At 57.7% G+C, this 57,671-nt stretch carries 43 protein-coding genes (2 of these 43 only partly in view); 26 read left to right on the top strand and 17 right to left on the bottom strand.

Features of this window, described 5'->3' with window-relative positions:
• A protein-coding gene (locus BMZ67_RS06520; RefSeq protein ID WP_092021149.1) for a sensor domain-containing phosphodiesterase crosses the window boundary here: on the bottom strand, positions 1-504 show its beginning. The gene continues 1,365 nt to the left of window position 1, outside the view; 504 of the gene's 1,869 nt are visible here — the first part of the coding sequence; it begins with the start codon at positions 502-504; its stop codon lies off the left edge, out of view.
• 311 nt (positions 505-815) lie between these two features.
• Here BMZ67_RS06520 and BMZ67_RS06525 point away from each other — a divergent pair, with 311 nt between their 5' ends.
• Complete coding sequence (locus BMZ67_RS06525; RefSeq protein ID WP_245749898.1) at positions 816-2,696, top strand: sensor domain-containing diguanylate cyclase; 1,881 nt, start codon at positions 816-818, stop codon at positions 2,694-2,696.
• A 12-nt stretch (positions 2,697-2,708) separates the two neighbouring features.
• Here BMZ67_RS06525 and BMZ67_RS06530 read toward each other — a convergent pair whose 3' ends face one another.
• Genes BMZ67_RS06530 through BMZ67_RS06540 form a run of 3 tightly spaced genes read right to left on the bottom strand, consistent with a single transcriptional unit; the run spans position 2,709 to position 7,892 of the window.
• Positions 2,709-4,130, bottom strand: a complete 1,422-nt coding sequence (locus BMZ67_RS06530; RefSeq protein ID WP_092021150.1) for an amidase — start codon at positions 4,128-4,130, stop codon at positions 2,709-2,711.
• Positions 4,131-4,185: 55 nt separating this feature from the next.
• Positions 4,186-4,968 (bottom strand): co-chaperone DjlA, encoded by a 783-nt coding sequence (djlA, locus tag BMZ67_RS06535; RefSeq protein ID WP_092021151.1) that lies wholly within the window; start codon positions 4,966-4,968, stop codon positions 4,186-4,188.
• Positions 4,969-5,021: 53 nt separating this feature from the next.
• Positions 5,022-7,892 (bottom strand): HD domain-containing phosphohydrolase, encoded by a 2,871-nt coding sequence (locus BMZ67_RS06540; RefSeq protein WP_245749899.1) that lies wholly within the window; start codon positions 7,890-7,892, stop codon positions 5,022-5,024.
• Positions 7,893-8,046: 154 nt separating this feature from the next.
• On the opposite strand from BMZ67_RS06540, the gene alkB reads away from it, so the two are divergent.
• A complete protein-coding gene (gene alkB, locus BMZ67_RS06545; protein ID WP_092021152.1) occupies positions 8,047-8,691 on the top strand; it encodes a DNA oxidative demethylase AlkB in 645 nt (214 codons plus the stop codon).
• 11 nt (positions 8,692-8,702) lie between these two features.
• Here alkB and BMZ67_RS06550 read toward each other — a convergent pair whose 3' ends face one another.
• Complete coding sequence (locus BMZ67_RS06550; RefSeq protein WP_139214336.1) at positions 8,703-9,536, bottom strand: DUF6160 family protein; 834 nt, start codon at positions 9,534-9,536, stop codon at positions 8,703-8,705.
• Between the two features lie 278 nt (positions 9,537-9,814).
• On the opposite strand from BMZ67_RS06550, the gene BMZ67_RS06555 reads away from it, so the two are divergent.
• The 3 genes from BMZ67_RS06555 (at position 9,815) to BMZ67_RS06565 (ending at position 14,032) form a co-directional block, all read left to right on the top strand.
• Positions 9,815-10,846 carry a helix-turn-helix domain-containing protein gene (locus tag BMZ67_RS06555; protein ID WP_245749900.1) on the top strand — a complete coding sequence of 344 codons (1,032 nt, stop codon included), beginning with the start codon at positions 9,815-9,817 and terminating at the stop codon, positions 10,844-10,846.
• 228 nt (positions 10,847-11,074) lie between these two features.
• The gene (locus BMZ67_RS06560) at positions 11,075-12,652 is read left to right on the top strand and encodes a parallel beta-helix domain-containing protein (protein ID WP_092021155.1); all 1,578 of its coding nucleotides are present in this window, start codon (positions 11,075-11,077) and stop codon (positions 12,650-12,652) included.
• Between the two features lie 102 nt (positions 12,653-12,754).
• Complete coding sequence (locus BMZ67_RS06565; RefSeq protein WP_092021156.1) at positions 12,755-14,032, top strand: SO2930 family diheme c-type cytochrome; 1,278 nt, start codon at positions 12,755-12,757, stop codon at positions 14,030-14,032.
• A gap of 41 nt (positions 14,033-14,073) precedes the next feature.
• Here the strand turns inward: BMZ67_RS06565 and BMZ67_RS06570 are convergent, their stop codons facing one another.
• Positions 14,074-15,354, bottom strand: coding sequence for an MgtC/SapB family protein (locus BMZ67_RS06570; protein WP_092021157.1), 1,281 nt, complete (start codon positions 15,352-15,354; stop codon positions 14,074-14,076).
• Positions 15,355-15,557: 203 nt separating this feature from the next.
• Between BMZ67_RS06570 and BMZ67_RS06575 the strand changes: the two genes are divergently transcribed.
• Positions 15,558-15,875 (top strand): type II toxin-antitoxin system HigB family toxin, encoded by a 318-nt coding sequence (locus tag BMZ67_RS06575; protein ID WP_092021158.1) that lies wholly within the window; start codon positions 15,558-15,560, stop codon positions 15,873-15,875.
• A 4-nt stretch (positions 15,876-15,879) separates the two neighbouring features.
• On the top strand, positions 15,880-16,311 hold the full coding sequence (locus BMZ67_RS06580; RefSeq protein WP_092021159.1) for a helix-turn-helix domain-containing protein: 432 nt from the start codon (positions 15,880-15,882) through the stop codon (positions 16,309-16,311).
• Between the two features lie 7 nt (positions 16,312-16,318).
• On the opposite strand, the gene BMZ67_RS06585 is transcribed toward BMZ67_RS06580, so the two are convergent.
• The gene (locus BMZ67_RS06585) at positions 16,319-17,524 is read right to left on the bottom strand and encodes a BaiN/RdsA family NAD(P)/FAD-dependent oxidoreductase (RefSeq protein ID WP_092021160.1); all 1,206 of its coding nucleotides are present in this window, start codon (positions 17,522-17,524) and stop codon (positions 16,319-16,321) included.
• Positions 17,525-17,652: 128 nt separating this feature from the next.
• Here BMZ67_RS06585 and BMZ67_RS06590 point away from each other — a divergent pair, with 128 nt between their 5' ends.
• Positions 17,653-18,747 (top strand): ABC transporter substrate-binding protein, encoded by a 1,095-nt coding sequence (locus tag BMZ67_RS06590; protein ID WP_175481855.1) that lies wholly within the window; start codon positions 17,653-17,655, stop codon positions 18,745-18,747.
• 56 nt (positions 18,748-18,803) lie between these two features.
• Positions 18,804-20,090, top strand: a complete 1,287-nt coding sequence (locus BMZ67_RS06595; protein WP_175481856.1) for a GGDEF domain-containing protein — start codon at positions 18,804-18,806, stop codon at positions 20,088-20,090.
• Between the two features lie 3 nt (positions 20,091-20,093).
• Here BMZ67_RS06595 and BMZ67_RS06600 read toward each other — a convergent pair whose 3' ends face one another.
• Positions 20,094-20,906, bottom strand: coding sequence for a PhzF family phenazine biosynthesis protein (locus BMZ67_RS06600; RefSeq protein WP_092021163.1), 813 nt, complete (start codon positions 20,904-20,906; stop codon positions 20,094-20,096).
• A 26-nt stretch (positions 20,907-20,932) separates the two neighbouring features.
• Positions 20,933-21,241 (bottom strand): hypothetical protein, encoded by a 309-nt coding sequence (locus tag BMZ67_RS06605; protein WP_092021164.1) that lies wholly within the window; start codon positions 21,239-21,241, stop codon positions 20,933-20,935.
• Between the two features lie 180 nt (positions 21,242-21,421).
• Here BMZ67_RS06605 and BMZ67_RS06610 point away from each other — a divergent pair, with 180 nt between their 5' ends.
• Positions 21,422-22,840 (top strand): aminotransferase-like domain-containing protein, encoded by a 1,419-nt coding sequence (locus tag BMZ67_RS06610; protein ID WP_092021165.1) that lies wholly within the window; start codon positions 21,422-21,424, stop codon positions 22,838-22,840.
• A 24-nt stretch (positions 22,841-22,864) separates the two neighbouring features.
• Here the strand turns inward: BMZ67_RS06610 and BMZ67_RS06615 are convergent, their stop codons facing one another.
• Both BMZ67_RS06615 and BMZ67_RS06620 read right to left on the bottom strand, forming a co-directional pair.
• Positions 22,865-23,506, bottom strand: coding sequence for a response regulator transcription factor (locus BMZ67_RS06615; protein ID WP_092021166.1), 642 nt, complete (start codon positions 23,504-23,506; stop codon positions 22,865-22,867).
• Between the two features lie 50 nt (positions 23,507-23,556).
• Positions 23,557-25,386, bottom strand: coding sequence for a PAS domain-containing sensor histidine kinase (locus BMZ67_RS06620; protein ID WP_092021167.1), 1,830 nt, complete (start codon positions 25,384-25,386; stop codon positions 23,557-23,559).
• A gap of 155 nt (positions 25,387-25,541) precedes the next feature.
• On the opposite strand from BMZ67_RS06620, the gene BMZ67_RS06625 reads away from it, so the two are divergent.
• The 7 genes from BMZ67_RS06625 to BMZ67_RS06655 all read left to right on the top strand — a co-directional run bounded on the left by BMZ67_RS06625 (position 25,542) and on the right by BMZ67_RS06655 (position 35,381).
• Entirely contained in the window at positions 25,542-27,170 is a 1,629-nt protein-coding gene (locus tag BMZ67_RS06625; RefSeq protein ID WP_092021168.1) for an acyl-CoA synthetase, read from the top strand.
• 114 nt (positions 27,171-27,284) lie between these two features.
• Positions 27,285-28,661 carry a solute carrier family 23 protein gene (locus tag BMZ67_RS06630; RefSeq protein ID WP_092021169.1) on the top strand — a complete coding sequence of 459 codons (1,377 nt, stop codon included), beginning with the start codon at positions 27,285-27,287 and terminating at the stop codon, positions 28,659-28,661.
• A 184-nt stretch (positions 28,662-28,845) separates the two neighbouring features.
• A complete protein-coding gene (locus BMZ67_RS06635) occupies positions 28,846-29,682 on the top strand; it encodes a metal-dependent hydrolase (RefSeq protein WP_092021170.1) in 837 nt (278 codons plus the stop codon).
• A gap of 153 nt (positions 29,683-29,835) precedes the next feature.
• Positions 29,836-30,786 (top strand): DegV family protein, encoded by a 951-nt coding sequence (locus tag BMZ67_RS06640; RefSeq protein WP_092021171.1) that lies wholly within the window; start codon positions 29,836-29,838, stop codon positions 30,784-30,786.
• A 132-nt stretch (positions 30,787-30,918) separates the two neighbouring features.
• Complete coding sequence (locus tag BMZ67_RS06645) at positions 30,919-31,953, top strand: hypothetical protein (RefSeq protein ID WP_092021172.1); 1,035 nt, start codon at positions 30,919-30,921, stop codon at positions 31,951-31,953.
• Between the two features lie 44 nt (positions 31,954-31,997).
• Entirely contained in the window at positions 31,998-32,636 is a 639-nt protein-coding gene (locus BMZ67_RS06650; RefSeq protein ID WP_092021173.1) for a LysE family translocator, read from the top strand.
• 42 nt (positions 32,637-32,678) lie between these two features.
• The gene (locus BMZ67_RS06655; protein WP_092021174.1) at positions 32,679-35,381 is read left to right on the top strand and encodes a cation-transporting P-type ATPase; all 2,703 of its coding nucleotides are present in this window, start codon (positions 32,679-32,681) and stop codon (positions 35,379-35,381) included.
• A 63-nt stretch (positions 35,382-35,444) separates the two neighbouring features.
• Here the strand turns inward: BMZ67_RS06655 and fdxA are convergent, their stop codons facing one another.
• The 4 genes from fdxA to BMZ67_RS06675 all read right to left on the bottom strand — a co-directional run bounded on the left by fdxA (position 35,445) and on the right by BMZ67_RS06675 (position 41,184).
• The gene (fdxA, locus tag BMZ67_RS06660; RefSeq protein WP_092021175.1) at positions 35,445-35,768 is read right to left on the bottom strand and encodes a ferredoxin FdxA; all 324 of its coding nucleotides are present in this window, start codon (positions 35,766-35,768) and stop codon (positions 35,445-35,447) included.
• Between the two features lie 160 nt (positions 35,769-35,928).
• The gene (gene mutS / locus BMZ67_RS06665) at positions 35,929-38,556 is read right to left on the bottom strand and encodes a DNA mismatch repair protein MutS (RefSeq protein WP_092021176.1); all 2,628 of its coding nucleotides are present in this window, start codon (positions 38,554-38,556) and stop codon (positions 35,929-35,931) included.
• 169 nt (positions 38,557-38,725) lie between these two features.
• Entirely contained in the window at positions 38,726-40,489 is a 1,764-nt protein-coding gene (locus BMZ67_RS06670) for an ABC transporter substrate-binding protein (protein ID WP_092021177.1), read from the bottom strand.
• Positions 40,486-41,184: a response regulator transcription factor gene (locus BMZ67_RS06675; protein ID WP_175481857.1), complete on the bottom strand. Its 699-nt coding sequence runs from the start codon at positions 41,182-41,184 to the stop codon at positions 40,486-40,488. Before BMZ67_RS06675 ends, BMZ67_RS06670 begins: the two co-directional genes overlap by 4 nt.
• Positions 41,185-41,465: 281 nt before the next feature.
• Here BMZ67_RS06675 and BMZ67_RS18485 point away from each other — a divergent pair, with 281 nt between their 5' ends.
• From BMZ67_RS18485 to BMZ67_RS06700, 6 genes are all read left to right on the top strand, one after another.
• Positions 41,466-46,307 (top strand): Ig-like domain-containing protein, encoded by a 4,842-nt coding sequence (locus BMZ67_RS18485; RefSeq protein ID WP_139214338.1) that lies wholly within the window; start codon positions 41,466-41,468, stop codon positions 46,305-46,307.
• Positions 46,307-47,401, top strand: coding sequence for an OmpA family protein (locus BMZ67_RS06680; protein WP_175481858.1), 1,095 nt, complete (start codon positions 46,307-46,309; stop codon positions 47,399-47,401). Before BMZ67_RS18485 ends, BMZ67_RS06680 begins: the two co-directional genes overlap by 1 nt.
• Positions 47,402-47,521: 120 nt before the next feature.
• Positions 47,522-47,986 carry a JDVT-CTERM system glutamic-type intramembrane protease MrtJ gene (gene mrtJ, locus BMZ67_RS06685; protein ID WP_217642466.1) on the top strand — a complete coding sequence of 155 codons (465 nt, stop codon included), beginning with the start codon at positions 47,522-47,524 and terminating at the stop codon, positions 47,984-47,986.
• Positions 47,987-48,119: 133 nt separating this feature from the next.
• Positions 48,120-48,620: a nicotinamide-nucleotide amidase gene (gene pncC / locus BMZ67_RS06690; RefSeq protein WP_092021181.1), complete on the top strand. Its 501-nt coding sequence runs from the start codon at positions 48,120-48,122 to the stop codon at positions 48,618-48,620.
• 164 nt (positions 48,621-48,784) lie between these two features.
• Positions 48,785-49,831 (top strand): recombinase RecA, encoded by a 1,047-nt coding sequence (gene recA / locus BMZ67_RS06695; RefSeq protein WP_092021182.1) that lies wholly within the window; start codon positions 48,785-48,787, stop codon positions 49,829-49,831.
• Positions 49,832-49,925: 94 nt separating this feature from the next.
• Positions 49,926-50,396, top strand: coding sequence for a flavodoxin family protein (locus BMZ67_RS06700; protein WP_092021183.1), 471 nt, complete (start codon positions 49,926-49,928; stop codon positions 50,394-50,396).
• A gap of 20 nt (positions 50,397-50,416) precedes the next feature.
• On the opposite strand, the gene ftsH is transcribed toward BMZ67_RS06700, so the two are convergent.
• Together ftsH and BMZ67_RS06710 are read right to left on the bottom strand one after the other, a co-directional pair.
• Positions 50,417-52,309 (bottom strand): ATP-dependent zinc metalloprotease FtsH, encoded by a 1,893-nt coding sequence (gene ftsH / locus BMZ67_RS06705; protein WP_092021184.1) that lies wholly within the window; start codon positions 52,307-52,309, stop codon positions 50,417-50,419.
• 119 nt (positions 52,310-52,428) lie between these two features.
• Complete coding sequence (locus BMZ67_RS06710) at positions 52,429-52,806, bottom strand: PilZ domain-containing protein (RefSeq protein ID WP_092021185.1); 378 nt, start codon at positions 52,804-52,806, stop codon at positions 52,429-52,431.
• Between the two features lie 674 nt (positions 52,807-53,480).
• On the opposite strand from BMZ67_RS06710, the gene BMZ67_RS06720 reads away from it, so the two are divergent.
• The 3 genes in view from BMZ67_RS06720 to BMZ67_RS06730 are tightly spaced (at most 54 nt apart) and all read left to right on the top strand, a layout consistent with a single transcriptional unit that may run on beyond the window.
• Positions 53,481-55,883, top strand: coding sequence for a Lon protease family protein (locus BMZ67_RS06720; RefSeq protein WP_092021187.1), 2,403 nt, complete (start codon positions 53,481-53,483; stop codon positions 55,881-55,883).
• Between the two features lie 54 nt (positions 55,884-55,937).
• Complete coding sequence (gene fixJ, locus BMZ67_RS06725) at positions 55,938-56,564, top strand: response regulator FixJ (RefSeq protein ID WP_092021188.1); 627 nt, start codon at positions 55,938-55,940, stop codon at positions 56,562-56,564.
• Positions 56,565-56,609: 45 nt separating this feature from the next.
• Positions 56,610-57,671, top strand: the 5' portion of a protein-coding gene (locus BMZ67_RS06730) for an ATP-binding response regulator (RefSeq protein WP_092021189.1). It continues 534 nt past the right edge of the window; the window shows 1,062 of its 1,596 coding nt (coding positions 1-1,062); its start codon is at positions 56,610-56,612; the stop codon falls past the right edge of the window.

Genomic DNA, 57,671 nt, shown 5'->3' on the forward strand with positions numbered 1-57,671 from the left:
AGCCACCGCCACCACGAAGGATAGCTCCGGCAGTGTCCATTTGCGAGGGGTCGTGGACTCCAGGCATACCACGCCGCTTGGACGGGCGCCGTCAAAGACGGGTGCGTCGAGCAGGGAATAGATTCCCAGGGGGGTAAGGTAACCCTCGTTGAAAGAGCGGGTGCGGGGGTCGTTCCGAGCGTCTGGCACGTCGATGAGCCGGGCCAGGCCAAGGGCCTGGAAGTACGTCGGGTGGTCACGGCGATGCAGCGTCAGTGGTGGCGTATCACCGCCTGGATCTATAACCGTTTCGATCTGGGGACTGCTATGAAGGTATTCGCAGGTAATGCGGTCGGCGCCGTGGCTTTTTTTCCAGATGCTGACCCGTTCGGTGTCGAGTGCCTGGGCACACAGTTCGGTTAGGGCCGCCAGTTTTTGATCCCGTGGCTCGTTGATGAACTGCGGGTTATGACTGAGTTTCATCAGCTTTTCGTGAAAACTGGTAAACAGGTAGCTGTCAGTCATCTGATTAACGAAAGCTCCGTTTTCTGATTATCTGGCTCAATGCCGATCCAACAACCCCAGGCTGAACTTGCTAATGATGGCAATGTACTGCCCCACTGTCCAATTTCCCAGCCGGGGGGATGGTGTGCCAGTTTTACTGTGTAGAGTTTTGTATCGGTGATCAGATTTTTGTCTCTGGCTAAAGCGCGGCGCAGTAAGTTACTTCATACTCAGAAGTACCCAGGGAGTGTTGTGTGATACCCATGAATTGATAGACCGGTATTGCCCAACGGCTCCCGCCAATAAAAAAAGAAGCGCAGGTTGGATTAGGCGTGAGTGTTATTCAGAGAGTACTACTGGTACTGGTTGGGTTGCTGTGCTCAGTTGGTGTTCATTCGACCCCCCTGGTCTGGCAGGTTCATAGCCAGAGCGTGGAGGCGGCGCCATTTGTCGATTACCTACAGGAACCGGTTGAAGGGCTCGATTTTGAGCAGGTTCGGGACCTGGCAGAGTCGCGCTGGACGCGCAATGGGGCCGGCAACCTGAGTTTCGGCTATGGCGAAGAGGCCTACTGGTTCCGCCTGACCATCAAGCCCCAGGCCAGCCGCACCTCTTCGGTGCTGCTGGAGTTGGCATACCCGGTGCTGGATAAAGTGGATGTGTATGTGCAGGCTCATGGTGAGCTGGCGCAGACGCTGCGTCTGGGAGATAAGCTGCCGTTTTATGATCGCCCCATCGAGCACCGTAACTTTCTGGTGCCGTTGACGCTGGAGGCGGGCACCCCGGTGACCGTCTTCCTGAGGGTAGAGACCAGCAGTTCCATGCAGGTTCCGATCATGGTCTGGGACGAAGAGGCATTCTACGTTGCGGACCAGTCCGGCAGCATTTCCGAAGGCATCTACTTCGGCATCTTTCTGGCGATGATTCTGTATAACCTGTTTGTGTATCTGGCGACAGGGGAGCGGAGCTTCCTCTATTACGTCGCCTACATCACCTCCCTGCCGTTGTTCCTGGCGAGTCTTACCGGGCTGTCATTCCAGTACCTGTGGCCCGAGGCCACCTGGTGGAACGATCAGGCCATTGTGGTGTTCCTGAATCTGGTGGCCGCGTTCGGGGGGATTTTCAGTATGCGCTTTCTCAATGTATTGCCCACCAACCACCCCCGTCTCAGCCAGATGATGGTGCTCGGTGTGACGACCGCCTTCGTGCTGGCAGTGGCCGGCCTCATGGTGCCTTACCACCTGTTGATCATGCCCACGATCGTGGTGGCTGCAACGGGTTGTGTGGTCTTGCTTTCCCTCACCGTATATCGCTGGCTGCTCAATGAGCCGATGGCCCGCTATTACGCGGTGGCCTGGGCGCTGATGCTGTTTGGCGGCATTGTGTTGGCGCTGAGTAAGTTCACCATGTTGCCGCGAAACCTGGTGACTGAGTATGCCACCCAGTTGGGTTCTGCCCTAGGCGTTATCCTGTTGTCGATGGCACTGGCAAACCGTCTGAGCAAGGAGAAACAGTTGGCATTCCTGGCCCAGCAGCGATTGCTGCAGGAGGAACGCAAAGTTCGTCTGGCCCAGGAAAAGTCACTGGTTCTGCAGCAGGATGCCAATGCCAGACTCGAAGAGCGGGTTCAGGAACGGACCCGGGACTTGGAGAAGCTGAATGCCCAACTACTGGAGCTCAGCGCGACGGATGCACTGACAGGGCTGAAAAACCGGGCGCATTTTGATGACAGTTTCCAGACCGCCTGTGTCAGGGCTTACCGCTTCGAGCAGCCGCTGTCCCTGCTGCTGGTGGATGTGGATCACTTCAAGCAGTTTAATGACACCTATGGCCATACCGTGGGGGACGACTGCCTGCGGATGGTGGCTGACACCATCCGGCAGGTGGTGACCCGGCCTCAGGATTTGGCCGCCCGTTATGGTGGCGAGGAGTTTGTGGTGTTGCTTCCCGACACGCCGGAGGAAGGGGCCATTCGAGTGGCGGAGAAAATCCGCACGGCCGTTGAGCGGATGGAATTCCGGATATCCGAGCAGGTGATTGGGGTAACGGTGAGCGTTGGTGTGGCAGCCCGGGTTCCTGACCAGGCCGAGCAGACCAAAGAGCTGTTCGAGCTGGCGGATATTGCGCTGTACCAGGCAAAAGGGCAGGGGCGAAACCGGGTCATTGGCTATACCGAGCATGCCCAGAATGCCGCTACCGAACAGACGCCCTGAGGTTTGCTGACCTCAGATACCCGGGCTCAGCGTCGGGAACGGCGCCGCCTCTTCAAGGGCAAATGCAAGTTCCAACAGGGTGCGGTCATGACCAGGTGCTGCCATCAGCTGGACGGATACCGGCAGGTGCTCGCTGGTTAATCCCATGGGAAGTGCGATGGCGGGTGCCCCAGTCACGTTGGCCAATGGGGTAAAGCCGACGTAGCCTTGCAGCCGCTGGAACAGCGTGTCGAACGGTTGCTGGGGACTCAGGTAGCCCAGTTCCGGCGTGGTATGGCTCACCACGGGCATCAGTGCTGCATCGAAGGGGGCCATGGCGGCTTCAAACCGGTGGGTGCTTCTGCGCAACCGCAAGAGGGCGCCGGGCAGTCGTGATTTATTGGCCATGAACATTCGATGCAGCCCCAAGGTCAGGCCGTCCAGTTTCTGCGCATCAAAGCTGCGATCCACCACCCAGCGTCCCGCTCCCCGTACCAGGGAGGCCATAAACCCCCAGTACAGTGCAAAATCCTCGGGAAAACTGTCATCAACGGGTATGGGCATTGGCACTACTTCATGCCCCAGTTCGGCAAGCACCTTGGCGGTATGCTCCACTGTGTCCCGGGTTTCCGGGTCGGTTCGGTGCCCGTTGAGTGAGTCCAGCACCACCCCGATACGGAGCCGCTTTGAGCCGGGGCCGATCACTTGGCCGATGGCAGGCAGTTTGCGGTTACGGAAGTGATGCTCGGCTGCGGTATAGAAGTTGGCAGTATCCCGAACGCTGCGGGTCACCACGCCTTCACTGAGAATGTTGATCGGCAGGGATCTGGCTGCCGGGTTGTCCACCAGCCGCCCCCGGCTGGGCTTCAGGCCAACCAGCCCGCAGCAGGCCGCGGGTATACGTATAGAACCGCCGCCATCGTTGGCGTGGGCGATGGGGACGACGCCTGCGGCAACCAGTGCTGCCGAGCCTCCTGACGAAGCGCCGGATGAGTACGCGGTATTCCAGGGGTTGCGGGTAGGCGCGCCGTGAGCAGGCTCGGTGCTGGCGTTCAGGCCAAACTCTGGCAGGGCGCTTTTGCCCATGCAGACCATGCCCTGATCCAGATACTGGCGAGTGAACGGGCTGTGTTTGCGGCAGGGCGCTGGACGCAGCGCCGCGCTGCCGTGGTTGGTTGGAAAACCACCGACATCGGTGTTGTCCTTGATGTAGGTGGGCACCCCCGCGAAAGCGCCGGTGCTGGCAAGGCTGACCGGCTCCCGCTCACCGGTCATCGGGACTTCGGCATTGAGTTGTTTTGCCACCTGATCGGCCCGTTGCTGACAGGCCTTCAATACTTCCCGAGCGCTTAGCTTGCCGGATTTCAGGGCGTTGGCCAGGGCTGTGGCATCGTGATCGGCCAGGGCATCGTCAGTGAAGGCGTGGATGGCGTTCGGGTGCAGGTGTGCGGTCATTATTATGGTTTGCCTGTTGTTATTGTTTATCTGTGCCCACGGGTGCGCCGGTGGATCAGGACGCGGATTTTCGGGCTTCGGTGACGATGTCGTAGGCGTGGGTTATTTCCCGGGTTTTTTCTTCCGCCAGTTCGCGCATGCTCTCTGGCATGCCCCGGCCAGCCAGCTTATCCGGGTGATTTTCGCTCATCAGCTTGCGATAGGCTTTCTTCAGGTCTGCATCGTTGATCGCTGGATCAACCCCGAGCACTTTGTATGCATCGGCGAGCTGTTGGCTGGTCGACGCCCGGGTTGACCCTGCCTGTCCGCCGGAATGGGCCCCCCTCAACATGGCTTCAAGCTGTTCTACTTGCAGCTCAGACAACCCCAGCCCACGGGCAACACGAACCAGCATGGCGTGTTCCTGGGGGTGTACGGCACCGTCGGCTGAGACGGCGGAGACCTGTACCTGCAAAAACAGCTGCAGCAGGAGCGGCTGCCCGCCACTGATCCGGCGAAAGCGAGCAACTTCCTGATCCAGGTCGAAGTCGGCGGATTTACCCCGGTTGAAAGCCGCTTTGGCCATCGCCCGTTGTTGTTCCGATAGACGGAACCGGGTGAAGAAGGATTCGGCCACCTGGATTTCATCCCGGGTCACCACGCCATCGGCTTTGCAGAGCGAGCCCATCACCGAAAACATGGGTTCGATGAACGTTGACTGGAGGTCGGTCAACTTGGCCCGGAGGCGGTTGCGCAGGTATTGGGCGAGCACTACGCCCGCGACGGCGCCAATCAGCAGTCCGGGAAAGCGTCCCAGCTGGTAGCCAATCAAGCCTCCGATGAACATCGGAAAAAACATGGTTCGGTCCTTAGTTTTCAGTTACCTGTCTGCCAGAGTATACGGGGTCGAGACTACCTCGACATCTGGTAAAGGGGCTCAAGCAGCGCTTCCTCGTCGACTTTGTCGATTTGGGCGGGGGAAAGGTACGCTTCTGCGTACTGGCGATAGACACCAGACAACACGAACAGCCGGAAAACGTCACCGTCGATATGCCGTTCCGCGACCATGCGAACCATGATGCCAAGAGCCTCAGTCAGGGTCTTGCCATCCTTATAGGGGCGGTCCGTGGCCGTTAGCGCTTCGAAAATATCCGCCACGGCCATCACCTTCTCCGGAACCCCCATGTCCTTTGACCTCAACCCACAGGGGTAACCTTTCCCATCCATCCGTTCATGATGGGTGCCCGCGAGCCGTGGCACATTGGCCAGCCGGTCGGGAAGGGGCAGCGCGTCGAGCATGCAAATGGTCTGCACAATGTGCTCGTTGATCTTGAATCGCTCCTCGGGCGTGAGCGTGCCACGCTGGATCGTCAGGTTGTAGACCTCTCCGCGGTTCTGGGCATGGGAGGGCAGCTCCATGTCGAAGCCCCACTTGTTACGTGGATCGCCACGGGTCACGGGCGGAATTCGATCGCCCCAGTGACTCAGGTGCTGGGGTTTATCATCCAGCAGCTTCTCGGTGGCTGGAAGTGACGGTTCAGCGGTACTACCAAGGTGGTGCAGTTCGTCCCGTGACAGCCCAAGGCGGTCGCTGAAATGACGTTGCCAGGTCTGTTCGGCAATAAGGCGAACCTGAGCAATGTCATTCTCCGACATGAACTCACCGCCGATGTTGGCGTCGGCGAGCATCGCGAACTGCTGCTGCAATTCCTGTTGGCGCAGGTCGCGATTATTGCGGGCCTGCTCCGGGTTCAGGCCGTTGAGGCGATCCTTGAGGTAGCGGATCTCAGCATCGCGGTGGAGGACTTCAAAGCGGGTGCGGATCTCGTGAATCCGGTTGTAGAGGGTCTCGAGCTTGGTGGATTTATCCACCACGTATTCGGGGCTGGTGATTTTTCCGCAATCGTGAAGCCAGCTGGCCAGATGAAACTCATAGGCTTCATCCTCAGTCATGTAGAAATCCTGGAATGCCGGCTCATTGCTGGCTTGTGCAGCATCCACCAGCATCCTGGCCAGTTGTGGTACCCGTTCGCAGTGACCACTGGTGTAGGGCGACTTGGTATCAATGGCATTGGCCACTAGCCGAATAATGCCGTCCAGCAACGCTTGCTGGTTCTCGATCAGCTCCCGGGTTTCAATGGCCACAGCAGCAGACCCGGCGATCTCATCCACGAAGACGATGAGGTCATTGCTGAGGCGGGTCTGATCACCAGACTCCATTTCGATGACCAGTACGCCCACCAGGTTCTTCTGGCGGTTTCTCAGGATTGCGAAGATGGGGTGCCCGGAGATCTCCGTGCGCAACTGATGAATGATGTCATTGTCATCAGCATCGCGACTGACTTTGTCTATCTGCTTGGTCAGGCTGAGCCCTTCATTAACTGCCAGGTTGAGGTGTTCGGCATTGCGGGCGTATAGGTAGATGGCGCCGCGCTTCTCTCCAACAATGTGGATGATGTGTTCCAGCACTTCTTTCAGCAGTTCATCCAGGTTCTTGCTTCGGTTCAGGGTGAGGGCGATGTTCTGGAAGCTGCGGATGGTTTTGGCCATATCGTCCAGCGCGGTGCCAAGTTTGGATGCTTCGCGGATTCGTGAGTCAACTTTGACGGAGGTATCAAAGCGGAACCGGGAAAGCGCACCAACACGGTCAGTCAGGTGTTCCAGCGGCTTGCCGACCTGATTGCCGAGGAACCAGCCGAGGATGAGGAGCAACACCGCGATGGCAGCGGCGATACGGGTCTGCAGGGCGAGGGAGGCCCAGGCGTCGGCCAGTAGCTCGTCGGCAGGGATGGCAATTACGATGCGGAGGTTATCGCTACTGAGTGCGTCCAGTTCGACGGAGAAGCCGTAAAACGTTCGTCCCAGGCTGTCGAACGACATCACCTCTGCCTGGTCAGACAGATGGGCGATCAGCGACAGGGTTGGGTCCGGCAGCAGCGCCAGGTCGGTGAGTGCGTGCGGATCCGTGGCGTTGCTGCCAAGGCTGTTGGGACTGCTGTAGGCGATCACACCGTTGTTTTCATTAACGACGGCCAGCTGCGTACCGGGGGTCAGGCGAAGGTCAGCGAGCTTGTCACTGAGTTCAGTCACCGTGACGTCGATGCCGTTGACGAGGGTGCCGTTCATGGAACGCCGTGCCAGGGTCAGTCCGATTTCACGCGTGGAAAAGAAGACATAGGGCGAGGTCAGGATAGTACGCTCGGACTCCATAGCGAGGCGGTACCACTGACGGCTGCGTGGGTCGAAGTCATAGTCCCGTAACGCCTGGCGTTGCAGCGGGCGCAACTGTTCATCGTAGAAGTGGATTTCCACCGACATGATTCCGGGAGGAAGCCAGGTGATGGTTCTCAGCATGAACGCCGAATTTGCGGGGGCGTCGGGGAAGAAGGTGCTGTCAGACTCCCTCAGCCTGCGCAGCAGGAAGAACTCGCCATCGGCAAAACCTGAGTAGATCGACGTAACCAGGTCGTTCTCCTGCAGGATGCTGGCAAAGACCGGCAGCCGCTCCAGTCGTTCGTCCAGTGTGGTTGAGAACTGCATGGGGTCATCCGCCAGGATACGCAGCGCGATGGCCTGAGGCTTGGTGATGGCGTCGAGGCGGTCATTGATGGCTGACGCCAGTTGCTCTGTGGTGTCTCGGGCGGCTGTGAGCTTGGCGGCTTCCAGCCCCCGGAAACTCTGAATGATGAGCACCAGGGCCAACACCAACATACCAAGGGTTATGGAGGTGGCGATGAGCAGAGCCAGTGAAATCTGAGCACGTTGCCGACGTTGCGGGTTCAAGTCATCTTCCTTGCCGGGTTGATTCATCGGTGGCGACTTTGCAGCGGCCGCTGGCGACGGTCTCTGGCTGGTGCAGCGCCACTCATTTTAAAATAGCCGGTATTGGCTGATTTGTTGGAGCAATGATGCGATTTTTCTTTACCCGGAGCTATCAATGACCGTCGATCTGTTTGGGGGTTACGATGGTCAGCCACTGACCCTGCAAAGTGGGGCGTTGGTTTTGCCTCGTTTTGCGGAGTCCCGGTCTGCTGCCTTGGTGCAGGCGATTGCCGCAGTTGCGGCGGTGGCGCCATTCCGTCGTATGGAAACGCCGGGTGGGTTTACCATGTCAGCGGCCATGACCAACTGCGGCCCGCTGGGTTGGGTCAGTGACCGGACGGGCTATCGTTACCAGACTGACGACCCCACAACCGGCAAGCCCTGGCCAGCCATGCTGTCCATCATGCGCAACCTGGCGATGGAGGCGGCGGTGGAAGCGGGCTTCCCTGGCTTTGAGCCAGATGCCTGCCTGGTAAACCGGTATCAGCCGGGGGCTCGCATGTCGCTGCATCAGGATCGCAACGAACAGGACTTTAGCCAGCCGATTGTGTCGGTGTCCCTGGGGCTTTCCATGGTGTTCCTGTTTGGCGGGTTACGCCGACAGGACAAGACACAAAAGATCACGTTGTCCCATGGTGATGTCGTGGTTTGGGGTGGGCCGTCCCGGTTGCGTTACCATGGCGTTCTTGCGCTCAAGCCTGGCAGTCACCCCCAGACGGGAGCGTGCCGGTACAACCTGACCTTCAGACGGGCAGGTTGACCGGCCCGGTATCAGTGCCCGTAAACCACCAGCGACGTGTTGTTGAGTTGCAGGTTGTTCAGGGTCACCCGGCCGATGGACGGGCCATCACCGAGGGTGATGATCGGCATGTCGATATCGGTCTCGAATCGCACAATATCAATACCGAGTACATTGCTGTACGCAGCGATATCGACGGTGTGAATATCAAGTGCCAATTTGGCCCCGATGTCGTTGATGCCGACGTACCCCCAGTCGCCCAAGGACTCGAAGTAGCTCATGCCGGCGACCTTCATGTCCTGGATGCCGATGCCAACGAAGTCGAAGTCGGCGTCAAGATCGTCGATACCGAAGGTACTTTCGATCAGCAGGTGCCCGGTGTCGTTGTCGACCTTCATACGCAGGTCCAGCGCCAGGCCGGTCATGTCGAGGGAGTTCAGCAGCCGGGTGCCGTCACCGCCGGTGGATTTCTGCAGTACCCACTCGTCGGTGCTGAGGGCAAAGTCCACAGCATTACCAAGGGTTGGCTGGGCAAACACCACCAGATCACCATCGGCCATGACATCAATGTTCAGCTTCAGGTTGTCGAGTTGCGTGCCGGACTGGGTGCCGGGGCCCCAACTGGTGGATCCGAAGTAGCTGCTCTTGTTCGCACCACCCAGGCGGATGTTGCGGATCGCAAGACTGCCTTCATCCTGGTAGCGCAGCTCGCCGATGGAGAGGTCTGCGCTCAGTTCGATGGTAATACCGCTCTGGCCCGTCACGCTTCCCAACGACTCGTCGGACAGTGACTGGAACTGCGCATGGGCCGCTAACGGTAAACACAACGCTGACGTTGCCATCAGCGGGTAGATCCTTGTTTTCATCAGGCCTGTCATTACTTGTCCCTTTTGTTTTATCCGTTATTGAATGGAGCTTTGGCTCTTCTTGTTTTGGTTTTCTCGCTTTTCAGGTAGAAAAGAGATCTCGGGAGCCGGGGTTAATCAGAGACTTCCCAATTTCACACTTTTGATCGTATTAACTTTCTGTAAACCAGAGGATGAACGGCTTCACGTTTCTTATGGCGATTTAAGTGGTATGTCGTCTATTCGTGAACTGATCGTTATTTTGTTTTTAAAAGCAATAATAAGAAAAGGTAATTAATGTGTTGTTGGTAGGATTTGGACTTGGCGTGCTTGCGCTAATGTTTGTTACCGCCCTGAGGGATTTTCGGCACCTGCTGGTGGGAAAGGTGTATCTCCTGATCATTGTTTCCGCGACCGCCTTCCTGATTGATCCACTGATGCCGCCTGGCTGGCGCTGGCTGTCTTCCGACTTGCAAACAGCCTTGCCGGGCCTGTTCTGGTTGCTCTGCCAGCTGATCTTTGCGCGAAGGCCACAGTGGAAAACCGTTTGGGGGGCCATGGCGTTGTACAGCTTCCTGGTGCCCGCACTGGCCCGGCCCTTTGTTATTAAAGGGGTTTCGCCGGATATTCAGGTGTTTTTCGGCTGGACCCTGGGGCAGTGGTTTGAGTACGCGGTGGTGCTGCACGGCCTCAGCCTTGTGGTCCGGCATTGGCGGGACGACCTGGTGGAAATGCGGCGCCGCGCCCGCCTTGGGTTCCTTCTGGTGATTGGAGGGTCGACGGCGGTGGCGACGGTCTGCCTTAATTTTGGATGGTATACCGAGCACACCCGGGGGGTGATAACCAGCGTTGCGGGGTTTGTTGCATTGGTTTTCCTGACCCGTTCCTGGGACGGCATCCTTGAGCTGGCTGCGGCGCCTCGTGCACCGCAAAAAGAGGACTTGGTTGATGAGTCTGAATACGATGCAGGGGCGGACCCACTGCTTCAGAAGGATGAGCTGCAGCTGGCGGAACTGATGGCGGCCGGCTTTTATCGCACTGAGAAACTGACGCTCAGGAAACTATCGGACAAAATTGAGATCCCCGAGTATCGGTTGCGCAAAGTGATCAACCAGACCCTGGGCTATCGCAACTTCAACGATTACATCAACCAGTTGCGGGTGGCCGAAGCGGCAGAGCGATTGCTGGATGATGCCCAGGTCCCGGTGCTCAATGTGTCCCTGGACGTGGGCTACCGTACCCTCAGTTCCTTCAATCGGGCGTTCCGCGAAATCAAAAATACCACCCCAACCGAGTACCGTCAGCAACACCTCGAAGGCTCAGACGAATGAGCAAATAGTGCAAATCGTGCTATTTCATGATTTGCACAGGGCCCTGTTTATCTCCCTGTGAACCCTTGCCACACAAGCCTTTGCGGGATTTGCACAGGCCTTGTGGCTTTCTGCACACTGGTTGTTCTCGCTTCCTCTTCGCATCCTGCCTAGTGTCGTTCGTGACACTGCGTCCTGTTTAGGGGCGCGTGCATCTATAACAACAAGCAAAAGCAAGCAGAGGATACGATGCGCCAGACAAAAACATTCAAGAAATTACTCCTGGTGACCGCGATTTCGAGTGGGCTGCTACTCACTGGCTGTGGGGGGGATGATGGTAAAGATGGCAAGGACGGAACGGACGGGCAGTCCGGGGATGTGAGCACACAGCTGGGCGTTACCACATCCGGTTTCCCTATTCCTGAAGACGCCATCTTGGTGGCACCGGACGCGGAAGATGGTGACGATATTACCGAAGCGTTGTCCGTGGCATTGTTTGACGTTCCTGAAGACGCCATCGTGGTGTTGCCGAAGGGGCGCTTTGTGGTGACTGAAAGCATCGTTGTCAACAGCGCCAGCGGGCTCACCCTGACCGGTTACGGCATCAATGAAACCATCCTCGATTTCGCCAGTTCCTATGGTGATGATGCCTTCCGTTTCCAGGGTGGTAATGGCATTACCGTTCGGGACCTTGGTGTGTATGAGGCACCCAAAAACGGCATCAAGGCGACCAACGTCAACGGCATCCACATGACCTACACCGCAACGGTTTGGGAGGGTGAGCTGGAAGCAAATAATGGCGCCTACGGCCTGTATCCGTTGAAGAGCCAGAACGTACTGCTGGAGAACAACTACGCCTTCGGTTCTGCTGACGCTGGTATCTACGTTGGCCAGTCAGAGAACATTGTGGTTCGCAACAACACCGCCAAGCAGAACGTGGCGGGCATCGAGATTGAAAACTCCACCATGGCTGATGTTTACAACAACATCGCGGTTGGAAACTCCGGTGGCATCCTGGTGTTCGACCTGCCGGGGCTGGATAAGGCCTATGGCGGAAATGTCCGGATCTTCAATAACAACGCCTATAGCAATAATGCCGACAACGTGGGTGCGGGAGTCGTCGGTATGGTACCGCCGGGAACCGGTATTCTGAACCTGGCCACCAGTGGGGTGGAGATATACAACAATCAGATCACCGATAACGACACCACTGCGGTCGCCATCACCAGTTACTTGCTGGTGGACGATGACTTGGCGAGCTATCCCGCCAATTACGGTACCACTATGGGCAACGGCTGGAGCCCGACGCTCAAGAACGTCTATATGCACAACAATACCATTGCCCGTAACGGTGGTAATCCGCAGGGCACCTTGCTGCAACCAATTATTGACGGTTACACAATCGGCATGGGGGTGACCTTCCCGGCCATTCTGTACGATGGCATTGGGCAGTTTTTGTCGAACACAGGGGATCTGAGTGCATTCAACGGGCTTGTTGGCGCTGAGGCCGCAGCTGACGGTGTGAACTATAACCCCTATGCAGCTGGCGACAGGATCTGCCTGAACAGCAACATCAATGGCAACCCCGCCCCAGATTATGCCGAGGTGAACACCGGGCTGGTTTACCCGGCGGAATTGGCCGACTTCGATCCGGCGTTGGTTGACGGTAACGGGAACCCGCTCCCGCACCTGCTGATCGATCAGATGATCAACAACACCTACCTCAACTGCACCCAGCCGCGCCTTGCGCCGGCGGTGGTGAATTTCCGCAACAACATCTACGGCTGTACTGGCGATGATCTGGCAGAAGCGGCCTGCGCGTTGTAAGCCGGCCTTCCAGAGTGATTCGCGACTGAAATAATGACGACAGGAGTGAACGCCGGGGCTGTCAGGCTCGGGTGTTCACTCCGCTGCAGAGAGTACTTCCCCATGAAAACCAACAATAAAATGATCGCCGCGACCCTGGCGACCTCTTTTCTTCTGACCGCCTGTGGCGGTGGTGGAGATTCGTCCGACAGTGGAGGTTCTGTCACGCCTGGCAGCGCCCTGAATGCCGGCGCCGGCGCACCGACGGGTGCCCAGGGTAGCTGTGATGCAGCAACCTCCGGGGTTAATTGGGATGCCCTGATGACCGAGACCTGTCCAAACCTTTCCGATTACAACCTGTTTGTCGATGCGAGTGACCCCACATCCGGCCCGACCCAGGGTGGGGTGCCGTATGACTTGTCCACCGCTTTGTTTACTGATTACACCAGCAAGTACCGCTTCGTGTTTGTGCCTGAAGGGGAAACCGTTGGCTACAACCCTTCGGAGGCCCTGGACTTCCCGGTAGGTACAGTGATCACCAAGACCTTTGCGTTGCCGGAAAATACCGCCATGCGTGACGGAGCAGAGCTGGTCATCGAAACCCGGCTGCTGATCCACCGCACCGACGGCTGGACCGCACTGCCTTACTACTGGTCTTCGGAGTCTGATGCCACGCTGGCAATTGCAGGACAACGTCTGACTGGCCTGACAACCATCAACAACCAGGGGCAGCAGATCACCTTCGATTATTCCGTTCCCAAGGCTGCGGACTGCACGTCTTGCCACTCCATCGTGCCTGACCTTGCTGGCCCGGAGGACGATCGCGAGCAGATTTTCCTGCCCATTGGCCCAAAGGCCCGTTATCTCAACAAAGACTTCACCTACTCAGACGGCACTGTATACAACCAGCTGCAGTATTGGGCGGAAGGTCAATTGCTGAGCGGGCTGCCTACGGATTTTCAGAGTGTCGAGCGGGCGCCGGTTTTTAATGATGAAACCCACATTGCGTCACTCAGTGACAGCGAGCTCAACGATAAGGCTCGGGCCTACCTGGACATCAACTGTGCTCATTGTCACCGAGCCGACCTGACGCTTCCTGCTGACTATGCCGGCCCGGCCGGTAGTAGCGGTGTGCAACTGGAGTACAACCGCAACTATGCCGATTCTCCCGGCAAGTTCGGCGTGTGCAAGGACCCGGTTGCCGGGGGGCATGAGGACTATCCGTACGATGTGATTCCTGGCAATGCTGATGAGTCCTATCTGCTGTTCCGTATGTCGACCACGGATAGCCGCCACAAGATGCCGGAGCTCGGTCGCAGCACCGTGCACCAGGAAGGCGTTCAGCTCATCCGGAGCTGGATTGATCAGCTTCCACGGGCAAGCTGTTCCCCAGCAACCTGAGTATTCGTGCTAGGTAAGGTTAGTCGGTGTTTGGGGAGCTGTTACAACAGCCACAGTGTCACCAACCCGGCCACCATGGACAAGCTCATTGGGACTGCCACCCGCAGCCCCAGTGAGCGGGTGCCGATCGACATGGCCAGGCCGGTCTTCACCAGGTTGTTGACCGCGGCAGCGATGACAATCCCCAGCACTGCGGTGTCGGCACTGATCGATGACTGCGACATCCGGGTCAGGGAAAGGGTGATGGCATCCACGTCAGCCACGCCTGAGGTGGCGGCCAGGGCGTAGACTCCGGCATCCCCAAACCATGTTTTGAGAATTTCACCGAAAAACAGAATGGCGGTCAGTAGCATCCCGAACACCAGGGCAGCCTTGAGATCGAGGGGGTTCTGATTCAACTGGGGCTGCTCCACCGAGAGGGCTGCACGGTTCAGATACCAGATTGCCAGGGCGGGGATGTAGAGCACCAGGGTCATGGTTACCACGGGCCATACCAGCGAGGGCAGCAGATCCCGGTTGATCAGGGCGCAGAAAATCAGGATGCGCGGGAACATGGTGCCGCACGCAATCAGGATGCCGGATGCCAGCTGAGGGTTGAGGCTTGGGGCCTCACGGGACAGCCGCGAAAAGTGCAGTGTCAGTGCCGTGGACGATGTCAGCCCGGCAAACATACTGGTGAACAGGATGCCTTTGGCGGCACCGGCAAGCTGCATGGCGAAATAGCCGACAAACGACACGGTCGCAATCAACACCACCATCCACCAGATTTCATAGGGGTTGAGTACGCCCCCCGGTCCCATATTGGTGTTCGGCAGGAGGGGCAGCATCACCACGGAGATCAGCAGCAGCTTCAGGGCGGCGTCCATTTCCCGTGCCTGCAACTTGCGAACCCAGCCGTGGATCTCATCCTTGTTGTCCAGAATGATGGCGGTCGCCACCGCCGCAGCGGCCGCCGGAAACGGGTCTACCGCAACCGCTACGGCGCCGAAACAGAACGTCAGAATGAGCCCCAATATGCTGGTAATACTGAAATCGTGGTTTTCCAGCAAACGCTGGTGGTAGGACACCAGGGCCGCACCCACCAGGCTGATCAGCGTGATCGGAAACGCCCAGGCGGTCAGGGTTTCCGTCAGCAGCGCCGCCATACCCCCCAGTAAGCCGGTCAGCGCATAAGTACGGATGCCGGCAATCCGCTCGCCAGATTTCCGGTCTCGCGCCGACCATCCCCGCTGCAGCCCGATCAGGGCCCCCAGCAATAGCGCTGCCGCCAGCTTCAGAGTGATGCTGTGCTGGACAATGAACTGGTTGGCGACTTCATCCATGGGGGTGATCCTGTTTAAAACTGGGAATAAGAGGGCTCAGGGAAGTTAATGCCACTTTTTTCTAGCATAGGCAAGGGGTTGCGTGGGATGCAATGGGGCGCTTGCGTTTTTAGTGGGGTTGACTGCACGTCAATCTCTGACTATGGTTGACGTACAGTCAACACTTGCGTTGATGTTGAGTTTCAGTCAGCTAGGGATAGCCAATGAATGTCATTTCAAAAAAGCCGTTCAACGATGCGGCCAAGAAGTACCCCAATGACCGGGAGGCATTGCTTGATATGTATCGCGTGTTGGATAGAACGGATTTCCAAACACCGGATGAGTTAAAGGCGGTTTTTCCGTCACTGGACAATTTTAAATACAAGGATAAGTGGTGGGTTCTGGATGTTGGCGGAAACAACCTGCGCGTTCTTGTGTTTATCCAGTTTGTAAACAAGCGCATGTATATCAAACATATAGTCAGTCATGCGGATTACGACAAACTGACCAAGAAGTACAGGAAGGAACAGGATAAGAGGTGAAATCATGGCTCAGTTAGCAATTGTCGATGCTTACCAGACCTTTATGGCCACTGCTCAGCCGTTGATCAACATTGATACTGACGAGCAGTATGAGGCGGCGCTTGAAACACTGGAGCAGGTGCTGGAATCAGCCAGCGATACCCTGGATGACCCGCTGAACCCTCTCATTGATATGCTCAGCCAGGCAATCGCCCGCTACGAGTCCAGGGACGAGGAACTGGTGGCATATGTTGCAGAGGCGGGCACCGTTCCTGCTGATATTGCACTGCTTCGCACGTTGATGAAACAGCACCATCTCACCGGCAGTGACCTGCCGGAGATCGGAGATAAAACCATGGTCTCCAAGGTCCTGAATGGAAAAAGAACCTTGAGCCGTCAGGCGATTGAGAAGCTGTGCGAGCGGTTTGGGCTTAGCCCTGCGATGTTCTTCGGGTGACGGTCGTTCAGACCGCATTCCCCGCCGCCACCCCCGACGCCCACGCCCATTGGAAGTTGTGCCCGCCCAGATGACCGGTCACATCCACCACCTCGCCAATGAAGAACAGGTTGGGGCGGTCGTTGACGGCCATGGTTTTGGACGACAGCTGGCGGGTATCAACGCCGCCGAGGGTGACTTCGGCGGTGCGGTAGCCTTCGGTGCCGGAGGGTTTGATGTGCCAGCGGTTGAGAGCGTCGGCGACCTGCTCGAGATCGGTGTTCTTGTAGCCCTGCAGCGGGCCCTGCCAGTGGTGCAGGTCATTCAGCGCCTGGGCGAAGCGTTTCGGCAGGTGCTGGTTGAGGTACTTGGCGACGGTGCTTTGCGGCGCGTCCTTGCGCAGTGTTTGCAGGGCTTCACTGGCGGACTCGTCGGGCAGCAGGTTGATGGCCAGCTCGTCGCCGGGCTGCCAGAAACTGGAGATCTGCAGCATGGCCGGGCCACTGAGGCCGCGATGGGTCACCAGCATGGGCTCGCGGAAACTCATGCCGTTGCAGCTCACTTCCACCGGGCAGCTAACCCCGGACAGCGGCGCCAGTTGTTCCTTCAGCGCCGGTTGCAGGGTAAAGGGCACCAGGCCGGCGCGGGTAGGCAATACCTCGAGGCCAAACTGGCGGGCAATGTCGTAGCCAAAGCCGGTGGCGCCCATGGTGGGTATGGACAGCCCGCCGCAGGCGACGACCAGTGATTCGCACTCAAACGAGCCTGCGCTGGTGGCAAGACAGTAGCCGTCACCCCTCTCGCTGATCTCGCGGATCTCGGTTTCCATGCGGAGTTTTGCACCTGACCAATCGCATTCGGTGAGCAGTACCTGCAGGATGTCCTTGCTGCTGTCGGCGCAGAACAGTTGCCCTGCGGCCTTTTCCACATACTCCACGCCATGGCGTTCTACCAGCTCCAGAAAGTGGTGTGGGGTGTAGCGCTTCAGGGCGGAAATGCAGTAGTGGGGGTTGTCCGACAGGAAATTGGCCGGGGTGCTGTTGAGGTTGGTGAAGTTACAGCGGCCACCGCCGGACATCAGGATTTTCTTGCCGGGCTTGTTGGCGTGATCCAGCACCAGCACGCGGCGGCCACGGTACGCTGCTGTTGCCGCACACATGAGCCCGGCGGCACCGGCGCCAATGATGATGACGTCAAAATTTTTGGAACCGGTAGGGGTCAATTGCGGTGTCATATACAGCCATGGTTGAAAAAACGACCGGAAAGTATAGCGGTCTGGTCAAGGATTTACATAGCGGTATAGCCGCAGTTTGATTAGACTGTGTGTGTTTACTAACTGCCTTGCCCTTACAGGAACTCGCTTTGTTTCGAACCTGCCTGTTAACTCTTCTGTTGTTAAGTCCTGCTTTTGCCTGGGCCTTTTCCGTCACTTTCATCAATCCCGGTAAACACGATGAGACCTACTGGGTCGATGCCGCCAATGGCATGCGGTCTGCAGCCAACAGCCTGGGTATTGACCTTGAGATCCTGTTTGCCGAGCGTGACCCGGTTCGCCAGATCCAGCTAACCAGTGCCGTCGCCGCACGCGAGGGCAGTGACCGGCCAGACTATTTGTTGCTGTCGGTGGAGAAAGGCACGTTTGCCGAGCAGCTTCGGATCGCCGATGGGGCCGGGCTGAAAGTGTTCCTGGCCTACAATGGCCTGCTCGATGAGGAGCGGGCGCGCTTCGGAGGTCCCCGTGAGCAGTACAAGGGGTTACTCGGTTCCCTGATTCCGTCAGCGGAGTCGGCGGGTGAGATGACCGCCCAGGCGCTTCTGGACGAAGCCCGTCGGCGGGGTTTGCAGGCCGATGACGGTAAGATCCACCTGGTGGCTATTTCCGGTGACCGCTCGACGGACAGCTCGATTCGCCGTAATGAGGGCATGCTGTCGGTGGTGGATGCCAACGAGGATCTGGTGCTCGATCAGTTGGTGCATGCGGATTGGAGTCGTGACATCGGCAAGCTCAAGGCTGCGCAGCTTCATGAGCGTTACCCGGATACCACGCTGTTCTGGAGTGGCAGTGACCTGATTGCGTTGGGGGCGATGGAAGCCCTGAGAGAGCGCGGCCTGCGTCCTGGGGGTGATGTCCTGGTATCCGGAGTCAACACCTCTGTCGAAGCCATGAATGCGGTTATTCGCGGTGAGATGACGGCGCTGGCGGGAGGGCATTACATGACCGGGGCCTGGTCGCTGGTGCTGCTGTATGATTATCACCACGGTATCGATTTTGCGGAGACCGAAGGTGTCGAGATGCAACGTTCGATGTTTACTCTGTTTACACCTGAGCTTGCCGCGCGTTTTCTTGAGTGTTTTGGTGCATCGATTCCAAAGGTTGATTTCACCCGTTACAGCAAGTTCCTGAACCCGGATATGACTCGCTACCAGTTTGACATTGGCCAACTGTTAGAACCGTGAATTCTTTAAACCGAACTCGTCCGTTCCAGTCCCTTACCCGGGACATATTGCGCAGGGTGATCACCGCTGCGGCATTTTCGATGGTGCTGATCGGTGCCGCCCAGACGTGGGTTCAGTACCGCAGCGAAGTGATCCGGGTGAATGAGCTGGTGGACGTGCTGGCGCAGACCCACGTACCCGTGCTGACGATGGCGCTTTGGGATATCGAGCCGACGGTGGCCGAGACGCAGGTATCAACGATTGCGTCCCACCGGGAAATTGAAGGCGCCTACCTTTCCACCGCGACTGGAATGATGTTCCAGGCCGGTGTGGTGGATACGGAGGTTGAGCCTGAGTTCACCGTTGCCATTCCCAACCCCCGCAACAACAGTGAGGCGCCTCTGGGGGAGCTCCGGGTCTATTACGACCACGGCGAAATCCAGCAGGCAATCCTGTTGGCGGTTGCCGGTGGCACCCTCAAGTTGGGATTGTTTATTGTGCTGGTGTGCCTGGTGGTTTACCGGGTTATGTTTTACCGCTTGAAGGCTCCGCTGCGACAGATCGCGGATTACAGTAAGGAACTGTTGCCAGACCGGGATAATCCGCCGCTGGTTATTCAGCGCCCGGAACGTCAGTGGCAGGATGAGATTGACCTGGTAGCGGAGGGTTTTGAAACCCTTCGTGAAGCGATATCCCGTTACAGCCGTGAGCGGGACCGTGCGATGAAAGAACTGGCGGAAGAGCGGGATCAGCTGGAAATCCGGGTGGCGGAGCGCACCAAGGAACTGGAATCCAGCCGTCGGGAACTGTACCTGCTGTCGCATACCGACCACCTGACGGGGCTGGCGAACCGTCGATCCTTTGAGGACCGGTCAAGGCTTGAAGAGCGGAGGGTGCGGCGTTACCCGACACCGCTGTCACTGGTGATGATCGATGTGGACTATTTCAAGGGCTACAACGACTTCTATGGCCACGCTAAAGGCGATGAGTGTCTGGTTGCCCTGGGCAAGGTGATGATGGATCACTGCCGGCGTGCCGGTGAGTTTGCCGTTCGAATGGGCGGGGAGGAGTTTGCCTTGTTGCTCGCCGGTCAGGATGCGGAGGGTGCAGCGGAGGTCGCCGAGCGGCTCCGGCAGGCGCTGTTTGATGCCAATATCCTTCACGAAGGCTCCCCGCTGGGGCGGGTAACCATCAGTTTGGGGTGCGCCTCGTGGGAACCTGGTGGCGACCTTCCGCTGGATGACGCGTTGATTGACCGAATGCTCAGTCTGGCCGACAAACGCCTCTACAAAGCGAAGTTCAATGGTCGCAACCGGGTGTGCTCCTCCGGTGCGACCGAATTGGACAACGGCAGCGTTGCCTGACCCTCAGTCTTCTAGGGTCACCTGGCCTTCCATATAGAACGCTGCCTGACCGGAAATACTGACCCGGTCTCCCTTCAGCTCGCAGTTCAAGTGTCCGCCTCGGGCTGAAAGCTGCTGGGCGGACAGGCGACTCTTACTCAGTCGTCCGGCCCAGTAGGGCGTTAGCACGCTGTGAATAGACCCGGTGACCGGGTCTTCATCAATACCAATCCCGGGTGCAAAGTAGCGACTGACAAAATCACAATGTTCCCCTTCTGCCGTGATGATCAGCCCCTGGTTGCCGAGCTCCTTCAACAGACGAAAATCGGGCGTCGCGTTGCGAACCGCGGCTTCATCCGTCAGCACCACCAGGTAGTTGGTATCGTTGGGTACGAAGTAAACATGATCGTCAACCCCTTCCAGGGCGTCGTGCAGAAGCTGGGGCGTCGGCACCAGTTCCATGGCAAGGTTAGGAAAGTCCAGTTCAAGCCAGTGATTGTCGCGTCTCACAACGCCAAGGGGGCCGCTCATGGAGCGGAACCGGATGGCATTCCGCTCGAACCCCAGACGGTTGAACAGCACCCAGGCGGTGGCCAGGGTGGCATGGCCACACAGGGGAACCTCTGCCCCCGGCGTGAACCAGCGAATGTGAAAGTCGGCCTCGCTGCCTTCCGGTTCACGGACGACAAACGCGGTCTCTGACAAGTGGTTCTCCTGTGCGATGTTCTGAAGCAGGGTATCGGGCAGCCATTGTTCCAACGGCATGACGGCCGCCGGGTTGCCGCGGAATTGCTGGCTGGTGAAGGCGTCGACCTGATAAATCGGAAGTGTCGTCATGGTTTGTCCTGTCTGCGGATGTTGGGTCAGGTGGAGTGTCTGCCAGTGTATAGCGTGGCGTATTGGTGTGCTCGCAGGTTCACGAACAGGGCCAGCTCCGTTGCGCCATACAGGTGAATCCTGGTTTGGGTTCCGCGCCGGCAGATCACCCAGTGGCGCCTGCCGGCGCGGCAAACTTCAAAGCCAAGTGCCTCAAGATGTTGCAGGTTTCGGTCAGCACTGTCGGTTGCGTTTCTGTTCAGCGCATGGCTGTTGGCAATGCCCAGCAGGTCCCGTCGGTCGCCACTGGGACTGGGTAAAACAGGGGGCGTAAGTCTGGATTCAAAGGTGGTCATCGGTCGGGCTCCCGTTCCGTGGATTTCCCGATTATTGTGGCTCTGATGGTCGAAGCCATAACAGATTCAGATTATATTTTTTTGAACCGGTACAGTGTTCAGGATTTGAAAACTGTGCTGTATGGTTCATAGTAAATCTGTGCTGCACCCGCTGTTCACCGATCTGGCAGGATATTGATCATGAGTGTTCTCTATAACCACATTGCCGACCAGCTTCAGACTCTGATCCTTGATGGCGTTTACCGGGATGGCGAGCGGTTGCCGGGTGTCCGGTTGCTGAGCAAACAGTTTGGAGTCAGTGTGTCCACCATTCTTCAGGCCCACCAGACCCTGGAAGGACGTGGCTATCTGCAGGCCAGGGAGCGCAGCGGCTACTTTGTTCGTTTGCCTCGTCTGGATATGCCTGAACCGGCAATGAGTATCTCCCGGGCTGAGCCTGTTGCGGTCAGTGCCCGCGACATGGCCCTGGAGCTGTGCCTTGATGAGCTCAATCGCATGGTGCCGCTGGCGGCGGCGATTCCCCATGCCGATTTCCTGCCGGTGCGGCAGATTCAACAGGCGTCATTGTGGGCGGCCCGGCATGGGTTTGAAACCCTGGATTATGCCTTTCCCGGCAAGTCTGCCTTCCGCCGTCAGATTGCTCAGCGGATGACGGGCCTGGGCTGCATGGTATCGCCGGACGATATACTGGCGACCAACGGCGCCCAGGAAGCCATCATCCTCGCGTTACGGGCGGTAACCGAACCCGGTGATATTGTGGCGGTTGAGTCGCCTTCCTTCCCAGGTATTCTTCAGGCATTGGATGTGGTCGGCCTGCGGGTCATTGAAATTCCGACCCATGCCACCGATGGCATTAGCCTCGAAGGCTTGCAACTGGCGTTGGAGCAATGGCCGGTCAAGGCCTGTGTGATGGTGGCCAACCACAGCAACCCATTGGGAACCTGTCTCAGCGATGAGCGCAAGGTGGCTCTGGTGAACATGCTGGAGGCCGCGGGGGTGCCGCTGATCGAGGATGATATCTATGGCGATCTCTATCACAGCGGTGAACGTCCCCGCCCGGCGAAGACCTTTGACCGTACCGGCAACGTGATCTATTGCAGCTCCTTCTCCAAGACGATATCGCCGGGGCTGCGGTTGGGCTGGATGGTGCCCGGGCGTTACCGCACCGAGGCTCGCCACCAGAAGTATTTCAGTAACCTGGCCACGGCCAGCCTGCCGCAGCTTGCGGTGGCGCGTTTTCTGGAGCAGGGCGGATACGATCGGTACCTGCGCTCGGCGCGCCAGTGGTACCGGGATGCGACTGAGCGGATGCGGATAGCCGTTGGTCGCTCCTTCCCGGAGGGCACCGCGGTCAGCAAGCCCCAAGGGGGCTTTGTGCTGTGGGTGCAGTTACCGGGCAATGCTTCCGGCACTCGGGTGTACCAGCTGGCGCGGGAGGAGGGGATCAACGTGGCACCGGGGCGGATGTTCTCCACCACCGCAAACAAATATGAGAACTGCTTGCGCCTGAACTGCGCCAACCCTTGGAATGAGCGGATCGAAAATGCGATTCATCGCTTGGGCATTCTGGCGACCCAGGCCGTTGCCGAATTGTCCTGACCGCGTGTGACTCGGGTTAGGACGTCACACTGCCCGAAGATCCAGGGGATCCATCAGTCCCGCCGCGATGGCCAGGCCAGTGACATCTGGTAGCCGGTCCACATCAAGACGTTTCATCACGCGGGAGCGGTATAGGTCTATGGTCTTGACGCTGACGCCGAGCTGCTCAGCGATTTCACGGCTGGTGTAGCCTTGCGCCAGTGGCAGGAATACGTCCCGCTCTCTGGGGGTCAGGGTGGCGATCTTCGCCATGGCATCCGGTGACGCGCCTCCTGTTGATGGCGGGCTTTGGCGATCCTGCAAGGCCTGCTGGACGCTATCCAGCAGCAGCTGTTCGTTGAAAGGCTTCTCGATAAAGTCGAAAGCGCCGGACTTGAATGCACGCACGGCGATGGGAACGTCGGCGTGACCGGAGACGAAAATCACCGGCAGGTCCAGCTTCCGCTTTTGCATTTCTTCCTGAACGTTCAGCCCCCCGAGCCCCGGCATCCGCACATCGAGAACGACACAACCGGTCGCAGAGTCCGGAATCGCATCAAGGAACTGGCGCCCATCGGCGTAACCCTGAACCCTCAGACCAACGGACTCCAGCAGCCACTGGGTTGAGTCCAGCATTCCAGTATCGTCGTCGACAACATAGACAACCGCTTCTTCCGGCTTGGTCATGAGGGCCCCTTATGGTGATTGTTGTTTGTGATTGATGGTTGGTTAGGGTTTCAGGTTGCGCTATGGCCCAGCGCGGCCTTGGCGGGAAACCGGCAAATCAGCCGCAGGCCGCCTTCGGCGCTCCGTTCGGCATCCAGGAAACCGCCGAAACTCTCGACAATGGAGCGGCTCATGGACAGACCCAACCCCAGCCCCTCGGACTTCAGGGTGAAAAACGGTGTGAACATCTGCCGCAGCCCTTCGTCATCCAGCCCCGGCCCCTGATCCTCCACCTCTATCCATACATCCTGGCTGGCCGACAGCCGGGTCGTAATGCGGATCTGGGAGGGCGCATCGTGATGGCGTTCCCGGTTGGCGTCAACTGCGTTTCGTATCAGGTTGATCAACACTTGCTGAAGTAGCACCGGGTCGGCCGTCAGGGTGGGGTTGGCCTCGGCCAGCTCCAGCTCAACGGTGATGTTGTGCTTGGCGGTTTCCCAGTGGCAGAGGCGTACCGCAGCGTCAATGGTCTCGTTCAGGGCAATGCAGGCGCTACGCTTTTTGCCTTTGCGTAGGAAGGCGCGCAATCGCTTGATCACTTCAGCAGCGTGGTCGGCATGGTGGGTGATACGCTGCAGGCCGTCCTGCACCCGGTGGAGGGCGTCCGGATTGTCGTCAAGTTGGCCAAGGTAGCGTTTACTGGCATTGGCGTAGTTGACGATGGTGGCCAGCGGCTGGTTCATTTCGTGGGCAATACCGGAAGCCAGCTCCCCCAGGGTCGCTAACCGGGCGGTGTGGGCGAGTTCCTCCTGGTGGCGGCGTTGTTCGCTTTCCCGAAGTTCCCGTTCCGTCATGTCCCTCGCCACCAGTGAATAATAGGTCGCGCCCTGGGCTGCCTGGTGGGAAAGCAACACCAGGGATACCGGCAGCGAGCTATTCCCATCCAGCGCCGCCAGGCGAGTCTCCGTCTCCCAGACACCGCTTCGATCAGCCTGCGGCAGCCCGACAGAAATCAGGCGCTGGAACTCACCGGGTTCGAAGAATGCTGTGACCGATGGCAGTGGGTTGTTGTCCGCCACGGCCAGCGCCCGCCGGGCAGCCGGGTTCATGTAGCTGACATCGCCGGTGCGGCTGACAAACAGCACCAGGTCTGTATTGGCCTCAACCACCTGGGCCAGACGCCGGTTGTTCTCTTCCGAATTGACCCGGGCGGTGATGTCCCGGGACACGCTCACCACTTCAATCACTGCGCCGGTATAGGTCTCGCGGATGGCCCTGGCAGCGGTTTCAAACCATCGCAATTGACCATCGCGGCGGCGGATCTGCAGCGTCAGGGTCGCATAACCGGAGTCCCGTAGGCTGTTACGGGCCTCATCCAGTTGGCCTTCAAGGCTCTCCGGGACGACAACATCCATCAGGCCTTTCCCGCGCAGCTCCTCGGGCCAGAAGCCTAACAGACGCCAGGACGCCGGCGAGGCATCCACAAAGTGACCGCCAGGAGCGTGGCGAGAAATCAGGTCGGTGGTGTTCTCGATGATGAGTCGGTACAGCCGGTTGGAGCGGGTCGCTTCCGCCAGTTCGTGGAGGGTCTCTGTCGCATCCCGCCCGCGAATCACCACGTGCTGGTTTTCCGGGTCGGGGATAAAGGTCCATAGCACCGAGCGTTCGCCAATTCGGCTTTCCACGTTAGTGATGGTTCGGACCTGGCTCTGGCAGGCCTGGATCAGGGCGCCCTGATTCTGTGGCAGCAGCGCGATGGGGGTATCCATGCCAGCGGCCTGTAGCCATTGCCCGGTGGTTTCATTCCAGGCCTGGATCGCCCCGCTGGTGTCGCAAATCAGGCAGGCATCCGGGTCGTTGGCCAACAAAAGCGGGTTGGGTTTGTTGGAGGCTGACGTCATAGCTGATCTTCTTATGGTGGTTTTACTATAATACTATGGGTCTATTGCTATAAATATTTGTGCAATTACTATTGGCAGCTAGAAAGAGTATAGCTGTAATTGTAAGTGCTCTGGAAATGCCACAAGAACAACAGCGTTCTACATAGGTGACCCCCATGACCGCGATTTTTGAAACCGGCCTAGAACAGGTCCATGCCAACCACAGCGTCCTGTCTCCGTTGGACTTTATTGCCCGTACCGCAAGTGTGTATCCGGATTACCCCTCGGTGATCCACGGTGCGATCCGCTACAACTGGAGCCAGACTTATGATCGTTGTCGTCGTCTGGCATCTGCGCTGGTCGGACGGGGCATTGGCAAGGGCGATACCGTTGCTGTGATGTTGCCCAACATTCCCGCCATGGTGGAATGCCACTTTGGTGTGCCTATGATTGGCGCTGTGCTTAACACCCTGAACGTGCGTCTGGATGCGGAAGCGATTGCTTTCATGCTGGAGCATGGTGAAGCCAAGGTGGTCATTGCTGACCGGGAGTTCGGTGAGGTTATCCGTGAGGCCGTTAACCACATGGAACACCGCCCACTGGTTATTGACGTTGATGACCCTGAGTACGGTGAAGGATCCGCCGTCAGCGACCTGGATTACGAGGCCTTCCTGCAGGAAGGTGACCCAGGCTACCAGTGGCAGCTGCCGGAAGACGAGTGGGATGCCATTTCACTCAACTACACCTCTGGCACCACCGGCAACCCGAAAGGTGTGGTCTATCACCACCGGGGTGCTTTTCTGAATGCCATGGGTAATCAGGCGGTATGGTCGATGGGGCAGCACCCGGTCTACCTGTGGACCCTGCCCATGTTCCACTGCAACGGCTGGTGTTACCCCTGGACGGTGACGGCACTGGCGGGAACCCATGTCTGCCTGCGTCGGGTCGATCCCGAGAAAATCCTGCGTTTGATTCGTGAGCACCGTGTCACTCACATGTGTGGTGCGCCGATCGTTCTCAATGCCCTGCTGAATGTGCCGGAAGCAGCGAAGGGTGGAATCGACCATGTCGTCAGCGCCATGACAGCGGGCGCAGCGCCCCCAGCCCAGGTGATCGGAGCCATCGAGGAAATGGGCATCCGTATCACTCACGTCTACGGTCTGACCGAAGTGTATGGTCCGGTCACGGTGTGTGCCTGGAAATCCAAGTGGGATGAGCTGTCGCTGGACGAGCGCGCCGTGATCAAGGCACGCCAGGGCGTTCGTTACCCAACCCTGGCCGGCATGATGGTCGGCGACCCCAACACCATGGCGCCGGTCCCCAAAGACGGCAAGACCATCGGCGAAATCTTCCTACGTGGTAACACGGTCATGAAGGGCTACCTCAAGAACCCGAGTGCAACCGAAGAAGCCTTCCGCGGCGGCTGGTTCCACACCGGTGACTTGGCGGTGTGGCACGAAGACGGTTACATGGAGATTAAGGACCGCCTGAAAGACATCATCATTTCTGGCGGCGAAAACATCTCCACCATCGAAGTGGAAGATGCCCTGTATCGCCACCCGGCGGTGCTGGAAGCGGCGGTGGTCGCGCGTCCGGATGAGAAGTGGGGCGAAACGCCGTGTGCCTTCATTACGCTGAAGCCTGAGGCTGGCAATGTGACGGAAGAGGACCTGATCAACTTCTGCCGCGAGCGCCTGGCCCGCTTCAAGGTCCCGAAGACCATTGTGTTTACCGCACTGCCGAAGACATCCACTGGAAAAATCCAGAAGTTTGTCTTGCGCGATCAGGCGCGAGAACTGGGCTAAGTCAACGGAATTTCCATCAGGTCAGGTAACTGCCTGGCCTGGTGCATTGCAGTAACCCCAATTACCACAAAAACAACATCAGGCGAGCTTAACGCTGTGCCAGGAGGTTCTTTTATGCAAATGTACCATCGTAGAGACGGCGCGGAGCAGCCCAGCTGGGCCGCCGGACCGTTCAAGATTCGACTGCCGTTTGTTCACTATCGCTGGGAAGTTGCAGAGATGGTGCAGGCGCTGATCATGTTCGTGGTCAGCTTGGCCATGATCCCGCTGCTGGAAAAATACCTGGGTGTACCCTACGACGTTGCCCTGGCCTATGTGGTGGTTTGTGGTATCGGTTTCATGTTGCCAGCGTTGCTGGGGGTTCCCCTTGTGCCGGGCTGGATCACCCCGGGTATCCCCGTTGTTCTGCTGTTCCTCGGTGACTTTGAGCCGGGCGCTGAGGCGATTCAGGCGCTGTTTGCGCTGCAGTTCCTGGTATTCCTGATTTTCCTCGTACTGGGCCTGACCGGTATGGGTAACAAACTGGTGGAGTGGATTCCCCGGTCGATGAAGGGCGGAATCATCATCGGTGCCGGTATTGCCGCTCTGATGGGTGAAATCGAAGCCGGTGGACGGCTGGCGGAAACCCCGATCTCGCTGATTGTGGGTGGCCTGGTGTGCCTGTACCTGATGTTTTCACTGTCTTTCAAAGGGTTTGTGGAAACCAATCCGATTGCCCGGAAAATTGCCAACTACGGCATGGTGCCGGGTATGGTTGTAGCGATTCTGGTGGGTTTTGCGACCGGAGAATATGAGGTGCCGACCGTGCAGTGGGGCATTACCCAGCCGGCGTTTGGCGAGCTCTGGAACTACCTGCCGTTTACTGTTGGATTCCCTTCGGCTGACGTGTTCCTGCTGGCCATTCCGACCGCCGTGATTGCCTACATCATTGCGTTTGGCGACATCATCGTAGGTAAGTCCCTGATGGATCGCGTTGACCACCTGCGCAAGGACGAAGTGATCGACAGCAGCGTGGACCGGGTTCACCTGGTGACAGCGATCCGCAACGGTATGCACGCGTTCTTTGCACCCTACCCGGGGTTGGCCGGACCGATCTGGACCGCCGTGACCGCCACCATGGCGGAACGCTACAAGTACGGCCGTAAGGCGATGGATTCCATTTACAGTGGCGGTGGCACTTTCTGGATTACCGGATTTATCGCCCTGTTTATCCTGCCGCTGGTGAGCTTTTTCCAGCCGGTACTGCCGATTGCCCTGTCACTGACCCTGCTGCTGACCGGTTACATCTGTCTGATGGTGGGCCTGGAGCAGCTGGAGAACAACACCGAGCGTGGTATTGCCGGAACCATGGGGGTTGTCCTTGCGGTGTACGGTGCGGGCTGGGGCTTGGCCACCGGAGCCGTTCTCTACCTGCTGATTGAGCGCACCAAGCTGTTGGGCTTTACCCCGGACCCGGAAGCGCCGGGGGCAAGGGCCGCCGAAGAACATTAATCTCCTTGTGTGTTTTGGGGGAGTCTGGGCTTGTCCCGGCTCCCCCTTTTTTTTGGTGATTGCTGAGGGCTGGCTTAATGGGCCAGTTTGATCATGATGCTGGTCGAATAGTGTACAATTTTAGTCGGTTCCGACACACGCAGCTCCATGACTCCAAAAAACACAATAATGATGGGAGGCAGGTATGGCGATCAGCACAACCCCTAGCGGTGTTTCGGTGGCTCCCCGCCATCTGGAATTTGATGTATCCCAGGACCTGAAAACGGACTGGTACGGCAACGACGCCTTCCGAACGGCGTTTTTCAATGCCCTGTCTTTGCAGTTCCCTGACGGTGAGCAGCAGTTCATCAATGCGGTCCGGTTGTATCGGGAGCGGATCGACGACCCCAAACTGAAACAGGAAATTCGCGGGTTTATTGGCCAGGAAGCGCTGCACAGCCGTGAACACCGGGCCTATAACGACGCCCTGAAGGCTCGTGGCTATGACATTGACGCCATTGACCGGCGCTTCATGAAACATATGAAGTGGGTTAGCCGTTTGTCCGCCAGCCGTCAGCTTGCCGGTACCTGTGGCGCTGAACATTACACCGCGGTGTTGGCTAATGCGATTCTGAGCCACCCGGAATGGATGGCCGGGGCGACCCCTAACATGCGACGGCTATGGCGCTGGCATGCGATTGAGGAAACCGAACACAAATCGGTGGCTTTCGATGTGTATCAACACTGTATTGGCAATGAGCGGCTGCGGCGTATTGTCTTTTTGTTTGTGACCTACCACTTTTTCAAGTTCACCTTCCTCAACACCTGCAGCCTGTTGAAGGCCGATGGCAAGCTCTGGAGCCTGAAGACCTGGTTGGGGGGCATGAATTTCCTGTGGGGGAAACCGGGAGTGATCCGCCGCTGCCTGCCGGATTTCCTGGCCTACCTGCGTAAGGGCTTTCAGCCCTGGCAGCAGGACAACCGGGCGCTGCTGGAGCGGAGCCTTGAAGACCTTGAGGAGATGCCGGCACAACCGGGTTGATCAGGCGAACGTCAAGCCTGTTGATTCGCCACAGAAACAGCACCCTGACTGGGAGCGGGTGCTGAATTAATGATCGATTTGTGATAAAAATGGCGGCCTGGAAAACAACGATAATAAAAGCGACCCACAGGGTCATCACCCCGGAGGCCTCCGATGCGAGTTGGTCTGATTGTAGACTCAGCCTGTGACTTACCTTATGAATTCCGGCGCCAGCACGACCTGTTTGTCTTGCCGGTCACTGCCCGGATCGACCATCAAACCTATGTTGATGAGCACGACCCGGTGCGAACTCAGGAGTTCTACCAGAGCGGCCTGCTGCAGAAGGGGCATCACGCTGAAACTGAAGCGTTTTCGGTACAACAAATCCATGACCTGTTCATGGAGAAGATCGTAAACCAGTTTGACATTGCGATCTGTGAGACGGTAACCCGGTCCCGCAGCCTGATTTACCAGAATGCCAGCGAGGCCATGAATTCGGTCATGGCCCAGTACCGGGAAGTACGTAATGCGGCCGGGGTTCCGGGTAGTTTCTCGATGCGGGTGGTCGACAGTAAACAGATTTTTGCAGGGCAGGGGCTGTTGGCTGCCCACACGCTGCGTTTGATTGACCAGAAACTGTCGAAGAATGCGCTGCGCAACGAGATTGAGCGGTTCTCAGATAACATCTATACCTGCGTCATTCCGCGAGATCTGCACTACATCCGCGAGCGTGCCCGTCGGCGTGGTGACAAGAGCGTCTCTGCCGTGGTGGCTTTTCTTGGCAAGGCCCTGAACATCACGCCGGTGATTTTTGGCCAGGGGGTGGAAGGCCAGCCCGTTGCCAAAACCCGTAGCTTTGACGTTGCTGTGGAGAAGGTGATGAACTACGCGACCGGCCGGGTTCAGGCGGGGCTTCTGACCCCCTACGTCAGCCTGTCCTGTGGCATGACCTGGACCGAAATCGAAGAATTGCCAGGTCTAAACCGCCTGCGGGATGCCTGTGAGCAGCAGGGCATCGAATTGCTGCTGTCCCAGATGGGCATCACCAGCAGCATCTATCTGGGCCCGGGAAGCGTGTGCCTGGCGCTGGGTGCAGAGCCTCACCGGTTCAGCGATTTTCAATAGTGGTCAGGCCCGGCCGGGCTTGGCCGAGCTGCGGCTATTTCGGGTTTTTCCGGCGAACGTCCGGGCTGGGGCTTCGTGGTAGCCTCGCCCTGACATAGCTTCTCTTCTCTGGCTTCCACTGGGACTGACACCATGACCACATCACCGGCCGATCTCGTCAATGCGTTGCTGGAGCAACACGTCAAGCATGAAATGGCGGCCCTCAAGGGCGCTAAGCTCCGCAAGATGATTGAGCGCGAAGTCAGTGAACTGATGGTGCTGGCTGATACCGTCACCCTTGGCAGGGCGGTGTCGCCTGACCAGGTGATGGGGGTGATCCGGCGTCTGGTCATGGACATGGAACTGGATGGCGGGATTCCTGAGCTTGCCGGAGAAATGGCGGCCAAAGTGATGAATGCTCCGGTGCAGGCAGACACGCTGCTCAAGGATGTACTCAGCCGGGAGCAGACGACCTCGATTCTTGAGCAGGTGCTGGAGCTCAAGCATCACCGGGAGCGGATGATCAGCAGTGTGATGGCCCACCCGGTGTACCAGGAGCTGGTCTCCAGCGTGGTCTACCAGGGCCTGGTCAGCTACCTCTATGAAGACAACCTGATTACCCGCAGTGTGCCGGGTGTCGGCTCGATGATGAAGTTCGGCAAGAAGATGGCGAATAAGGCGGTACCGGGACTGGACGAAAGTTTCGAGCGCCGGATCAAGGCCTGGCTGTCGGATAGCTTGCCGGGGCTGATCAGTCGCAGCGAACAGTTCCTGCACAAAGCGCTGAGTGATGACGAACTCCGCGACACCGTGATGGCGGCCTGGATCACGCTGGAGGGCCGCACCATTGGTGAGCTGAGGGAAGGGCTGGGGGACATCCAGCTGCAGGAGTTCGTGGTGCTGGGCTATGAATTCTGGCTCAGCTTTCGCCAAACCCCGTACTTTGAAGGCTGCTGCGAGGCTGTGGTGAACCACCTGTTCGAGAAGTACGGTAATCAGTCCCTGGCCACCCTGTTGGACGATATCGGGGTGGATGAAGGGATGATTATGGCGGAAATGGACGCCTTCATTTTGCCGCTGGTGGACGTCCTGCGAGAGGAAGGGTATCTTGAAGGCTTCTTGCGCCGACGGCTGTCATCGTTCTATAAGTCCGCCGCGGTGAAAAAAATCCTTCAGCTGGATGCCTGAGCCGTAACTCCCTGACCAGGCATGTTTATCGGGAGCGGTGTTGCATGCCTTCCATTGAACTGCTTGGTGCTTATCTGGTCGCTATTTTCCTGCTGACCATTTCCCCCGGCGTCGACACCTTACTGACCATACGGAATACCGCTCGCTCGGGCGTACGCTCAGGGGTTGTCACGAGTGTTGGCATTTGCAGTGGGCTGTTTATCCATGCGGGCCTCTCAGCGGTGGGGATTTCGCTGATTCTGGTCCAAACCGCCTGGGCTTTTAGCGTGCTCAAATGGGCCGGAGCCTGCTACCTGGTCTGGCTTGGCCTTAATAGCCTGAGGCAGGCCTGTGTGCGACCTGCCGTCGGTGTTGCCAGCCAGCCGCCGCAACCTCAGCACTCCCGGTTTGCCCGGGACTTCCGCGAAGGCGTGCTTTCGAATGTGCTTAATCCCAAAACAGCACTGTTCTATATGGCCCTGTTACCTCAGTTTATTGATCCTCAAGGGAGTGTGTTGTTGCAATCCATGCTGCTGGCTGCGATCCATTTTGTAATGGGACTTGTGTGGCTGTCCGGCGTGGCTGTGGTGGTGGCTCGTTCCCGTGGGCTGGCCTCCCCGGGGTGGCTCAAGCGGATGATGCATGGTCTCACCGGTGGGGTTTTCATTGGGGTTGGTGCCAAAGTGGCACTTTCGCAGGCGTAGGGCACCTTTCCAACTTTCCGGATCACAGAGGTGGTTCTGAGAATGGAGCAGCGTGATCAATGGCACCGCGTGACGGTGGATGCAGCTTTAGCGGCTTTGGAAACTTCGCCCCAGGGGCTGTCTCAACCTGAGATAGAGGCCCGACACCAGCGCTATGGAGCCAACCGGCTGCCAGCGCCACCGCCCGAGCGCGCGTTCCTCCGTTTTCTCCGTCAGTTTCATCATATTCTGATCTATGTGTTGATTGGTGCCGCCACGATTACTGGTCTGCTCGGGCACTGGCTCGACACGTCGGTGATTCTCGCTGTTGTGCTTCTAAATGCGCTCATTGGTTATGTTCAGGAAGGCCGGGCCGCCCGAGCCATCACGGCTATCCGTCACATGTTGGCACCACAGGCTTCCGTTCTGCGCAGCGGCCGTAGGCTGTCGGTTGCAGGAGAGGACCTGGTTCCCGGTGATGTGGTACTGCTGGATGCCGGAGACCGGGTGCCGGCAGACCTTCGGCTGATCAGGGCTCACAGTCTCCAGATTCAGGAAGCGATTCTTACCGGAGAGTCTGTCGCTGTCGATAAACAGACTGAGCCACTGGGTAAGGCGGCGGCCATTGCGGACCGTTCGTGTATGGCATATAGCGGAACCACCGTCACCCGAGGGCAGGGGTGTGGTGTGGTTGTTGCGACAGGGGGCCTAACCGAGGTTGGGCAGATCAGCGGCATGCTAGTCAATGTGGATACGCTGAAAACGCCGCTGATTGAACAAATGGAAGTTTTCGCTCGCTGGCTTACGCTGGTGATTGCGATTGTTGCCGGGCTTTTACTGGTGTACGGCCACTTTGTCCAGCAACAGGCGTTTGCCGGTCTATTTATGGCGGTGGTCGGGCTTTCCGTGGCAGCGATTCCTGAGGGTTTGCCGGCGGTGCTGACCATTACGCTGGCGGTAGGCGTACAGGCTATGGCCAAGCGGCATGCGATCGTTCGGCGACTGCCTGCTATCGAGACCATCGGCTCAGTCTCGGTGATTTGCACGGACAAAACCGGAACTCTGACCCGGAATGAAATGAGTGTGGCCACGCTGGTAGCTGGTGGCCAGCATTTTGACGTCGAGTGCTCGGGCTATGCCCCAACGGGTTCTCTGACCTTAGCCCGCGACGTTGTGGCGCCAGAGTCGTTGCCTTTGGCTGTGGAACTGTTGGTGCGTACCGCCGTGTTGTGTAACGACGCGGAACTGCACAAGCAGGAAGCCTCCTGGCATGTCGAAGGAGATCCCATGGAGGGGGCGTTGTTAGCGCTAGCGGGTAAAGTAGAACTCTACCCCGAGGAACTCCGCAGTCGGTGGCGACGAACGGATGTGATTCCATTTGATACCCGCCATCGGTTTATGGCCACGCTCAATCATGACCACCGGGGCCATGGCAGCATTTTCTTGAAAGGAGCCCCGGAAGCTGTGTTGGCTCTTTGCGTGGGGCAACTCGACGTCAATGGTGACGTACAACCGCTAGAGGAGAGGCAGTGGCATCGCTTGGCGGAACAGATTGCAGCCGCGGGTCAGCGGGTGCTGGCGTTTGCCTATCGCCCGGTTTCTGCCAGTCACTCAGTCGTTGAGCTGGCGGATCTTGAACAAGACTTGGTGATGATTGGCTTGGCTGGGTTTATTGACCCTCCACGGGAAGAAGCTTTGGCGGCAGTGGTGGAGTGTCAGCGGGCGGGAATTGCGGTCAAGATGATTACAGGGGATCACGCCAGTACTGCCGCGGCTATTGGTCATCAGCTGGGGTTACCGAACAGTCACCATACCCTGACAGGCACAGAGCTAGACAGGCTCAGCGAAGATCAGTTGGCAGCAGTAGTCCGGGACATCAATATTTTTGCCCGCACCAGCCCTGAGCATAAACTGCGCCTGGTCAAAGCCCTGCAATCCCAAGGTATGACGGTGGCTATGACGGGGGATGGTGTCAATGATGCCCCGGCGTTACGTCGTGCGGATATTGGCATCGCTATGGGCGGGAAGGGCACTGAGGCGGCCAAGGAGGTGTCAGACCTGGTGCTTGCTGACGACAATTTTGCCTCGATTGTGGCCGCGGTTCGGGAGGGACGTACGGTCTGGGACAATATTCGAAAGATGATCGGCTGGACACTACCGACCAGCAGCGGTGAAGCATTTGCCATTGTTGTCGCGTTGCTTGCAGGGCTTGCTTTGCCGGTGACTCCTATCCAGATTCTCTGGGTTAACATGATCACCACCGTTTCCCTCGGGTTGGCTCTTGCCTTTGAGCCCACAGAAGAAGGTGCAATGCGCCGCTGCCCGCGTCCGAGACATGATTCTCTGCTCTCTGGGGCCTTGTTGTGGCAAATCGCCTTGGTTACTGCGTTGATCGTGTGTGGCGTTTTTGGGATTTACTCATACGCGGTTGGACAGGGATATACCGTAGAACTGGCGAGAACCCTTGCAATGAACACGCTGGTGGTTATGGAGATTTTCTATCTGTTCTTTATTCGGAATATGAACAGTACGACCAGCTCCTGGAACCTGGTTCGCGGTACGCCGGTGGTCTGGCTCGCGGTAGTGGGCGTCACGCTTGGTCAGGTGGTGATCACCTATTTGCCGCCGGCCCAAACGGTTTTTGGCACCCGGGCAGTTTCATTGGTGGACGCGGTGCTGGTCATCGCTATCGGCTTTGCCCTGTATGTCGCTGTGGAGCTGGAGAAGCAGCTTCGATTGCGTCTGATACGCGCAGGACAGCCATAAAAAAGGGGAAGCGACGCTCCCCCTTTTTTATGGCTGTTGTCTTACCCTATCCGGGCAGAGCCTTCAGCGCTCCAGGTACTGCAGCTTGTTGGGCTTGCCATCCCACTCTTCTGCATCCGGAAGCGGATCTTTTTTCTCGGTGATGTTGTCCCATTTGGCCGCCAGGTCAGCGTTGATTTCAACAAACTGGACCTGATCTGCAGGCAGTTCGTCTTCAGAGAAGATGGCCTCAGCAGGACATTCCGGCTCACACAGCGCACAGTCGATGCACTCGTCCGGATCAATTACCAGAAAGTTTGGGCCTTCGTAAAAGCAGTCCACCGGACATACTTCAACACAGTCAGTGTATTTGCACTTGATGCAGTTATCAGTAACGACAAATGCCATAGTCAGATCCCTGTTCGGTGGTCGTTCTCATCAGTACGGAATTGTGTGGGTCAGCCTGAGTAATGCAAATGCCCAGGCTGCCAATTCGCAACTCCTGAATTTATAGCGCGATATTGTAGGGAGCGCCTCTCGCTGTCGCAAGCTTCAGGCTGCTATAAGGTTATGCCTTCAACTTTTTTTGCAGCTCGTACAGTTCGTTCAACGCCTGCCGGGGCGTTAGGTCATCCAGATCCAGGTTCGCCAGGGCCAGTTCGACCTGGCTGGGCTCCAGGGTGGCAAACATGTCACCCTGGAACGCGGGGGGCTCGGCAGGGTGGGCCGTAGCGACAGGGTTGCCGGGACTGGTTAACTGCGGCGCTGATGGCGCTGAGGAACCTTCCAGTTGGGCCAGCTGGGCCTTGGCATTGCTGATCACGCCCTGGGGCACGCCTGCCAGTTTAGCCACCTGCAGACCATAGCTCTGGCTGGCCGGACCTTCGTGGACGTTGTGCAGGAAGACAATGCTGTCGTCATGTTCCGTGGCCGTCAGGTGAACGTTCACCGCGTGTTCCAGTTCTTCCGCCAGTTGCGTCAGTTCGAAGTAATGGGTGGCGAACAGGGTGTAGCTGCGAATGTCGCGAGCCAGGTGCTCCGCCGTTGCCCAGGCCAGGGACAGACCATCAAAGGTACTGGTGCCCCGGCCCACTTCGTCCATCAGGACCAGGCTGTGTTCAGTGGCATTGTGAAGGATGTTGGCGGTTTCGGTCATTTCGACCATGAAGGTGGAGCGGCCACCGGCAATGTCGTCCGACGAACCCATGCGGGTGAAAATCCGGTCCACCGGACCGAGTACTGCCCGGTTGGCGGGAACAAAGCTGCCGGTATACGCCAGCAGGGCAATCAGCGCAGCCTGGCGCATGTAGGTGGACTTACCGCCCATGTTCGGGCCGGTGATCACCAGCATGCGGCGCTTTTTGTCCATCAACAGGTTGTTGGGTACGTAAGGTTCGCTCAGCAGCTGCTCAACCACTGGGTGGCGACCGTCTTCGACGTCGAAGCCCGGCTCCAGGCGAAATTCCGGTGCACAGAAACGCAGGCTGGTTGCGCGCTCAGCAAAGTTGGCCAGTACGTCCAGTTCCGCCAGGGCCTGGGCGGTATCCTGAAGTTGCGCAAGGGTGGCAGCCAGGGTTTCCAGGATCTCGTCATACAGCGATTTTTCCCGCGCCAGGGCACGGCTCTTGGCACTCAGGGCCTTGTCTTCGAAGACCTTCAGCTCAGGGGTAATGAAACGCTCGGCATTTTTCAGGGTCTGGCGACGGATGTAATCCACCGGAGCCTGCTCGGATTGGGCCCGGCTGATTTCGATGTAATAGCCGTGAACCCGGTTGTAGCCGACTTTGAGGGTGCTGATGCCGGTTCGCTCCCGTTCCCGGGTTTCCACATCCAGCAGGTACTGACCGGCGTTTTCGCTGATGTTGCGAAGCTCGTCCAGCTCGCTGTCGAAGCCATCGCGGATGACCCCGCCGTCGCGGATGACCACCGGCGGGTTATCGATAATGGCCCGCTCCAGCAGGTCGGCATGGTCGGGGTACTCGCCAATGGTTTCGGCCAGGCTCTTGATATGGCTGGCGCCAATGTGCGACAGGGTTTGCTGCAGGTCCGGTAAGGCCGCAAAAGCGTCCCGCAACCGGGCCAGGTCCCTTGGGCGGGCCGAACGCAGGGCCACGCGGGCGAGGATACGCTCCATGTCGCCGACGGCCTTGAGGGACTCATGCACCGGCTCGTAATGGAAACCATCAAGCAAGGCTGACACCGCCTGTTGTCGCTGCTCAACGGTGTGAACGTCCCGCAGTGGGCGGTTCAGCCAGCGCCGCAGTTGCCGCCCGCCCATCGCCGTGGCGGTCCGGTCCATTACCCAGGCCAGGGTGTGCTGGGTGCCTCCCATCAGGTTGGTGTCGATCTCCAGGTTACGGCGGCTGGTGGCATCCAGTATCACCGCCTCGTCCCGGCTTTCTCGGGTGAGCTTGCGGATATGGGGCAGGGCGGTGCGCTGGGTTTCGCGGGCGTACTGGAGCAGGCAGCCCGCTGCGCAGGTCGCCAGGCTAAGGTCTTCGCATCCGAAACCGGTCAGGTCACGTACTTGCAACTGTTGGGTGATCACCCGCATGGCGGTATCGAACTCGAACAGCCAGGGGCCCTGGCGACGGACGCCGGTGAAACCGTCCAGTACGTCGTCGTAGGGGAAGTCCTCACTGATCAGGATTTCGGCGGGGCGCAGACGCTGAAGCTCCCCCCGCAACTCGTCCAAACTATCCAGCTCAGAGATGGCAAAGCGGCCGCTGGATATGTCCAGGGAGGCAAAGCCGAAACGTTCCCGCAGGCAGTAGATGGCCGACAGCAGGTTGTCGCGGCGGTCCTCGAGAAACGCCTCGTCGGACAGGGTCCCGGGTGTCACGACCCGCACGACCTGGCGTTCAACCGGGCCTTTGCTGGTGGCGGGGTCGCCAATCTGTTCACAGATCGCAATGGACTGACCAGTACGGACCAGCCGGGCGATGTAGTTCTCGGCGGCGTGGTACGGAATCCCGGCCATGGGAATCGGTTGGCCTCCGGACTGACCCCGAGCCGTCAGGGTAATGTCGAGGATGTCAGCCGCTTTCTTGGCATCGTCATAGAACAGCTCATAGAAATCCCCCATTCGATAGAACACCAGCTCATTGGGGTGCTCCCCTTTGATTCTCAGGTACTGCTGCATCATTGGGGTATGGGCGGTTTTCTTGGCGTCTGATTTTGCTGATTCTTTCGACATTAAGGGCTGGTCAATCCGCTTGGTTGCATGGGGCGCGTGGACACCTCCGGGCTCTACCGGAGGAGAAGCGCACTTTGAATGGGGCATTATCCAGCCTGTCGCAGCTAATGCAAAATCTGAAATAGAGGTTGGTTGCAGTGGTTGCCTGGATGGAATGAAGGCGAGCCCGCTACGCTGGCAAGCGTATGATGAAAACAGCGCCGGGACCCTCATTGTAGACTTGAAGGGTTCCTTTGAAGTCATTGGTGACAATGTCCCTGGCAATGTATAGCCCGGTGCCCGCGTCGGGTTGTGTTTTTTCACTGAACCCTAATGAAAAAACGTCGTTCGGTCTGCTTGTCTTGATTCCGCCGGCGTTATCACTGATGACCAGCACATAGTCTCCCTCGTCGCAGAAATCCCGTATGGTGATTCGGGGGTGGGCAACGTCCCTCATTACAAGAACTTCCCGGGCATTACCTACGATGCTTAAGATGACTTGTGCCAGGCGACCACGCTTACCCTCAAGGTGCACGCTTTGAGCGTCGTTTTTGTAGTCAATGGCGATGTTCTGCAAGGCGAGGCTGTCTTTGGTCACCAGCAGAATATCCTTCACAACCTCCCGGGGCTGGAAGTCCTCAACGGTGTCGCGGTTGCTCATCAGGTGGCCAAAGGCCTCAACAGTGTCGGCCATAAACTCCAAGACTTGGTGTCCCCGTTCGCTGATGGTTTCGATCGCCCTGGCCTCGTTGTTGGCGCTTCCTTTCAGGGTGGCGGCGAGTTGCTCGATGCGCATCAGCTGGATCCCAAGCTCATTGAGAGGCTGCTTCCATTGGTGACTGACGTTTTTAAGTGATTCGCCGATGTTCGCGTACTGGTTTTTTATCACAATCAGACGCTTCAGCTGCTTGTTAAGCTTGTTGAACCGGTAAGCAATGCCGGATATCAGCAGCACCACTAATAACGCGATCAGGATAACTCTGATCAGCAGGGTGTAATCGGCGCTCTCTGGTTCTTCGTACAGGAAACCGTCGAGCGAGAAATCCTGCCTCAACATGCCGGATTCGATGTAGGTGTCTGCGATATGGCGCCAACGGGAGTCCAGCATGTAGCCGATGTGGATGAGCTCTGGAAGCATGAGCTGGCGGATCTGTTTCGCTTCGTAGATAAGCACGTCCCGGCTCTTGGTGGTGGGGTACTCCGCCAAGATCAGGTCTACGATTTCCTCGGGATGCGCCATGGCGTATGTCCAGCCTTGCAAGCTGGCTTGCCGGAACCGTCGTACCCGTTCTGGGTGGTGATGAATTTCGTGTTCCGTGGTAAAGAGGTTGTCGCCGTAAAAATCGATGTTGGCTGAGGTCGGGTGGAAGACGTTGTAGGGCACTCCCTGCTGCAGCAGTTCGTAGGGCTGAGTGGTTAGGTAAGCGTCGATGGCATCAACCCGTCCCTCGATGAACGCCTCAAGGTTCTGGGAGTTATCCTGGATGTCTGCAAAGCCTTCCAGTGGAAGGTCGACATTGTGGAGGAACGCCTGGATTTCATCGGCCTGCGGCTCCAGCATCAGGCGTCCGCCTCTCAGCCCCTGAATTCCATCAAATGTCACTCTTTTGTTGGTAATAAGCACAAACGGGGAGTGCTGCATGATTACAGCGAGAACAACTAAGGGGTGGCCCTGTGCTCTGGAAAGCAATAGACCGCTGTTGCCGGTACCGAATTCCGCGTTGCCATCCAGAACCGCCTGCACCGGGTCGGTTCCGGGCCCTGCTGGGATGATGGTTACATCCAGTCCTGCCTCTTGATAGTACCCCTGAGCTTTGGCGGCGTAGTAGCCCGCAAACTGGAACTGGTGGCCCCATTTCAGCTGTAGTCTCACACTGTCGGTGGCCTGAACCTGGCCGCCCGACAGAATGAACAACGGAAGCAGGGGAGCCCATAAGCGGTACAGCCAGGTCACGTCTGCCGGCTCTCGAGGACCCAGCCGGCGCCGTGGCGATTTCTGATGATGTTGTAGCTGAGTTTCTTCCTGAGTTCTGCCAGTAGATTCTTCAGGGCCGATTCACTGATGTCTTCATTGGGCCAGACCGAGTCATAAATTTCCTGTTTGGTGACCAGTTGGTGGCGGTTTCGAACCAACAGGTCCAAGAGGCGGCATTCTTTGCTGCCAAGACTGATTTCCCGATCATCCACCCGCAGTGTTTTATGCAGGGGGTGATAGCCGACCGCTGCGTGCAGCTGCACTGGCGTAATGGTGTGTTTCAGACGCTTGACGGCATTGGCCATCGCGGAGTTGAGCTTCCGGGGGTTCAGTGGCTTGATTACCAATCCATCCACCTGGAGATTGGCTGCACGCATCAGGTGGTCGTGGTCACCGTGGGCCGTCACGACAATGACCGGCACGATGCTGTCGTGCGTCTGGCGGATGTGCTCAACGAGTTTCAGTCCGTCCATGCCTGGAAGGCAGATGTCCGTAATGATCATGTCCACCGATTCTTCGGCCAGCATGTCCAGGGCGCGCTCTGCTGTGTGAGCCAGGAGTACTTCTGAAAAACGGTTGGAAAGCAGCGAATACAGCGCAGCACTGCTGTCGTAATTGTCGTCAACCAGCAACACTGTCAGGTGCTTGAGTATTAGGTCCGTATCCAAATCCATGAGGTCCATTTCTAAGGTGTAAACAGGGTAATGCAAGCGTTATGAAATACCCACTTAAAGCATGCCTAGAAGAGGGGGTTTAGTCGAAAATCTGACTCTTTTCAGACTGTTCAGCCATTACTCTCGTACCCGCCACAAGTATGTCCGGGTAATACGCATATCGGTTTTGATGCTAGTCAAAGAACCGGTGAGTGACGGCGCTTGTTGTGCGACCAGGCTGCCGTTGGTGTACGTGTGTTTTCAGAAATACAGCGGCAGGAGCTTCGTTACAGGGGACGTTCATGAGAGTAATGCGGAACACAGCGCTGTGCGGTTTGCTCGCCAGTGTGATACCGGTTGGGGGAGTTCAGGCGGCGACTACGGATCTTGTGGGGGGCAGCGCATGGACTGCCCTGCTGAAGGGCGAGCGCTTTGACTATCCGGAGGATACCCAGGCACAGGCTGCTGGCACTGAGGTGGTGGGTGGCGCAAACCACGCTTCGTTTTACTACAACTACGATGACCTGGGGACGCCTGCTGACATCAGTGATGATATTCTCTCGCTGCGTCTGCGGGTAGGTGATGAGACCAAGACCTCCTATTCCGCCTATGCGTTCGTGGGAATCGATGCCAATGAAGATGGTGTTTTGGACGCCTTCATCAGCAGTGGTAGTGGCAAAACATCGATCTGGGATCCGGGCACCGACAGCAATATCTCTCCAAGTACGACTAGCATCGCCAATAAGCCTTTTGTCACCGTTCCCCAAGACACCACCAACTACAATTTCGCCGTAGTTTCGGCAACGAACGATCCCGACTGGGATGGCAACACTGACCTGGACCTGGATTCGAACCCGGATGTCTTTGTCAGTTTTTCAGTGAACATCAGCGATCTTGATGCGTTGCTGACCAACGCTGGCATCCCAATGACGGTCGAGACCGGTCTTCGTTTCATTTCGCTGACGGCGACCCAGACCAACTCGCTCAACTCGGACTTTAACGGTATTGATGATGGTACCAATGATGACTGGGGCAAGCCTTACGAGGAACTGGGGCTTTTCACTCCAACGGTCAACCCCGGTGGCGTCGTCGACACGGTAGCGCCCATTACGCCAACGGTTGTCAGTCAGGTGACCAGTGATACCACACCGACCATTACCGGTACCTTTGACAGCACGGACTTTGACACCTTTACCGTTGAAGTTAACGGGACTACCTACTCTCTGAATGACGGCAATCTGACCAATATCGGTAATGACTGGAGCCTGACGATACCGAATGCGTTGCCGGAAGCGACCTACGCGGTAACAGCAACAGCGACGGATGGCGCGGGCAACAGTTCGGTCGATACGACCACCGGCGAACTGGTGATCGACCTGAGCGGCCCCGCAGCCCCGACAGTGGTCAGTCAGACCACCTCAGATACCACGCCAACCATCAGCGGGTCATTTGACAGTGCGGATACCGATGTACTAACCGTCTTTGTCGATGGTGTTACCTACACATTGGGCGATGGGAATCTGACAGCCTCCGGGGATACTTGGAACCTCACCATTCCCGCCGGGAATGAAGTTCTTGAGGGGACCTACCCGGTGACGGCAACGGCCACCGATGCCCAAGGCAATCCCACCACTGATGGCACGACGGATGAGCTGATTGTTGATCTGACCGCTCCTGCAGCCCCGACGGTCAACAGCCAGGTCACCAGCGACACCACCCCGACCATCACCGGTACCTATCCTAGCGCCGACGCCACCGCCCTAACGGTCGAGGTGAACGGTGTGACCTATACGCTCAACGGTAGTACCGGCCCCCTGACAGCCGTTGGCGATAACTGGAGTCTCACGATACCAACGGCAATGGTTGAGGGAACCTACCCGGTCACCGCTAAGGCTTCCAACGCACTGGGCAACTCTTCAACGGATACCACAACCAACGAGTTGATCATTGACCTGACCGGCCCGGTGGCCCCGACGGTGGTCAGTCAGACTACATCGGACACCACGCCGACCATCACCGGTACCTATAGCAGCGCGGATTCTGTGGCGTTAACCGTTAACGTGAATGGTGTGGACTATACGCTCAACGATGGAAGCCTGAGTGCTACTGGTGATGCCTGGACGCTGGTTATTCCTGCTGTGAATGAACTTGCGGAAGCCACCTATGACGTTACGGCAACCGCCGAAGACAGTGTGGGTAACGCCACCAGCGATGCGACCAACGGCGAGCTAGTGATCGACCTGACCGGCCCGACAGCCCCGACGGTTGATAATCTCATCACGGCAGACACCACACCGGAACTCACCGGTACCTACAACAGCAGTGACTCAGCGTCCCTGTTCGTCACCGTTAATGGAGTTACCTATACCCTTGGCGATGGCGACCTGACGGCACTGGGTGATGACTGGACCGTCGTCATCCCGGATCCAAACGCGGTGGTACCTGGTGTGTATGACGTTACCGCCATTGCTAAAGATGCCTACAACAATGAGACACAGGACAGCTCAACGAATGAGCTGACGGTTGAAGCTGACCACGATGGCGATGGCATTCCCAACAGCGTTGATCTCGATGACGACAACGACGGTATCCCGGACAGCGTTGAAGGGAATGGCGCGGTCGATACCGATGGGGATGGCATTCCCGACAGCCTGGATCTCGACTCCGACAACGACGGCCTTCTCGACCTCGTGGAGTCTGGTCTTGGTGCAGCACTGATTGCGACGCTGGACGCTGACTCCGACGGCGTGATCGATGCGGGCAATCCGTTCGGCACCAACGGTCTGTCTGATGACGTGGAAACCGCCACTGACAGCGCTACGCTGAACTACACCGTGGTGGATACCGACGGTGACACGGTGTACGACTTCCGTGACCTGGACTCCGACAATGACGGCATTACCGATGTGGTTGAGTCCGGTGGCAGTGATCCGGACAACGATGGCCAGCTCGGCGGCGGGGATGAGGGTGGAAGCGTTGACGAAAACGGCATCCCCTCCGGTGGCCCTGTGTCGCCCAAGAATGACGACGGTGATGGTGAGCCCAATTACCGTGACCCCGACAGCGATAACGACGGCATCCCCGATGTAACCGAAGCGGGTGGTGAAGACCAGGGCGATGGCACGGCGGGTCCGGGCGATCCGGGCAACGGAGGTTTGCCGGGTGGTACGCCTCTGATCCCGAAAGACAGCGATGGTGACGGGATACCGGACTATCAGGACAACACCGACAGTGATGGCGACGGAACCCCAGATACCGCCGACCTGGATGACGACAATGATGGCATCCCGGACAGCGTTGAAGGCAATGGTGCAGTCGATACCGATGGGGATGGTATCCCCGACAGTCTGGATCTGGATTCCGACAACGATGGTCTACTGGACCTCGTAGAGTCGGGGCTCGATGCCATATTGATTGGTTTGCTGGACAGCAATTCAGATGGCGTAATCGATGTGGGCAACCCGTTTGGCGCCAACGGTCTGTCTGACGACGTGGAAACCTCTGCTGATAGCAACGTGCTGTTCTACACGGTCGCGGATACTGATGGTGACGCGGTTTATGATTTCCGTGATCTGGATTCCGACAACGATGGTATTACCGATGTCGTCGAGTCTGGCGGCAGTGACCCCGATGCTGATGGCCGGCTTGGGGACGGCGACGAAGCCTCGAATACTTACGCCAACGGTGTGCCTCTAAATGGCCCGCTGACACCTCAGGATAAGGACGGGGATACCATCGCCAACTTCCGTGATCTTGACAGTGACGACGACGGCCTCCACGACGTGGTCGAGGCTGGCGGCGACGATGGTGATCAGGATGGACGTCTGGGAGATGGGGATGAAACGGCTAATGTGGATGCCAACGGCATGCCGGCCGGCGGACCGCTGACGCCACCTGACACCGATGGCGACACGGTTAAAGACTATCTGGACCTGGATGCCGACAACGATGGTATCCCGGATGTCACCGAGTCCGGTGGAAACGATAGTGGTAACGGTACCCTTGGCGCTGGTGATCCTGGCAACAACGGCGTCCCGTCCAGTGGCCCGCTGTCTCCAGTCGATACCGATGGCGACGGTGATGATGACTATCGGGACCTCGACTCGGATAACGATGGCGTCAAGGACATTGTCGAAGCTGGCGGATCAGACTCCGATAATGACGGCAAGGTGGATGGATTCAGCGATCCGAACGGCGATGGCTACGATGATGGCAATGCGTCAAACCCTCTGCCGGTACCGGATACTGATAACGATGGCCGTCCTGACTTCCAGGACAATGACGACGCCGACAACGATGGTATTCCAGACACCGTCGATGTTGATGACGACAACGATGGCATCCCAGACCTCCTCGAAGGGGATGGCGCTGTAGACACCGATGGCGATGGTATTGCTGACAGCCTGGATCTGGATTCCGACAACGACGGTATCTTCGACCTGGCCGAATCAGGAGCCGCTTCGCCGCTGGCCCTGGACGCCGATAACGACGGTCGCATCAATGGCCCGGTTGGCAGCAATGGTCTGGCTGACGCTGTTGAAACCTCTGCGGATAGCGGCAGTGTCAATTACAACGGTGGTTTGCCCGTTGATACCGACGGTGACGGTGTGGCCGATTTCCGGGATATCGACTCGGACAACGATGGCATTGCAGATGTCACGGAGAACGGCGGCACTGATAACGGAAATGGCCGCCTTACCGGCACCCCTAACGTCAACGGTGTGATTTCCGGAACGACGGGAAAAACCGTAGATACGGACAAGGACGGCCAGCCCAACTTCCGGGATCTGGACTCCGATAACGATGGCGAAAAAGACATCGAAGAGGTGGGTGGAACTGACAAGGATGGTGACGGCAAGATTGATGACTTCGACGATCGGGATGGCGACGGCTATGACGATTCGACCCGACTGACCGCTGGCGATCTCGACAATGACGGCGTGCTTGACTACGTGCAGGCGAAGCCTCATGCCAGTGAACCGGCTGGTGTCGTTGAAACCGGGGTCAAGGGCGTAGGCGGATGTACCGTTGGATCCGGGGCGCCATTCGATCCGACCTTGCCGGCCTTGTTGGTCGTCTCACTCATGGTCGCTGGACGCTCCCGCGTCCAGAGGCTTGTTGCCGTACTGAAGGAGAAGTACTAATGACTCGCCTCAAGCGCTTTGATGTTGCCGTATTGGCTATTGCTGTGGGTTGTGGTGCCTCCTGGGCTGTCGCTGATGACTTCGATGGCCCCTATGCCGGAATTGGCATCAGCCCCGGCATGACCCACATGGAGCCTGATAGCAACGGCACCATTTACAGTACCGACGACGAGTACGACTCCGGCGGGAAAATCTACCTGGGCTACGATATAACCCGCCGATTCAGTGCTGAGATCTATTACTCGGATCTGGGTGAAGTCACCATGAACCCCTCCGGCAGCATTGACTACCGCGATGTGGGGGCCTACGGGCTTTACTACTTGTATCGCCCCGAAGAGTCGCGGGAAGGACTGTCCCTTTACGCGGCTCTGGGGGGTGGAAAAATGCTCAACAAATCGTCGGGCGTGCCCATGCGCACGGATCATGACTTCCATTTGATGGCGGGCGTGGGCGCTGAGTACGGCCTGTTTGATGGCTGGGCTTTGCGGGCCAACCTGGATCTCTATGACCATGATGCTCAGATGATCAGCTTTGGTGTGATGAAGCGCTTTGGTGGGAAGCCGGCACCGGTTGTTCTCAGTGAGCCGGAACCCGAGGTGGTCTTTGTGCCGGAACCGGAGCCAGCCCCCGAGCCTGTACCCGTCCCGGTTGTTGAAAACCCGGATCTGGATGGCGATGGCATTCTCAACGCCAATGACCGTTGTCCGGATACCGAGCCGGGCGTAAAAGTGGACGAGCAAGGGTGTGACCTTCAGGAAACGATCGTGCTTGAAGGGGTTACCTTTGCCACCAACTCAGCAACGCTGGTGGGCGAGTCTACGGTGATTCTCGACGAGGTTGTCGCCACACTGAAGCGGTACCCGGAGCAACCGGTTGCGATTGCTGGCTACACCGATGACCGGGGCGCTGCCAGCTATAACCAGCAGCTTTCTGAGCGGAGGGCGACGGCTGTCATGAACTACCTTGTTGAGAAAGGCGTTCAGGCCGACCGTATTCGCGCCCAGGGCTACGGAGAAAGCGACCCGATTGCGGACAATGCCACGGCCGAAGGCCGGGCGATGAACCGCCGGGTAGAGCTGCAGCTGGACGACTGATGGACGTTCAGTTCCGTTGATGGTGGAGCTGTGCCAACCGTTATGGATGGCACAGCTCTTTTTTGTCGGTGAGCCCTTCACCCTGCACAGGCGCAGACCGTTCTGATTGTCGCGACAACCTTGCTAACCGCCGGATCACGGCCATTCAGCCGTTCGCCCATTTTCTGGCTGGCCATGCTGGCCGGGCCGGGTGTGTGTGCCCTGTTGTTTACCTTGCTAATGGCGGCCCCCGTTAGGTTTGAAGTTGACGTCGCGCAGTGGCGGCTGTGGTTGTGGCTGGTTGTTATCTATCCGGTGGTCGAGGAATACCTGTTCCGGGGTCGGTTGCAAACGTGGTTGATGGATACTGCCTGGGGCCAGAAAGCGGTGGCTGGACTGAGTCTTGCCAACGTGGTGACCAGCCTGCTGTTCAGTGGGCTGCATTTCTTCAGCCATCCGCCGTTGTGGGCGCTGATGGTTCTATTCCCTTCGCTGCTGTTCGGCTGGTTTCGTGATCGCCACCAGAGCGTTCGTCCGGCGTTCGTTCTTCACGCCTGGTACAACTTTGTGTACTTCAGTATCTTCGGGCTGCCAGTTAGCCAGTAAGCCGTTATCCAGTATGCCGCTGCCCAGAGAGCGGTTATGCGGTTGGCTCTGATATCCCCGCGCGGCTGTGGAGCTTCCGGTGTTAAGAAACTACCATGGAGCTTGGGAGCATCCGAACCGGATAGGGGACACGATGACAGCGGGTGATCAGGAATTGGAGCAGGCCGGGTTGCGCCTCGGTGAACTGCTGGAGAAGAAACAGCTCACCATAGCGACCGCCGAAAGCTGCACGGGTGGCTGGGTGGCCAAGGTGCTGACGGATCGTGCGGGATCCTCCGCCTACCTGATGGCGGGCCTGGTGACCTACAGCAATGCGGCAAAACAACATCTCCTTGGCGTTGAAAGAGACGCTCTTGATCAGCATGGAGCCGTGAGTGAACCGGTCGTGAGGCAGATGGTGGCCGGGGCTATCAAAGCCGCTGGGGTAGACCTTGCGGTTGCGATCAGCGGGGTTGCCGGGCCCGGAGGCGGTAGTGCGGAGAAGCCGGTTGGCACGGTCTGGTTTGCCTGGGGTAGTGGACCGGATCACACCGAAACCGCTGTGAAATATTTTGACGGCGATCGTGATGACATTCGCAGGCAGTCAGTTTTGTTTGTATTGCAGGCAGTTACCGATTTCGTCAAAACGATGTGACATTTTTCTTGGCCGGGTTCGCAGTTAGGGGGTTGGTCTCCCCATCGGCTTATGCTTTAATACTGTTCAAATATACAGTTTGATACTGGATGGCGTTGAGAAGGTTCGCCTCAACCGGCCGGTCCATGTTTCAGGTTTGAAGACCTAAAGAGGGCATCGCAGCAATGGAAGACAACCGTAAGAAAGCACTCAGCGCAGCACTGGGCCAGATTGAACGTCAGTTCGGCAAGGGCGCCGTCATGAAAATGGGCGATCAGCCCCGGGAAGCTATTCCTGCGGTCTCCACCGGTTCTCTGGGACTGGACGTTGCGCTGGGTATTGGTGGTCTGCCATACGGCCGTATCGTTGAAATCTACGGTCCGGAAAGCTCCGGTAAAACCACGCTCACCCTGCAGGTGATTGCTGAAGCCCAGAAGCAGGGCAAGACCTGTGCTTTCGTTGACGCGGAGCACGCGCTGGATCCGATCTATGCCGAGAAGCTGGGCGTCAATGTGGACGAGCTGCTGGTGTCCCAGCCGGACACCGGTGAGCAGGCTCTGGAAATTGCCGACATGCTGGTGCGCTCCAACGCGGTTGACGTCATCATTGTTGACTCGGTGGCGGCACTGACGCCGAAGGCGGAGATCGAGGGTGAGATGGGTGACTCCCACGTCGGCCTCCAGGCTCGTCTGATGTCCCAGGCCCTGCGTAAGCTGACCGGTAGCGTCAAGCAGGCCAACTGCCTGATGGTCTTCATCAACCAGATCCGTATGAAAATCGGCGTTATGTTCGGTTCACCCGAAACCACCACCGGTGGTAACGCCCTTAAATTCTATGCCTCTGTGCGCCTGGACATTCGCCGCATCGGCTCCGTTAAGGATGGCGACGAAGTTGTGGGTAACGAAACCCGGGTCAAGGTCGTCAAGAACAAGGTATCCCCGCCATTCCGTCAGGCCGAGTTCCAGATCATGTACGGCAAGGGCATTTACCACATGGCCGAAGTGCTGGACATGGGCGTGAAGGAAGGCTTTGTGGACAAGTCCGGTGCCTGGTATGCCTACAACGGCGACAAGATCGGCCAGGGCAAGGCCAACGCCTGCAAGTTCCTGGAAGAAAACCTGGACATGGCCAACGAGATCGAAGCCAAGGTTCGCGACAAGCTGATGCCCAAGCCGGAAAGCAAGAAAGAGGCGGAAGCCGCACAGCCCAGCGAAACCGGTGAACTGATCTAAACCTGCCTTGCCCGCCGCTGACTTGTGCTCCTGTACAGGTCAGCGGCAGTCTCGACCAAAGACACTAAACCGTCCTTTGCCAGGGGAGAGTGAGATGTCCGAAAAACGGCAGCTACTCATTGTCGCCCACGCACCCTCGCCGAACACACTGGCCTTACGCAACGCTGTTGTGGAGGGCGCCCGCCACCCGGATATTGAATCGATTACCGTGAAGGTGCTGGCTCCTTTGGATGCCGGGCCGGACGATGTACTTGCCTGTGATGCCATTATCCTCGGGACCACGGAGAACCTGGGATACATGAGTGGCGCCCTGAAGGATTTCTTCGATCGTTGCTACTATCCTTGCCTGGAGCAGACTCAGGCACTTCCGTTTGCCTTTTATATCCGTGCCGGTCATGACGGAACCGGGACCCGGCGTGCCATTGAATCGATCACCACCGGGTTACGTTGGCGGCTGGTACAGCCTCCGCTCCTGTGTCGGGGGGATTTTCAGCAGGACTTTATTGTCCAGTGTGAAGAGCTTGGTTTGGCCGTCGCCGCAGCTTTGGAGGCGGGCATCATCTAAAGGGGGCAATAACTGCCTCTTTAATCCACCGGGTGGCTGCTACCAGAAATTGTCGTAAACGAGCGAGGAACTGAGGAGCCCAGACACTCCTCTATGGCTTGCTGGTGCAGTGTTTCCTCTTGCTCAAGGCGGGTGATCAGCGTTTCAATGTTTGGCTTGTGGGCTTCAATAAGGTCCATGGCTGTATTCTGGGCCGATAACAGAAGCTGTTGTACCGCATCGTCAACCACTTTGGCTGCGTGTTCACTGTAATGGCGCGGTTGGGCGATTTCTCTCCCCAGGAACGGGTGGCCCTCGCTGGCGCGGAGGTCGACCGGACCAACCTCATCGGACATTCCCCAACGGCTGACCATGGACCGGGCAAGCTGGGTGGCCTGATGGATGTCATCGTCGGCCCCGGAGCTGACGGTACCCAGTAGCAGCTTTTCTGCGGCACGGCCTCCAAGCATCACGGCAAGGCGGTCCTTGAGGTAATCCTCAGAATAGGTGTGCCGCTCTTCGACCGGGAGCTGATGGGTGCCCCCTAATGCTTGTCCTCTGGGAACGATGGACACCTTGTACAGCGGGTCGGCGTTGGGCAGGAAATGCGCCACCAGGGTATGGCCGGATTCATGCACCGCTAAACGATGTTTCTCTTCGGCGGATATGACCAGACTTCGAGCTGTCCCCAGGATGATCTTGTCGCGGGCCTCATCAAAGTTTGCCATGGTGACCGCGGTGGACTGGGTCCGGGCGCCAGCCATGGCGGCTTCGTTGACCAGGTTCTTGAGGTCGGCACCGGAGAAACCTGGGGTGCCGGCTGCAATCTTGCTGAGGTCTACGGTTGGATCCAGGGGGACATGACGGGTGTGAACGGTAAGAATTGCTACCCGGCCCTTCAGGTCAGGCAGGTCCAGAGTCACATGACGGTCAAAGCGACCGGGCCGGAGCAGGGCGGGGTCAAGTACGTCAGGACGATTGGTTGCCGCCAGGACGATCACCGCCTCATGGCCTGCAAAGCCATCCATTTCAGCCAAAATCTGGTTGAGGGTCTGCTCCCGCTCATCATGGCCTCCGCCGAGCCCGGTGCCGCGGGTGCGACCAATGCTGTCGAGTTCGTCAATGAAAATGATGCTGGGGGTATTCTTCCTGGCTGTTTCAAACAGCTGCCGCACCCGTGAAGCTCCAACACCGACGAACACCTCAATAAACTCGGACGCCGATATGGGGTAGAACCGTACGCCGGCCTCTCCGGCCAGAGCCTTGGCCATCAGGGTTTTTCCTGTGCCGGGTGGGCCCATGAGTAGGATGCCGTGGGGAACCTCGGCACCTAGACTGCGGAACTGTTCGGGGTTTCGGAGAAACTCGATAAGCTCCTGGACTTCTTGTTTGGCGTTGTCTTGCCCCGCGACGTCTTCAAAGGTGGTGTCGGGAATGTCCCCTTTGATCTGGGCCTCAAGCTGGCGGGAAAAATCCAACGGGCTGCCTTTGCCGCTGAGCTGTCCCATGGTTCGTCGCGACAGCCAGAAAAAGTAGAGCAGTAAAAGGACCCAGGGCAGTATCGAAAGTATCGCTCTCAGGGTCGAATTCTCGTCGTCATCACGGACAACGAGTACAACCCCCCGAGCTTCGAGTTGATCAAGAAGGCGGTCATCACCGGTTGCAGGTACTCGGGTCTGAAACTCGCTAAAGGCTTTGTCGTCCCGCTCCAGGTATTGGGGTTCACGGAACTCACCCAGAATACGGTTGCCCTGCATCTCGACGCGGGTAATGGCATTGTCGGCAAGGTGAGACTTGAAACTGCTGTACGGAAGGTCTGCAACCGTGTTTTTTTTCGGCGAATTAAACAGGTAGATGGCCACCAGCAGCAGTGCCAACATCATCCACAACTGGGACCAGTTGAATAGGGGCGATTGCGGCTGTTCGTTGGCCATGATGTCCTCCCGATCACCGGATACCTACATTCTTGGTTATCCGGGCCCGCTAGGCAATGATACAGCTCAACTAACGGGCTGGGCGGTCCCTGTTCTGAAGGCCGGGGCAGGGTTGTTGGTCAGCTGGCGTACCGGTTGTAGATTGCTTCAATGCGCGAAAGGGCGTTGTCGACGGCACGGGAGTAGCTACGTTGACACAGAAAGTTGGTGAACTGAACGCCGACCCGGAAGCCTGACTGGTAGGGGTAACAGTCAACAACCATGGCGCGAACGTTGGTCTCGGAAATGTACTTGCCGTGGAAATCAAGGAGCAGTCGCGAGCCCGGCTCCACCGGCCTTGGCGACAGAATACCCATACCGTAACGGTTCATGTCGAGACAACAGACCGTGGTTGGCTTTTTTTCCCGCCCGAAGAAACCCCTTTCCCTGAGGCTGACCTTTAGGCATTGCGCGGCATAGCGTTCCTTGATTCGGCGATCTGCGGAATCGGGCATCATAGGTGCGTATCCATACAAAGTCTTATGATTATTGTGTTCCCGACAGGCGCAGTGGTCGGGAGTGGAAGTTTAGTTCTGAGGTCGTGGGCTTAAAAATGACCAAGCGCCATTATGTGACGAACCTCTCAAAACAAGAGTGAAGAAGGTCTCTGGTTTGTCGGATCAGGCCTTAGCATCCAACAGACGCCCTCGACGGTCTTCCAAAGGGGCTGACTCGGCCGTTTTGGGGTCGAGCAGGAGAGGTCGACGGCGTGTTTTCCGCTTGCGGCGGTCGGGGCCATCGAAGGGTTCCTGGCTACGGCGTCTATCTGGTTGACGGCGACGGTCTGTGGCCGTCTGATTGGGGGCTGCTTTGGCCTCTTCAGCGGGTGGCGGACGATGGTTGCCCTCGCTTTTCGGCCGATCGAGGGTTGATACCGGTTGATAGGTATTGCGATAGATGTCCAAGTAAGTCACTCCTTCCAGCAGCGGCGCTTCTGTGCCGGGCTGCCAGCGACTGCCAGTTCAGGGTTACGATTGATCATTATATCGGCAATCTGCGGTGAAACTTGAGGCAGAGCGAGACAGCAGCCATGGCAGATTCTACAATGAGCATCAGGTAGTGTGATAAACCCTTGATTGTTGCGCTACTCTTGGTCCATTAACCCATAATCGTCGCGGTACAGGAATTTAACTTGAAGGCATTGCCCTTACAACGGCTCTACAAAGCCTGCGTCCTCAAAGATTTTCCATTCAAAACCACCCGTCAGCTTGAGCCGTTGGCAGAAATTGTCGGCCAGAACCGCGCCCAGGAGGCGGTACGGTTTGCGCTGGCGATGCCGCATGGTGGCTACAACGTCTACGCGGTTGGTCGCAACGGGTTGGGCAAGCGTACGATGATGCTGCGCTTTCTTGAGCATCATGTGGATACCCGTCAGCAGGCGCACGACTGGTGCTATGTCGCCAATTTCGAAGAGCCCCGGGTCCCGAAAGTATTGATGTTGCCGGCTGGGCGGGGCAACCAGCTCCGGCAGGATATGGACAAGCTGATGACGCGCCTGATGAAGATGGTGCCTCAGACCTTCGACAGCGACAATTTTCTGGAACGTGCCTCTCAGTTAAAAGAGGACTTCGCCGAGCGCCAGGACAAAGAGCTGGCCAAAGTGACGGATCAGGCTCGCCGCAAGAAGATCAACCTGACGGTGACGACCCCTGGCGGCTACCGCCTGGTCGCGATGAATGGGGAAGAGCCGCACACCGCCGAATCGTTTGATGCGCTCCCCGAGGGAACCCGCAACCGGTTCGAGCAAGACATCGATAAGCTTGAGAAGAAGCTGCGTCAGGCGGTCCGGAAAGTTGCAGACTGGGAGCAGGAGTATGCTGAGCAGCAGCATGCCCTCAACCAGGAAACCCTCGAAAGCATTTCCGGCCATCAGATTGATGAGCTGATTGCCCGGTATCGCGAATTTGACGATGTGGTGAGTTATTTGGAGTCGGTGCGCCTGGACCTGGCTGACAATCTCGATATTTTCCTTGAAGAAAATGACGAGCAGGCGGCGATTGCCTATGCCTCACTCGACAAAAAACTGCCCCGACGCTACCAGGTGAATGTCCTGGTTCATCAGAAGAATGACGAAATGCCGGTGGTGGTCGAAGACAATCCAACCTACCACAACCTGTTCGGATACGTTGAGAACGTGACCTTCAAGGGGTCGGTGTTCACCGACTTTTCGCTTGTGCGCCCAGGCAGCCTGCACCGAGCCAATGGCGGGTATCTGTTGATGGATGCCATCAAGGTACTTGAACAGCCGTTTGTGTGGGATGGGCTGAAGCGGGCATTGCGTTCGAAGGCCATGCAGATCAATTCGCTGGAACGGGAGATGACACTGTCGGGGACGATATCCCTGGAGCCGGAACCGATCCCGCTGGACGTCAAGATCGTATTGTTCGGCGACCGCGAAACCTGGATGCTGTTGCAGGAGTACGACCCCGAATTTTCCGAACTGTTCCGGGTGACCGCGGATTTCGAAAATGAAATGGATCGAACCCCCGACAGTCAGCTGCTGTACGCAAAGTTCATTGCCAGCCTGGTGATGGAGAAGAAACTGCTGCATTGTGACCGCCGTGCCGTAGCGCGGGTTATCGAACAGAGTGCCCGTATGGCGGAGCACCAGGACCGGCTTTCACTACATGCTGCCCACATCGCTAACCTGTTGCGGGAATCCGATTTCTGGGCGCGCCAGGACGATGCCCAGCTTATCTCGGCAGAGCATGTGGAGAAGGCGTTAAGCAGTGCTCAGTACCGCTCAAGCCGCATTCGGGATCAGTTGTACGATTCCATCCGTGACGGAACCACACTCATTTCCACATCCGGCAAAACGGTCGGGCAAGTCAACGCACTATCCGTCATGTCCACCGGCGGGTTTGAGTTTGGCCTGGCCAACCGGGTGACTGCCACCACCTACTATGGCGGTGGCGATATCATCGATATCGAGCGGGACGTCAAACTTGGGGGCAACATCCACTCTAAAGGGGTGATGATTCTCAGCGCCTGGCTGGCCTCCCGTTTTGCGGTGACCGACCCCATGCACTTGTCGGCCAGCATCACCTTTGAGCAGAACTACGGTGAGGTCGACGGTGATAGTGCGTCGCTGGCAGAGCTGTGCGCACTGTTGTCGTCGCTGTCGGGTGTGCCGATCCGTCAGGATCTGGCGCTGACGGGGTCGGTCAACCAGTTTGGCGAGGTTCAGCCTATTGGTGGTGCCAACGAAAAAGTCGAAGGCTTTTTCAGGACCTGCCAGTTTACCGAGATCACCGGTTCCCAGGGGGTGCTTGTGCCCTCAACCAACGTGCAGAACCTGATGTTGGATGCGGAAGTATTACAGGCGGTGCGGGACCGCCGGTTCGCCGTATACTCGGTGTCAACCGTGGAAGAAGCCGTTGCCTTGTTGATGGGGCGCCCGGCGGGTGTGCCTGACAAGAAAGGCTGTTACCCGAAAGGCACGATTTATGGCTTGATTCAACAGCGGCTGGAGGCAATGCGGGAACATGAGCGGCAGGAGCACGCTGCTGCGACGGCAACAACAGACAATAAATAGCATGAGTAACCTTGGGCCGACGTTCATGGTGGTCTGGCAAATGGAGAGTAGAGCATGAGTGACATCCAGCAAACGGTATATGTTGTAGAAGACGATGAAGCGGTACGGGACTCTCTGGAGCTGCTGTTGAAGTCTGATGGCAAGACCGTCGCGACGTTCGACAACGCCAATGCGTTCCTGAAAGACTATTCCGAGGATATGGCCGGCTGTATCGTGCTAGATATCCGGATGCCGGGCATGGACGGCCTTGAGCTTCAGAAGCGGCTTAACGAACGTCATTCCATCTTGCCGATCATTTTTGTCACCGGCCACGGCGATGTGCCCATGGCCGTTGATGCCATGAAAGAGGGCGCGGTCGATTTTATCCAGAAGCCCTACCGGGAGGAGGCGCTGCTGGAGAAGATCGAAGTGGCTCTGTCTGAGGACCGCGAGCAGCGTAAGACCCTGGGGGAGCAGAAAGAGATCCTGAAGCGGATCAAGACGCTGACCCCGAGGGAAGCTGAAATCATGGATCGGATGATTGCCGGTCAGGCCAACAAAGTTATTGCCATTGAATTGGAGATCAGTCAGCGGACGGTAGAAATCCACCGTTCAAGGGTTATGCACAAGATGGGCACCCATTCCCTGGCGCACCTCGTTCGTATGGTGTTGTCCGTAAAGGACCGTATCGACGCCAGCTAGTCTGAGGGGCATCATGCGAGTATGTATTCAACTGGCTGCGAATCAATGAGTGAACAGGTCTGTGCAAGTGCCGATGCAACGGTTTTGCTGGTCGATGACAACCCCCAGAACCTGAAGGTTCTCTACGAAACGTTGAAAGACAAGGGGTATCGGCTGCTGATCGCCAATGACGGCAAGAAGGCGCTGACCCTGGCCCGCCGTGACCGGCCGGAGGTAATCCTGCTGGACATCATGATGCCCGAGCTGGACGGTTACCAGGTTTGCCAACAGCTTAAGGCCAATCCCGAGACCGCTGACAGTGCGGTTGTTTTCCTGTCTGCCCTGGATGATGTTGAAGCCAAGGTGAAAGGGTTCAGTCTGGGGGGAGCGGACTACATTTCCAAGCCCTTCCAGGCGGCAGAAGTGATTGCACGGGTCAAAACACATGCCAGTGTCGTGCGACTGGAGCGCCAGTTACAACAGCGTAACCGTCAGTTGGAAAGTGACCAGAGCCGCATCCTCAATGCCATCAGTGAAGGGATCTATGGGCTTGATGCCTCAGGCGACATCATCTTTGCCAACCCCGCTGCGGAAGCCATTGTACGAAGCTCCGGCGATGAGCTCATTGGTTCCAACTTCTTCCTGACCCATTGTCGGGACTGGGGCTGTCAGGGTGACGAACCTGGGTCAGAGTCGGAGCTTCCGGTTCAGGCCACTTGCCGCTTGGGCACATCAGAGCATCGTCGTGGTGTCACCATGACCCGTCCTGATGGCAGCGTATTCTCTGCCGAGTATCGTTCGTCCCCAAAGCTGGAGGGTGATGAGCTTCTGGGCGCGGTCGTGGTCTTTCGCGATATCACCGAGGAGCTTGAGCGGGAAGCCGAGCTGAAGGCCGCCCAGGATATGGTTGAGGAACAGCGTGAGCAGCTGGCTCATGCGTCCCGACTGTCGACTCTGGGGGAGATGGCCGCCGGGTTTGCCCATGAGGTCAACCAGCCATTAACCGCGATCACGAACTATGCGCGGGTTGCCATGCGGTTGATCGACAACGACGAAGTGGATTTGACGTTGCTTCGTGAAACTCTGGTAAAAACCGAAGCCCAGTCCCATCGCGCCAGTGAGGTGATT

The organism is Marinobacter zhejiangensis (assembly GCF_900114775.1).
Taxonomy (GTDB): domain Bacteria; phylum Pseudomonadota; class Gammaproteobacteria; order Pseudomonadales; family Oleiphilaceae; genus Marinobacter; species Marinobacter zhejiangensis.

What these genes read in the sequence shown, in the direction of transcription:
- BMZ67_RS06640 (WP_092021171.1), top strand. Translation starts at nt 29,836, where the DNA reads ATGCGAGTTGGTCTGATTGTAGACTCAGCCTGTGACTTACCTTATGAA.
- BMZ67_RS06560 (WP_092021155.1), top strand. Translation starts at nt 11,075, where the DNA reads ATGCGCCAGACAAAAACATTCAAGAAATTACTCCTGGTGACCGCGATT.
- BMZ67_RS06605 (WP_092021164.1), bottom strand. Translation starts at nt 21,241, where the DNA reads ATGACCACCTTTGAATCCAGACTTACGCCCCCTGTTTTACCCAGTCCC.
- BMZ67_RS06565 (WP_092021156.1), top strand. Translation starts at nt 12,755, where the DNA reads ATGAAAACCAACAATAAAATGATCGCCGCGACCCTGGCGACCTCTTTT.
- mutS (WP_092021176.1), bottom strand. Translation starts at nt 38,556, where the DNA reads ATGTCGAAAGAATCAGCAAAATCAGACGCCAAGAAAACCGCCCATACC.
- BMZ67_RS18485 (WP_139214338.1), top strand. Translation starts at nt 41,466, where the DNA reads ATGAGAGTAATGCGGAACACAGCGCTGTGCGGTTTGCTCGCCAGTGTG.
- alkB (WP_092021152.1), top strand. Translation starts at nt 8,047, where the DNA reads ATGACCGTCGATCTGTTTGGGGGTTACGATGGTCAGCCACTGACCCTG.
- BMZ67_RS06600 (WP_092021163.1), bottom strand. Translation starts at nt 20,906, where the DNA reads ATGACGACACTTCCGATTTATCAGGTCGACGCCTTCACCAGCCAGCAA.
- BMZ67_RS06675 (WP_175481857.1), bottom strand. Translation starts at nt 41,184, where the DNA reads ATGGATTTGGATACGGACCTAATACTCAAGCACCTGACAGTGTTGCTG.
- BMZ67_RS06620 (WP_092021167.1), bottom strand. Translation starts at nt 25,386, where the DNA reads ATGACGTCAGCCTCCAACAAACCCAACCCGCTTTTGTTGGCCAACGAC.
- BMZ67_RS06530 (WP_092021150.1), bottom strand. Translation starts at nt 4,130, where the DNA reads ATGACCGCACACCTGCACCCGAACGCCATCCACGCCTTCACTGACGAT.
- recA (WP_092021182.1), top strand. Translation starts at nt 48,785, where the DNA reads ATGGAAGACAACCGTAAGAAAGCACTCAGCGCAGCACTGGGCCAGATT.
- djlA (WP_092021151.1), bottom strand. Translation starts at nt 4,968, where the DNA reads ATGTTTTTTCCGATGTTCATCGGAGGCTTGATTGGCTACCAGCTGGGA.
- BMZ67_RS06655 (WP_092021174.1), top strand. Translation starts at nt 32,679, where the DNA reads ATGGAGCAGCGTGATCAATGGCACCGCGTGACGGTGGATGCAGCTTTA.
- BMZ67_RS06680 (WP_175481858.1), top strand. Translation starts at nt 46,307, where the DNA reads ATGACTCGCCTCAAGCGCTTTGATGTTGCCGTATTGGCTATTGCTGTG.
- BMZ67_RS06580 (WP_092021159.1), top strand. Translation starts at nt 15,880, where the DNA reads ATGGCTCAGTTAGCAATTGTCGATGCTTACCAGACCTTTATGGCCACT.
- BMZ67_RS06610 (WP_092021165.1), top strand. Translation starts at nt 21,422, where the DNA reads ATGAGTGTTCTCTATAACCACATTGCCGACCAGCTTCAGACTCTGATC.
- BMZ67_RS06635 (WP_092021170.1), top strand. Translation starts at nt 28,846, where the DNA reads ATGGCGATCAGCACAACCCCTAGCGGTGTTTCGGTGGCTCCCCGCCAT.
- BMZ67_RS06570 (WP_092021157.1), bottom strand. Translation starts at nt 15,354, where the DNA reads ATGGATGAAGTCGCCAACCAGTTCATTGTCCAGCACAGCATCACTCTG.
- ftsH (WP_092021184.1), bottom strand. Translation starts at nt 52,309, where the DNA reads ATGGCCAACGAACAGCCGCAATCGCCCCTATTCAACTGGTCCCAGTTG.
- fdxA (WP_092021175.1), bottom strand. Translation starts at nt 35,768, where the DNA reads ATGGCATTTGTCGTTACTGATAACTGCATCAAGTGCAAATACACTGAC.
- BMZ67_RS06700 (WP_092021183.1), top strand. Translation starts at nt 49,926, where the DNA reads ATGTCCGAAAAACGGCAGCTACTCATTGTCGCCCACGCACCCTCGCCG.
- BMZ67_RS06575 (WP_092021158.1), top strand. Translation starts at nt 15,558, where the DNA reads ATGAATGTCATTTCAAAAAAGCCGTTCAACGATGCGGCCAAGAAGTAC.
- BMZ67_RS06650 (WP_092021173.1), top strand. Translation starts at nt 31,998, where the DNA reads ATGCCTTCCATTGAACTGCTTGGTGCTTATCTGGTCGCTATTTTCCTG.
- pncC (WP_092021181.1), top strand. Translation starts at nt 48,120, where the DNA reads ATGACAGCGGGTGATCAGGAATTGGAGCAGGCCGGGTTGCGCCTCGGT.
- BMZ67_RS06630 (WP_092021169.1), top strand. Translation starts at nt 27,285, where the DNA reads ATGCAAATGTACCATCGTAGAGACGGCGCGGAGCAGCCCAGCTGGGCC.
- BMZ67_RS06585 (WP_092021160.1), bottom strand. Translation starts at nt 17,524, where the DNA reads ATGACACCGCAATTGACCCCTACCGGTTCCAAAAATTTTGACGTCATC.
- BMZ67_RS06625 (WP_092021168.1), top strand. Translation starts at nt 25,542, where the DNA reads ATGACCGCGATTTTTGAAACCGGCCTAGAACAGGTCCATGCCAACCAC.
- fixJ (WP_092021188.1), top strand. Translation starts at nt 55,938, where the DNA reads ATGAGTGACATCCAGCAAACGGTATATGTTGTAGAAGACGATGAAGCG.
- BMZ67_RS06710 (WP_092021185.1), bottom strand. Translation starts at nt 52,806, where the DNA reads ATGATGCCCGATTCCGCAGATCGCCGAATCAAGGAACGCTATGCCGCG.
- BMZ67_RS06615 (WP_092021166.1), bottom strand. Translation starts at nt 23,506, where the DNA reads ATGACCAAGCCGGAAGAAGCGGTTGTCTATGTTGTCGACGACGATACT.
- BMZ67_RS06645 (WP_092021172.1), top strand. Translation starts at nt 30,919, where the DNA reads ATGACCACATCACCGGCCGATCTCGTCAATGCGTTGCTGGAGCAACAC.
- BMZ67_RS06550 (WP_139214336.1), bottom strand. Translation starts at nt 9,536, where the DNA reads ATGAAAACAAGGATCTACCCGCTGATGGCAACGTCAGCGTTGTGTTTA.